Raw genomic sequence first — 56,016 nt, 5'->3', positions numbered from 1 at the left:
CCCGAGGCTGAGCTCGAAAAGGTTCTTTCGGCTTTTTACCGCGTGGAAGGATCGCGCTCTCGCGCAACAGGCGGGATGGGGCTTGGCCTGGCCATCGTCACTCGCGAGGTCGGGCGCGCGGGAGGGAAGGTCGATCTCCATAACGCGCCCGGACGAGGGCTATGCGTCGAGATTACCTTGCCGCTTGGTGTGACGCAGGCCTGAATCGCGGATAAAGGACTTGCAGAGTCGCGATTGATGGCACATGTCACGGCAGCAACCGTTATCTGAGAGCCGTGATGTTTATCGAGACCGAGGATACCCCAAACCCCGCCACTCTGAAGTTCCTGCCCGGTCGTGCTGTGACCGGTCATCGCGGGACCGCCGACTTCGCTGACCCGAAAGCTGCCGAGGGGCGGTCACCGCTTGCCAGCGCGCTCTTCGACGTCGAGGGCGTCTGCGGTGTGTTTCTCGGCGGTGACTTCATCTCCGTCACCAAGACTGACGAGTTCAGCTGGAATACGCTCAAGCCGGTCCTGCTCACGGCAATCACGGCACATTTCGAGTCAGGCGCAGCCTGTCTCGATTCCGTGGCGCAGACGCAGGAAGAGGCGATCGCCCCTGAAGACGAGGCTGTAGTCGCCCAGATTCGCGAGTTGCTGGACACGCGCGTCCGTCCTGCCGTTGCAGGCGACGGGGGGGATATCGTATTCAGAGGCTATCGCGACGGCATCGTGCGGCTGACCATGCAGGGAGCCTGTGCCGGATGCCCGTCATCGCGCGCTACGCTCAAGCATGGCGTCGAGAACATGCTGCGCCACTATGTTCCCGAAGTGGTTGCCGTCGAACAGGTTGAGGATTGAGAGTTTGAGCGAGAGTCATCCAGAGCCCCGTCTCCAGACGTCACTGGATGCATTGTCGCTCGATCAACTGTTTCGCGAGGCGAGAACGCCCCGGAGCTGGTCCGATCAGCCCGTCGGGCGTGAAATGCTTGTCGCGCTTTACGACTTGCTCAAACTCGGTCCGACCTCCGGCAATTGCTGTCCGGCTCGCCTCGTTTTCCTCACGGCAGATGACATGAAAGAGCGCCTGCGTCCTGCTCTGTCGCCGGGCAATGTCGAGTCCTGTCTCTCGGCGCCGGTAGTCGTCCTCGTATGCCACGACCCGCTGTTTTTCGAACATCTCCCCCGGCTGAACAGGGAAGAGGGACTGCGCAACTGGTTTGCCGCCGATGTCGGCCTGTCCGAGGAAACCGCAATGCGTAATGGCTCCCTTCAGGGGGGCTATCTCATTTTGGCCGCCCGTGCGCTCGGTCTGGCGGTTGCGCCCTATTCCGGCTTCGACGCCTATTCAGTTGAGGATGTTTTCCTCAACGACACCGGTTGGCGTGTAAATTTCATCGCGGGCCTCGGTTATCCTGGGCCCGAGAAAGCGCCTGAGCGGGCGATGCGTCTCGGATTTGACGAAGCCTGCCTGGTGCTCTGATGCCTGGCTCCGGGTCGCTCCGATGCCTCGTTCTCAATGGTGCCACTCTGGGCGCGGGGGCCAGCGGGGATATTGCACTCTTCGACGGTGCGTTCTGTGTCGCTCATGAGCGCCTTGAGGGGTTGGGAGCGACAGCTTTCCTGGCTGCTATCTGTCGGAATATGCTGCGCGCCGCCGCCTGGCTCTCCGGTCCTGATCTCATCGTGGCGGTCACCGGGCCAGGCTCGTTTACAGGATTACGGGCAAGCCTCGCATTTGCAAACGGGCTGTCCGCCGGATACGGCGCGCGGCTGCGCGGTGTCACGACTGGACAATGCTACAGGGCCAGACCGGAATGGGCGCAGGCGGTATGCGTGACCCATGCGCGTCGCAATCGCATTTTCGCCGAGTTTTCCGATGGGCGGTTCTGGGCTGGACCACCTGACAGCCTTGATCTACCAGACGAGACGCACGTGATCGGTAATGGCGTGGCGTCGCTTTCCGGCGCAGCATTGCGGCGCGAGGAGTTGACGCATCCGGATATCACGCTGGTGCTCAAAGCCGGGCTCGCCGTAGCTGATAGCCCTTCCCTTCAACCCGTCTATGTCGATGCGCCGGAAGCCAAGCTGCCGGCGCAGGGTCTGCGTCCCGCCCCCAGCGTCGGATGACCGCATTGCGGATTGAACCTGCCCGGCCGTGCCATGCCGCAGTTTGTTCGGCGGTTCATGAAGCCTGCTTTCCAGAAGCAGAGCGCTGGACCCGCGACGCGTTCCACGCACTGCTTGGCACGCCTGGGGCCTTGGGGTGGCTCTCTCTCGACGGAGACCAGCCGCGGGGGCTCATCCTCGTGCGTCAGGCCGGGGATGAGGCAGAAATCCTGACCCTTGGGGTACATCCCGCCTGCAGACGGCAGGGGCTCGCCCGGGCATTGCTGGATCATGCGGTCGCATTCCTGGCCCAAAGGGCGGTCGAAGCCTTGTTCCTCGAGGTCTCGACCACGAATGGCGCGGCGCTGGCGCTTTATGCGTGCTGTGGCTTCAGGTCATGCGGTCTGAGGAAGCGTTATTATCCCGACGGGAGTGATGCTCAGGTTCTGCGTCATGATTTGACGAGTGTGATCCTGTAGCGCGTTTCGTCTTCATCGTGAGGGTGGGTCTCGAAGGGGGTCTCTCCCAGAGTGTTGAGTAGAACCCGCACATTCCTCAGTGTTTCTTCACTCTTCAGCAGGATCTCGAGTTCATCGCCTTTAGAGGCCTGATCCAGCGCCAGCCGCACATGGACTGTTGTCATCGGACAAATCTGCTGGGTGATATCAACAATTTTCACTGTCATTATATCTTATCTTCAACTGTATTTTGCAGATTTTCTTGAATTCCATTTACATATGAGTATATCTTAACGTGTATATACTCTATGGAGAGAACGGAATGTCGAGCGAGCCGGAAAACCTGACCTTACAAAAGCTGACCACGCAGATTATTTCTGCTTACGTCACTCATAATGAAATATCGGGGCAGGATCTACCCAATCTTATTCGGACCGTGCATCAGACACTTTCAAATGTCGCAAATACAAAGCCCGAGACTGTGAAGCCTACACCGGCAGTACCGCCCAAGAAGTCGGTCTTTCCCGATTACATCATCTGTCTCGAAGACGGGAAAAAGCTCAAGCTCCTGCGCCGCCATCTGCAGACCGTGTATGACATGACACCCCAGCAATATCGCGAGCGCTGGGATCTGCCCCCCGAATATCCGATGGTCGCGCCCAATTATGCCAGTCATCGCTCAAATCTTGCGCGCAAGATCGGGCTCGGCCACAGGCGATGAGAAAGCCGCCCTTTGCCTGCGACTTAACGTTGGCAAAGGGCAGGTTTTTCGGCTACGCCGTATTCCATGGTATCTGAAGCGAAAGCTGACGCAAAGCGAAGCGGGCGGGCTCAGGAAGAGTCGCGTATCGGGCAACTCTGTATCGAACGAGGCCTGAAAATGACAGGGCAGCGTCGCGTCATCGCGCGCGTATTGTCCGAAGCGGAAGATCACCCGGATGTTGAGGAGCTTTATCGCCGCGCCTCGCAGATGGATGCCCGCATTTCGATTGCAACGGTCTATCGTACGGTCCGCCTCCTTGAGGAGAAGGGCATTCTCGAGCGTCGCGATTTCGGTGGTGGGCGCGCCAGATACGAGGCGAGCGAGCCCGGGCATCAGCATCACTACCATCTGATCGATGTCGATAGCGGCCATGTGGTTGAATTTGAAGATGAGGATCATGCCGCCCTGATGGAGACGCTCGCGCGCCGCCTTGGCTTCGATCTGGTCTCTCATCGTCTCGAACTCTTTGGTCGACGCCTGCCGCAGAAGCCCGGCGAGACAACAGGTCAGGACGGATGAACGCCAAACCTTCGCATGCCGAGATGTTTCGCCTGCTTGTCACTGACGGCGAAACAACGTCCCCTGCCGGTCAGTCCCTCTCGACCCTCGACCTTGCGCGTGATGCCTTTCCGGAACTGCGCGGCGGTCAGCTGGGTGTTCGTATCGCGACGACCGACGCGGAGCGTGAGGCCGCTCAGGCCCTGCGTTACCGTGTCTTCTTCGAGGAGATGGGCGCCCGGCCGAGTGCGCAGACGGCTCGGTTGAAGCGCGATATCGATGAATTCGATGAGGTCGCGGACCATCTTCTTGTCATCGACCACGCCGTGTCTTCAGGTGCGGAGGGTGTGGTCGGCACCTATCGTTTGCTCACCAGCGACAAGGCAGCCTTGCTCGGGCGCTACTACACCTCGAGCGAATACGATATCTCGCCCCTGATCGAGTTTCCTGGTCGCCTGCTCGAAGTCGGGCGCTCATGTGTGGACCAGCGTTATCGTGGCCGTTCAGCCATGCAGCTGCTCTGGCGCGGTATCGCTTCCTATATCTTCCTGCACCGCATCGATGTGTTGTTCGGCTGTGCCAGCCTGCCCGGAACCAACCCGGAGTTGATGGCTGACGAACTGACCTATCTCTACCACAATCATCTGGCCCCCCCGGCCTTGCGTATTCGTGCGCTCCCCGATCGCTACGTCGATATGCAACGCAGCGATCCGCATCTGCTCGATCACAGGAGATGCCTGTCCCGCTTGCCCCCCCTCATCAAGGGCTACCTGCGCCTAGGCGGCTTCATCGGTGATGGAGCGGTGGTTGATGAACAATTCAACACGACGGATGTTGCCGTGCTCGTGAAAAGCGAGTTGCTGGCCGATAAATACTACCGTCATTACGAGCGCCGCCTGAGGGACGCGCTCGAGTAGATCAGGAGCAGAATGTGTCTTTCCGGCTCAGGAATTCTTCCTTCCCGCCGAGCCGGCTCCCATTTTCCACCGGGAAAATGATTCTGGCCGATCTTGTTGTCGGAGCGTTGACCGCTCTGGCCCTGCCGCCCGTATATTGCCTTCCTGCTTTGGCTCTGGGGTTGCTCTATCTGTATCGCTGCGCCCAGGATGCAGCGACTACCCGCCAATTGGCCCTGCACGGCTTCCTTTTTGGTCTGGCCTTCCACACGGCGGCGCTGTCCTGGCTGACCAATGCCATTCTCACGCGTGCTCATGAGTTCTGGTGGGCTGTGCCGATCGCTGCCCCCGGATGCGCGCTCATTCTCGCGCCGTTCATCATGGTGCCCGTTCTCCTATGCCGGCTCGTTCCAGCGGGCCTGATGCGCATGGTCCTGCTGGCCGCCCTCTGGACACTGGCTGACATGGGAAGGGTCTATATTTTCACCGGCTTTCCCTGGAATCCGACGGGCAGTATCGTCGAGATTCCGGGTGTGATCGGCGATATCCTTATCCAGCCAGCCTCTGTCATCGGCGTGGACGGTCTGACCTTCCTCGTCGTTCTGATCGGGCTTCTCGTCTGGCACAGCAATCTAACCCGAGCCGTCCTCGCCGGGCTCGTGATCGTGTGGGGGCTAGGCGGATGGTATCGTCTCTCTCATCCGGTCCTGATGCCGGTTTCCAACCCTGTGGTTGCGCTCCTGCAGGGGAATGTCCAGGAAAAGGATATTCTCACCCGAAATGGCGCACTCGACGCCTTCAGGCTTTATCTGCGCCTTACGAGTGAGGGCGTGGCTAAGGCCCGTGATATCGCGGCCGATCGTCCTGTTGTCTATCTTTGGCCAGAATCCGGCTTCCCCGGGTTGCTGGATGAGGAGGAGGGCGCACGCCGCATCATCGCCCAGGCCGCAGACGGTGCCTGGGGCATGATCGGCTCGGATCGCCGGGATGCCGAGAACCGCTTCTACAACAGTATCATGGCGCTTGATGAGAGCGGTCGTATCCAGGCCATATACGACAAGGCGACCCTGGTTCCTTTTGGGGAGTATCAGCCCCGTTTCATCCCGTTCAACCTGCTCCCGGATCAACTGACGCCGGGGAAAGGTCTCGCGACCTGGTCCTTGCCCGTCCTTGGAGCCGTCGCTCCCATGGTGTGCTACGAGATCATTTTTTCGGGTCATGCGGTCAGCAGTAAGCGCCCGTACTGGATTGCCAATATCACCAATGATGCCTGGTTCGGAAATAGCGCCGGACCCCGGCAGCATCTGGCCACGGCGAGAATGCGCGCCGTCGAGGAGGGGCTGCCGGTGGTCCAGGCAGCCAATATGGGGATTACCGCCGCCTTTGACGGGTCAGGGCATCTGCTGGGGCGTTTGCCCTGGGGAAAGCCGGACAGCCTTGTTGTTGCCTTGCCCCCGCCACACCCACCGACCATCTTCTCATCCTGTGGGAGAACGGTGCCGCTCAGCCTGTGCGCGCTCGCCGCCATACTGGCTCTTTTGTTTGGGCGCCGTCGAAAATAGATAATAAAAGGTTAACGCATTGCGATTGGCGCATGCTGTTACCCTCAGTATGAGTCCATATTCATGAACCCTAACGCGAAAAGCGCATCGGCTGCGGGTCCGATCGACGCCCTCGTGGGCGCACGCATCAGACTTCGCCGGACTTCGCTGGGAATGTCTCAGGAGAAGCTGGGAGCCGCGCTTGGCCTGACTTTCCAGCAGGTACAGAAGTATGAGCGCGGTGCGAACAAGGTCGGTGCAAGCCGCCTGTATGAAATGTCACGCGTTCTGGACGTGCCAATCGGATTTTTCTTCGATGATCTGACGCGCAATGAGCAGGATGGGGGGCGGTTCGGCCCCCGGACATCGGGATTTTCAGAAACTCCCCCCACATTCGTGGCCGCTACGGGGGGATGCGTCCCAGATCTGACGGAGCGCGCAGGCGCACCCATCCGGGCCGTTCTCGACGAGGCGGCTCGCGAGTTGCTGGAAGCCTTCCAGCGCATCGGAGATGAGCGCGTCAGGCACCAACTCGTCAGCCTTGTCAAAAGCATGGCCTCGGCCAGCTAGGATCGGGCCCCATGTCGGAGGACTCTCCGCCATGGGGTGCCGCTGTCCGTGGTCTGACCTCTATTCCCTGCGGAGGACTTTATCGGTCACGAAGGAGGACAGCTTGCCTGCGACGAAATCCTGTTTGAGCTGAACCTCGTCATATTCCTGTGCAACCCACTCCAGGAAGGGAATACGGCCCTCTGCCTGAGCTTGATAGCGCAGGACGAATGCATCCAGAATCCCGGTGCGCGAGCGGTTGAAATGGCCGAAGCGCCAATGGAGCTGGCGAAGCGCCTGCGCCGCGCTCCCTCCTTCGAACAAAATCACCAATGCGGAGGCCAGCCCGGCCCGGTCCGCACCGGACTTGCAATGCATGAGCATGGGCTGCTCGATGTGGGTGTAGAGCCCGGCAAAACGCAGGATCCGGTCACGATGAGGCGCACCCCGGCTCTCAAAGGCCATGTCGATATGGGTAAGGCCTATGGCTTCTGCCGCATGGCGTGAGAGGGCATCCGAGCCACAGCGGCGATGACCGCGAAGATTGACGAGTGTTCTGAGCCCTAGCCGCTCTCTGAGCCGCGCGAGACGGGCTGGTGTCGGGTGGTTGCAGCGATAGACCTTGCCCGGAATGACAGGGGCGAGGTTGGTCCAGGGCAGGCGAAAGATCGCATGATCGACGAACAGGCTGTCGATCCAGGCCTTTCTTCGGCCGCGAGGTGAGGCGAGCGATCCATCGAACACGCAGAGTTCTCCTTGAGACAATCCGCCCTGCCTGCCGCACGCACTTCCATCCGTCAATTGCCGGGTGCGAGCGAGGTTGATAGAACTTGTCTCATGCGTCCAACCCCGCTCCTCATTTTCATGGCGGTACTCACCGGCTGCGCGGGGAATGGCTTTGGCCCACCCAAGCCCGATCTTGCGGTCAATGGTCCGCCAGGCCACCCGCCCGGTCGCCCCCCCCAGCGGGATCGCATGGCGCGCGCCTATGCGTCGCTGCCCGTAGCAATTCCGGGTATGGATGGGCAGTCGGGACCGCCCATGCTGCCAGGCCTCGCGACTGAGACAGTCACCAGCGAGGTCAAGCCGCAATATGCGGTGCCGGACGCCGAAGTTTCCTATGGCAAGAGGGATGCTGGTCATGAGTGAGTTCGTTACCCGCCAATACAGCGATCGCGCGCAGGATTACGTTCAGAGCGCGACGCATGCTCAGGGTGAGGATCTCGACCGGCTCAAGATGCTTCTCGAATCTGAAGCACCATTCTGCGCGCTCGATCTCGGTTGCGGCGGGGGACATGTAAGCTATGCATTGGCTGCCTGCGCGACGCAGGTCGTCGCCTGTGATCCGACCCGGACCATGGCGATTGCCGTGAAGACGGAGGCTGCGACACGTAGCCTCGCATCCATTCGTCCGGTTTGCGGTTTTGCTGAAGCACTCCCCTTTGCCGACCATGCCTTCGACGCCGTTGTGAGTCGCTACAGCGCCCATCACTGGGGGGATTTGGCCTGCGGACTGGCGGAGGCGAGACGTGTCCTACGTCCTCAGGGCGTGGGGGTCTTCATCGACACGGTGGCACCGCCCGGGGCGATGGAAGACTCGGTCCTGCAAGCCATCGAGACCCTGCGCGACCCGTCCCATATGCGCAATTATCGCGTGGATGAGTGGCGTCTGGCACTGGCGAAGGCGGGATTCACCGTGGAAGCGCAGGAGGCTTTTCGTCTGCGGCTGGATTTCAGGAGCTGGGTTGCGCGGACACGCACGCCGGACCTGCATCGGCAGGCCATCCTCTCCCTGCAGCAGGCAACGAGCCCGTCGGTCCGCGAGGTCTTCGAGATCGCTGAAGACGGAAGCTTCACGATCGACACAGCATTTTTTGTCGTGCGCTAGATCAGGGAATGGTCCCTGATCCTGCGTGAGGCCATTTCGTTGATCGGGATGCGACCGTGGCGATGGGGATCTGGCCTGTGCACGGCAAGATACCGCTCTTGAGGTGTGGTGCGCGTGCGGAACTGGGCTTTTTGTCTCAGGCGGAAAGGCGGCGCGCTTCTTCCGGCAGCATGACCGGAATACCGTCACGCACGGGATAGGCCAGCCCGGCTCCTTTGCTGACGAGCTCTTGGGCTTCGCGGTCATAAGTGAGCGCTTCCTTGGTAACGGGGCAAACGAGCATCGAGAGAAGACGCGGGTCGAGATCCTGGGCCATGCGTGAATTCCTGACTGAAAAAAGGAGGAAGGGCGGCATAACATGGTAATCCGCCCTGGAAAGATGGGAAGGCAGGGAGCGGAGTAGCCCCCTGCCAGGGCGTTCAGGAGAACAGAAGGGCGGAGAGCTTGCGTCGCGCAGGCAGCGTGGCCGGGTCTGTGTTGCCCCAGGCTTCGAAGAAGCGCAGCAATTCGGCCTTGGCCGCACCTTCATTCCAGTCGCGATCCTGTTTGATGATCGAGAGAAGGGTATCGGCGGCCTCAGTTTTCTCCCCTGCGCCGTTGAGCGCTCCGGCAAGCTGGAAGCGTAACGCCAGATCTTCGGGGGCCTGAGCGCATTCGGCGCGCAAGCCGTCGAGGGCAGACGCCGCCTGACGGCTCTCCTTATGTAGAGCGAGTGCGGAACGCGCGCCCGAGATGGCCGGATGCTCGGTCAGCTTGGGCGGTACCTGGCTCAGGGCTTCATCGGCACCTTCATCATCATCGAGCGCAATCAGGGCACGGATCATGCCCCCCCAGCCTTCGGCGTTTTCCGGCTCGATCTCAAGCAGCGAGGCATAGAGGCTTGCAGCTTCTGCGGCCTGACCATCCTGAAGCGCCGTAGCGGCGGCGGAGAGCAATTCAGCGCTCGGCAGGCTCGCGCCGGTCGCCTTGACGACTTGCTCGATGAAGCGACGCACTTCGCTCTCGGGCTGGGCACCCTGCATGATGTCCATGATCTGCCCCTTATAAAAGGCAGCGACGAGGGGAATGGACTGGATAGGCAAACCGATCTGCGCCAGCTGGGCAGCAAGGGCCGCATTGGCCTCGACATCCACCTTGACCAGTTTCACCCGTCCGCCGGCCGCCGTGACAGCGCGCTCAAGTATCGGGGTGAGCTGCTTGCATGGGCCACACCAGGGTGCCCAGAAATCGACGAGAACCGGAATCTGGCGGCTGGCCTCAAGCACCTCCGGCATGAAGCTGCGCTGATCAGCATCGACAATCATGGCGCCGGCGGCGGGAGGAGCGAATTGTCCCTCCTGTTTTGGTGAGGGGCTCTGTCCGATGATGTAATCCATGGTGTCTCTCTGTTCCGGAGCTGCGGCCGCGCTGAGCAGAACCGCCTTTCAAACATGGCTACAAGATTGTTCTGAAGCTATTCGGAAGCAAGCCCGGCGGAGAGCTCTCGGAGTAAAGTGAAAAAAAACGCCTTTTTTCAAAAAACCCCCTTGCGCCCCATCGCTGCAGGCAGTATTCACCCGTCCAACGGAACGCGGGCGTAGCTCAGGGGTAGAGCACAACCTTGCCAAGGTTGGGGTCGTGGGTTCGAATCCCATCGCCCGCTCCAGACTTCTTCTTCAAAAGTCTGGAGCGTCGCTTCCAAAATCACCATCACAATACAATCTGTATTTTGGTCGCCAAGATTTATTCTTTGTTCACAACTCCGTGACCAGAGGGTGCTTTGACGCTTGCGTATCAAGGTTTCTGACTTTGTGTTCAAGAAAAACCTGGCTCTGGAAGATTGCCTTCCTGAAATAAGGTTTTAAACCGTCGCTAGGTAACAATAAAATAATGCGACCGGATTTTGAGACAGTATCATTCCTTTGCAGGACGACTTCGTCCGATCTTGATCAGGATTTCCCAATTCGCTGCTGCAGCAATTGCGTTCTGTTCGGTCACTACGGTGCGGGCCTCGGATGCTGAGCCTCAACCAAAGCGCGAGCAATGGTATACCGGGTCGCTTATTTCACCATCCGGTCCTCAGTTCAAGGCTGGGGTGCTCGGCATAGAGCCCTATCTGACGTATAATCAGGCAGTCGATTATCTTGGTTCAAATGGCGCGAGCATGCCCATGGAATCAGGGCAGCGTACCGTCAGTAATTCGACCATGGTCAAATACGGTCTGACCGATAATGTCAGTATCCAGATATTTCCGGCGATCAGCTATGGCTGGAAGCGTCACGACGGCAGCACGAGCGGCCTGAAATTCGGCGATCTTCCAGTCGATTTCCTCTGGCGCTTCCTCGATCCGAATCCCAAGCGCTATATCCCCTCGCTCAGTCTTTTCGCCGGCATGCTCATGCCGACCGGTGATTACACTAATCTAGGGCGGAGTCAGGACGGGGTCGGAAACGGGGCCTATGTGTTCCGTACGGCGCTGGTCGAGCAATCCACCTATGAGCTGCCTCATGACTACACCTTCCGTCTGCGTATGTGGGCAACCTTCCGTCGCGCCGTCAGCTCGGCACGCCTCAATGATCTGACGAGCTATGGTACGACCAAAGGCTTCGTCGGCAAGGGGCGACCGGGGATGAGCGGTCAGGCCGGAGCGTCATTCGAATTCGGGTTCAATCAGCGTCTCGTTCTTGCAGTCGATCTGCTGCGCGACTGGGCCAATGGTGCCCGCGTATGGGGGACTGAGGGCTCGGGGCGTCGTATCGACCGCGTCAGCGGGTCTTCCGGCGACTGGATGGTCGCGCCCGCCCTCGAATATAGCTGGTCCCCCCGCTTCGGTGTGGTTGCCGGCGCTTCCACTTTCTTTGCTGGTCATAATACCAGCCTCAATGTCGCTCCGCAGATCGCGGTCAACATGATGTTCTGAGCTTTTCCTGCGCCCGGAAAAGCTATAGCGGGCTTGCCTTGCGCCGGGCGTGGCGTCACGCTGTTCACCAATCGGAATTTGGGGAACACGGCACCATGGCAGAAGACGGCCAGTCTCGCACTCTGCATCGTCAGCTTGGGCCGTTTGGCCTGCTGATGATGGGTATCGGCAGCGTTGTCGGGGCGGGAATATATGTACTGCCTGGCATTGCCGCCGCGCATTACGCAGGCCCTGCCGTTTCGCTCGCCTTCGTCCTGGCCGCCATAGGATGTGGCTTTACGGGGGTGTGCTATGCCGAGCTGGCCTCAGCCCTGCCGGAAGCAATGGGAGGCGCCTATGGCTATGCTCGCGCCACATTGGGCGTTAGGCCGGCGTGGTGGGTGGCCTGGATGCTCGTTCTTGAGTATGCGCTGGCCGGCTCGGCCGTCTCAGTCGGGCTGACCGGCTATCTCTCGGGGCTGCTGTCCTCCCTTGGCGTGACCTTGCCGGACAGTGTGACGGGCTCGACCGTCATCTGGAAGTCAGGCGGTTTTCATCTCGCACCGCAGATCAATGCCGTGGCCCTGTTCCTGGTCCTCACCCTCGGGCTCATTCTTTCTCGCGGCATCAGGCAGGCAAGCTGGGCCAATAGCGGTTTCGTGCTGCTCAAGCTCGCTGTGCTGGTCGTGTTCGTCTGGGTGGGATGTCGCCACGTGAACACGGCTTTGTGGCATCCTTTCCTCCCGCCTTCCGAGGGGGGATTCTCGTTTGGATTAGCCGGGTTGCTCCGTGCCGTGGCGGTGGTTTCCTTTGCCTATCTCGGCTTTGACTCGATTTCGATCGCCGCTTCCGAGGCACGACATCCCGGGCGGGATGTACCGTTTGGCTTGATCGGCGCGTTGGCCATCAGCGCCGTTCTCTATGTCCTGGTCTCGCTGGTCATGACAGGGCTTGTGCCATTTCGTCAGCTCGATGTGGCCTCTCCGGTTGCTCTGGCTGTGCAGGCGCTTGCCATGCCTGTGCTTGGCGTGGTGTTGCAGTTCGGTTCCGTCATCGGGCTGGGCTCGGTGCTTTTCGTCAGTCTCTACGGGCAGTCGCGGCTATGCCATATCCTTGCGCATGACCGCCTGATCAGTGAACGGCTCAGTCTGGTCGATGCCCGGAGCGGCGCGCCTGTTCTGGCGATCGCCCTGACGACCGGGCTCACCGCCCTTACGGCGGCGCTTCTCCCCATCACCCTTCTGGCCGATCTGGTCAGTATTGGGACCATGATCGGCTTCGTCGTGATCGCCGTGGCGGTCATGCGCCTGCGGGGGGAAACAGACCGTTCGCCCGCCAGATTTCGCGTCCCGCTTGGCGGAGTACGTTTTGGTACACTCTGGATCGGTGTGGTGCCGGTGCTGGCAATCGCAACCTGTGCAATCAATCTTGCGACGGTGCTGAGCGATCTCGTTGCACAAAGCCTGCGCGGCGACTGGATCCCGCTCGGTTTCCTCGCGTTGTATTGCGTCGCAGGTTGGGTGCTCGGAAGGCGCAGCCTCGCGCAGATGGATCATGCAGGATAACGGAGGGGGAAATGGTGCCGACACTCGGAATTGAACCGAGGACCTACTGATTACGAATCAGTTGCTCTACCCCTGAGCTATGTCGGCGTCCTTGGCGCGGTGCTATAGCCGAGACCGGGCGCGACTGCAACAGGCCAAACACCTATCTCTCGACGGAATCGTTCGCTACAACATGTTTCATGTCTGATCGCTTCCATAAGCGTCTGTGGCGCAATGCCGTCACCATGACCTCCGCAGCGCCTCCCATGCCCACCCTCAAGGTGGTGGAGGGGTTGCGGGAATGTCCCGATTGCGGGCTCTTCCAGACCGTACCACGCCTGCAGCGTGGGCAAGTGGCGTATTGCCAACGTTGCGACGCGCAGCTTGCGCGACGGCGGCATACACCGCCCATCGCCGCGCCAACGGCCTTCTGCATCGCCTCGGCGGCGCTGTATCTGGCCTTGCTCCTCACCCATCTCCTCACCATCAACGTGCATGGGCGCGTCAATACGGTAACCATTCTGACCGGTCCGATTGAACTCGGGCGGGAGGGGTTTGGCGAAATCGGTGTGATCGTGGGGTTGACTACTCTGGTCATGCCGGGCGTCGTAATCGCATTGATGGGGGCCATTCTCTACGGGGCCAGCCGGCGGCACATGCCGGATTGGGCACCGTGCCTCATGTCCTGGTACGAGCGCCTGCGCGAGTGGTCGATGATCGAGGTGTATATCCTCGGTGTTTTCGTGGCCTATACCAAGCTGATCGATCTGGCGATCGTCGATCTTCAGGCAGGTGTGTTTCTGATAGCGGCGCTCATGATTACCATGGCGGCTACGGATTCGACGCTCGATGTCGAACGTATCTGGCATAATCGTGACATCCGCGAGGAGATGGAAGACGGTCAGGGCCGCATCCTCCCGGTCGAGCATCTGACGGCGACTGAAGAGTCCATGCCGCCCATCCAGCACATGCTTTCCTGCCACTCCTGCGGGTTGGTCATGGCCTTCGATCACGAAGTGCCGCGTGAGGGTGATATGGGCGATTGCCCGCGCTGCCATCAGATCCTGCGCCGGCGCAAGTCGAATAGTCTGACCAATGCGGCGGCCCTGCTCCTGGCGGGGATCATCTGTTACATCCCGGCCAACCTTCTGCCAGTGATGACCTACACCAAGATGGGTCAACCCGACACGAGCACCATCATTCATGGCGTGATCGAGCTGTGGCAGTCCAATCTCATCCCCCTGGCCCTTCTGGTGCTCTTCGCGTCCATCACCGTTCCGGTGCTCAAGATCGTCTCCCTGGCGCTCATGGTACTGGGCACATGGCGCAAGCAAAAGCGCGGCCTGCGGCAGCTCACCAAATTGTATCGCCTGATCGATATCATCGGACGTTGGTCGATGATCGACGTTTTCATGATCTCAATTCTTGTTGCGATCGTTCATTTTAACTTTCTCGCCAATGTTTTGGCGGACCCGGGTGTGGTTTTCTTCACCATCGTCGTCATCGTGACGATCTTTGCGGTGCATAGCTTCGACCCGCGTAGCATGTGGGACGCCGCCGGGGAGAACGGTCCGGTACCGGCCCCCGACGAGGCGAGACAAAATTCCGACCAAGGAGGGATCTCCGAGGCCGGTCATCCCTTTCCTCCTCACGATATGGAGCCTGAGCGCGCGTGAGCGACCAAAACGACCAATCCCCGCAGCAGACACCCGCCCCCAAAAAGGCCGGGGTCAGAAAAACACGTTTTTCGATCGTCTGGCTGATACCGATCATCGCCATCGTGATCGCGGGGTGGCTCGCTTGGCGCAGCTTCGCCAATCGCGGGCCGGATATCACCATCACCTTCGATACGGCGTCCGGCCTGACGGCTGGCCAGACTCAGGTGAAGAACAAGGCCGTGACGCTCGGGACAGTGCAGGATATCAGCCTGACCCCTGATATGCGCCGCGTCATCGTTCATGTGCGCATGAACGGAGATACCGAAGATATCCTTACCGACCATACCCGGTTCTGGGTCGTACGGCCGCGTATCAACGGGGCCAGTATCACGGGGCTCGAAACCCTGCTTTCAGGGGCCTATATCGCGATCGACCCTGGCGAGAAGGGAGGGCGTTACGAAAGTAATTTCACCGGGCTCGAGGCCGCGCCAGGTGTGCGCTCCGATCAGCCCGGCTCAACCTTCATGCTGGTCACGCCCACTCTTGGGTCGATCGGCGAGGGGGCTCCAGTATTTTTCCGAGATATGTCGGTGGGTGAGGTGCTGGGCTATACCATGCCACCCGGGGGCGAGGGGCCGATCATGGTCCAGGTCTTCGTGAAGTCGCCCTATGATCACTATCTGCGCACCGATACGCGCTTCTGGAACGTGTCTGGCGTTCAGGTCGGGCTCGGCGCTGGCGGTCTCAAGGTTCAGCTGACCTCATTGCAGGCGCTGCTTTCGGGCGGTGTTGCTTTTGGTCTGCCGACGCGTCGTCTCAAGGTGGATGCGCCTCAGGCTCCGGCGAATTCTGTCTTCCGCCTTTATGCCAGCCAGGCCGAGGCCGATAATGCGCGCTACCATCAGCGCGTGAAGGCGGCCACCTATATCGACAGCTCGGTCAAGGGGCTGACGACAGGGGCGACGGTCAGCATGTTCGGCATTCAGGTTGGTAGCGTGACCGATGTCTCGCTCAAGGTGAACGAGCAGGATGCCTCGGCGCGGGTCCGTGTCGAAATGGAGCTCGAGCCGGAGCGCGTGCTGAACTCGGAAGAATCCTCACGTGATTCGCAGCACAAGCTTCTGGCGGCCTTTGTGGCCAAGGGGATGCGGGCCTCGGTCGAGAGCGCGAGCTTCCTGACCGGCGAGTCCATGATCGGCCTGCAATTCGTCAAGAATGCCAAGCCGGCGACAATCACCTATGAAGATGGTGTGGCTATCATTCCGAGCCAGCCTGGCGGAATCGACGGCATCATGGCCTCGGCTGCGACGACGATGGACAAGGTGGCGGCCATGCCGCTGACCCAGATTGGCGAGCACCTGAACGATCTTCTGGCCCATGCCGATCAGCGCCTGGCCAGCCCCGAGGTCAAGCAGTCGATAGTCGCCCTGCGCGATTCGTTGCGGCATATCTCCGAGCTGACCCAGAACGCCAATGAGGGCATGAAGCCGTTCCTCAAGAAACTGCCTGCCATGAGCGATGCGCTGCAGGGAACGCTGAAGAATGCCCAGGTGGTCCTGGCCAGCTATGGCGGCGATACGGATTTCCATCGCGATCTGCAGGCGATGATCACACAGCTCAGTCAGGCTGCTCGCTCCATACGCTTCCTGACGGATTATCTGAACCACCACCCCTCGGCACTGATTACGGGACGCCATTGACGTGAACAAGCTCTCTCCCTCCCGCCCGCGCCAGGGCTCGAAGATCCGGTCGCGTCGCCCTGCCGCCTTGTTGGGCCTGTCCTTGCTCATGGCCACCGGTCTCACCGCCTGTGGCAGCGACCCGGATCTCTATTCTATCGCGCCCGTTTCCGGTATGGCTCAACCAGGCGGCCCGGTCACGGTTGAGATACGCACACCTGTCGTGACCGCCAGCCTCGATCGTGACGAGATCGTCCGGCAGGACAAGGACTACAAGCTCAATATGGCAAAGGGGAATGCCTGGAGCGAACCGATCGGCGATATGATTGGCCGTGTGCTGACACGGGATCTTGCCCAGCGCTTGCCGGGCAGCACCGTGTTTGCCCAGAACGACGCGGTCTCGACCAAGCCTCAGGCCTTCGTCGAGGTGACCATCACCGCCTTCAATGCGGATCAGCAGGGGAACGCCTCACTGATCGGGTCCCTCTCGGTACATGGTGACAAGCCGGGAATCGGCCCGAACCTGACGACTCCGGTGCAATTCGAAACCCGGCTGGACAACAAGCGCGCGAGCACGCTGGTCGCGGGGCTGAGCATCTTGACCGGACAACTGGCTGACATGGCCGCGCAAAAGATCCGCTCTTTGCCGGTCCTGCCGATCACGCCCTGAAGTTTCGGAGGGATATCCCCCTCCGGCCGAGGGGTTTGCCTCTTCGAGCCCTGATCTCCAGGCATGAAAAAACCCGCCTCCTTTCGGGGGTGGGTTTTTTTGTCGTTTATGGCGAAGCGATCAGAGCTTCTCGACCTGTGTGTAATCCAGTTCCACGGGGGTAGAGCGACCGAAGATCGACACGCTCACCTTGAGGCGCGAACGCTCCTCGTCCACTTCCTCGATAACACCATTGAACGAGGTGAAGGGGCCATCGGCCACGCGAATCTGTTCGCCGATCTCGAAGGTGAGGGCCGAACGCGGACGCTCGACACCTTCTTCGGCCTGCTTGAGCATACGCTCGGCTTCAGCTTCGGTGATGGGAGAGGGACGGTTGCGTGTCCCCAGAAAGCCGGTGACCTTGGGCGTGTCCTTGACCAGGTGCCATGCGTCATCGGTCAGTTCCATTTTCACCAGGACATAGCCGGGGAAGAACTTGCGCTCGGCATTGACCTTGCGACCACGGCGAACTTCGGTGACGTCCTCGGAGGGAACCAGAACTTCTTCGAACTGGTCGCTCAGACCCTTCTGGGCAGCCTGTTCCTTGATGTGGGTCGCGATCTTCTTCTCGAACCCGGAATAGACATGCACGACGTACCAACGCTTAGCCATGGTTGTTCGTCTTAGCCTCCAACGCCAAAGAGTTCGCGCACGCCAAGCCCGATGACCTGGTCGACAACGAAAAAGAATACGGAAGTAAGGGCGGCCATCGCAAGTACGGCACCCGTGGTGACCAGCGTGTTACGGCGTGTCGGCCAGGTCACCCTGGTCGCCTCCGTGCGCACATCCTTCAGGTACTGAACCAGATTGAAGCGGGCGGCTGGTTTGGAAGAGGGTTTCGGGGCGTCTTTCGATGCGCCTCCCTTGGAGGGCGAAGACTGCTGCGACCCGTGCTTGGGGGTAGTGACCGACACCGTCATCCTCATGTTTATCTGAAAGCCGCGCGTGGCGGAATACCGCGCCCGACTCCGCTCGCTGACATGATCAGCCAGCGGCTGCGGCGTGGTGGCAGGGGCGGAGGGTCTCGAACTCTCAACCTCCGGTTTTGGAGACCGGCGCTCTAGCCAATTGAGCTACACCCCTATCGTCGTCCGCCTGGTCAACCGTCTCGGATGAGACATCCTGTTCGGTTGGGTCATGACGAGACCACTTGCGGCGTAATGCGGCGCGCTGGCGGTTAAGTCAAGAGATCATTTGCAGTTTTTCGGGTAAAACTGTCTCTTGCGTCCTGCAGGGATCAGCGTTAGGGAGAGCCATCAGCTGAAGCGCGGGCGTAGCATAGTGGTAATGCAGTAGCCTTCCAAGCTTCTGAGGAGGGTTCGATTCCCTTCGCCCGCTCCAGCCGAGTTTTCCCAGAAAATCTGCTTTCCGCGCACTGCACTGGCTGGCCGCGAGAAGAGCGGTGTCTGCATCATCAGCGGGTGCCGATCTCTCTGAACGGCACGATATCAGGGCGGGGCTTCCCTGAAACAAGGCGCCTGAGCTTTCCCTGGTTCTTCGGGGTAGATACCGGGCCTAGCGGGTCTGACACGGCGCATGGCTGGGCTGGGCTGCGGCGAACTGGGTGATCATGAGCGCGACGGGCGCGTCCCCCACATTTCCTGACAAATGACCGACATGGCCTTCAGGATCGGGCTTGCCACCAACATCCTCGCTCAACAGGGCGTCGCCTGGATTGAGCTCAACGCGCGTACCATCCATGCTCTGGACGAACCAGACGCCCTGTATTGGGATGATCCATTGTACGCTTTCGGGGGCGTGCCATCCGCCCTTCCACGCGGCTGGCTGGACACTCGTGACCATGCGGGCCTGACCCTGCTGGGCGTGATTGACCCATTGCGGATCGGCATGGGCTGCCATGTGCATCAGGGTGAAATTCCTGAGCTTGCATTTGGTCAGATGACTGACGCCCTGCCCATCTGTCCAGTTGTCCCAGTAAGGCACGCCCGCGGGTTGTTCCGGCATGCGGGGGGCTGCCTCCTTTGCTGCGTTCTCACCGGTCGCGGGTGCGGGTGCGGGTGCGCCAGTCGCTGTTTTGGCCAGCGGAGGGCAGGTCAAGCCGCAGAGGGTGAATACAAGGGCGACAAATACCTGCAGAGACAGCGTACAGGCCGAAGAACGGACGCGTGCGAGAGTGGGCGCGGGGCGAACGGGGGGCATGAAAGAGGCGGGCTTTCCGAGTCTGTTGGTTACCGAGGGCGCTCTTTTCGCAAGTTCACACGCAAAAGTGCAAATCCGGAACGGTTCGCCCCCGAAGGTGTCTGGGGGAGGGTGAGGTAGTCTTCACGCTTCGGAGGAGGACGGCCTGGTAGAACGGCGTGCTTTTCCGGGCTTTGCGCCGCAGAGTGTCAGTTGCACTTGGCGCGGCCTGCGTGCTAGACGCCCCGCGAGGCCTGATCCGTTATTGCGGAATCGGGACGAACAGTCTCGTTACCTGAGTCATGATCGATCGGTTCCATGCACGATGCCCAGGGCGCATTGCCCGGCACTATGGTCGCGATGGTCATCAGGATGTTTGTGTAATTGGGGTGGGAACGCCAGACGTGACAGTGGTCGAAACAGCCGAGGCACCGCAGGTCAGCAGGGACGTGTCGGGGGGCATGGCGCAACGCTACGCCCTTGCGCTCTATGACTATGCTGATGAAAAATCGGTGCTCCCTGAAGTGCTGGATCAGGTGCGCGCCCTGCGCAAGCTGATCGCGGAGAGCGCCTCGCTGCGCGAATTCCTGGCCGACCAGAGTCTCGATTCCCGCCAGGCCGGTCAGGGTCTCGAAGCTGTGCTGAACGCGCAGGGCTTCAGCGAGACGCTCAAGCGTTTCGTGGCCGTGATCGCCCTTAACCGTCGCGTCGCCCGCGTCGATGAAATTCTCGGTGCCGTTCTTGCCCTGGACGCGAAGCGTCGTGGCGAGACGATTGCCGAAGTGCGCAGCGCACAGCCGCTTACGGCAGGCCAGCGCAGCGCCTTGCAGACTCGCCTGGCAGAAGCGGGCTATGCCCGCGTTTCCATGATCGAGCGCGTCGAGCCCGAGTTGATCGGTGGTCTTGTCGTGCAGATTGGCGCCAAGCTATTTGACACCTCCATTCGCGGGCGTCTGACCCGCATCCAGAATGCCATGAAGGGAGCCGCGTGATGGATATCCGTCCCGCAGAGATTTCGGACATCCTCAAGCAGCAGATCGCGTCCTTCAATGACGAAGCGCAGGTCTCCGAGACGGGCACCGTCCTGTCCATCGGTGACGGCATTGCGCGCGTCTATGGCCTGTCCAATGCCATGTCCGGCGAAATGGTCGATTTCCAGGCCACCGGCGATCGCGGCATGGTGCTGAACCTCGAAGAGGACAGCGTTGGCGTTGTCGTGTTCGGCGATGGCGAGGGTATCCGTGAAGGTGATACCGTCACCCGCACCGGTGCCGTGGTCGAAGTGCCGGTCGGCAAGGGGCTTCTGGGCCGCGTTGTTGACGCGCTCGGCAACCCGATCGACGGCAAGGGCCCGCTGACCGACGTTGTCATGAAGCGCGCCGAAGTGAAGGCTCCGGGCATCATGCCGCGCCAGTCCGTGTGCGAGCCGATGCAGACCGGTATCAAGGCCATCGATGCCCTGGTGCCGATTGGTCGTGGTCAGCGCGAGCTCGTGATCGGTGACCGCCAGACCGGCAAGACGGCCATTCTGATCGACACCATCGTCGCGCAGAAGCCCGTCAACGCCACGGGTGACGAGAAGCAGAAGCTGTACTGCATCTATGTTGCCATCGGCCAGAAGCGCTCGACCGTTGCAAATCTCGTTCGCACGCTGACAGAAGAAGGCTCGATGGAGTATTCCATCGTCGTCGCCGCCACCGCGTCCGATCCGGCTCCCATGCAGTACCTCGCACCGTACTCGGCCTGTTCGATGGGTGAGTTCTTCCGCGATAACGGCATGCATGCCTTGATCTGCTACGACGATCTGTCCAAGCAGGCCGTGGCCTATCGCCAGATGTCGCTGCTGCTGCGCCGTCCGCCGGGCCGTGAGGCTTTCCCGGGCGACGTGTTCTATCTGCACTCGCGTCTGCTCGAGCGCGCTGCCAAGATGTCCGATGAATTCGGCGGCGGCTCGCTGACGGCCCTGCCGGTCATCGAGACCCAGGCGGGTGACGTTGCGGCTTATATCCCGACCAATGTCATCTCGATCACCGACGGTCAGATCTTCCTTGAGACCGACCTGTTCTATAAGGGCATCCGTCCGGCTGTGAACGTGGGCGGTTCGGTGTCGCGCGTTGGCTCCGCCGCCCAGATCAAGGCGATGAAGCAGGTTGCCGGCAAGATCAAGCTGGACCTCGCCCAGTATCGCGAAATGGCAGCCTTCTCGCAGTTCGCTTCCGATCTGGACCCCGCCACCCGCAAGCAGCTTGAGCGTGGCGCCCGTCTGACGGAACTGCTGAAGCAGCCCCAGACTTCGCCGCTGCCGGTTGAAGAGCAGGTTGTGGTTCTGTTTGCCGGTACGCGCGGTTTCGTGGACGTCGTCAAGGTCGATCAGGTGGTGCGTTATGAAGCCACGCTGTTGGCCGAGATGCGCGGCCCCGGCAAGGACATTCTCGATGCCATCCGCAATGATCGCCAGATCAAGCCGGAAGTCGAAGCCAAGCTGACCGAGCTGCTCACTGCGTTCAACAAGCGTTTCGCAGCCTAAGGACGAATCATGCCCTCGCTGAAGGAACTGCGCGCCCGGATCGCGGGCGTGAAATCGCAGCGCAAGATCACGAGCGCCATGAAGATGGTTGCAGCCTCCAAGCTGCGCCGTTTTCAGAAGCATGCCGAAGCCTCGCGCCCCTATGCCGCTGCCATGCGTCGCATGCTGTCCGAACTGGCTGCCGCGACGGAAGGTCAGGGCGAGCTGCCCATCCTGATGGAAGGTGGCAAGGGCTCGACGCATCTCGTCGTTCTGCTGACCAGCGATTTCGGTCTGGCGGGTGGGTTCAACGCCAATCTGGTTCGCAGTGTGCGCCAGATCGTCTCGCGCCTAGAGTCTCAGGGTGAGACCGTGCGCATCCTGCCGATCGGGCGCAAGGGCGGCGACGCCATGGCCCGCATCTTCCCGGGCAAGCTGATCGATCGTATCGACGGCACGGGCGGTCGCGAAGTGCAGTTCCAGAAGGCGGCCGATCTCGGCACGCGCGTGACCGAACTGCTTACGAGCGGCCAAGTCGATCGCGTTACGGTCGTGTTCAACCGCTTCGTCAACGCGATGACCCAGGTCCCGACGGAAGAGGCTCTTGTGCCCCTGCCCGTGGCCAAGAACGACAACAAGACAGATTATACCGCTCAATATGAGTTTGAGCCCAATGAAGCCGAGCTGCTCGCTCAGCTTCTGCCGCGTAACATCCAGGTCCAGTTCTTCGCCGCGCTACTCGAAAGCGCCGCCGGTGAGCAGGGTGCCCGCATGACTGCCATGGATAACGCGACACGGAATGCAGGCAAGGCGATCGACTCTCTGTCGCAGCGCTATAACCGCACCCGCCAGAGCAACATCACCAAAGAACTTATCGAGATCATCTCCGGCGCTGAAGCCGTCTGAGACTTTTACGCAGGAGCCGAAATACGATGTCCGAAACTCTGTCGTCTGCCAGCAGCAACGTCGTGGGTCGCGTGACGCAGGTCCGCGGTCCCGTGGTCGATGTCCAGTTCCAAGGCACGCTGCCGCATATCCTCAATGCGCTGCACGTCCAGATTGGCGACCAGACCCTTGTGCTCGAAGTGGCCCAGGAAATCGGTGAGCGCGAAGTGCGCTGCATCGCCATGGACAGCACCGACGGCCTCGTTCGCGGAAGCGAAGTGAAGGATACCGGTGGCCAGATCACCGTGCCCGTCGGCCCGGCGACGCTCGGCCGTATCCTGAACGTCATCGGCGAGCCCGTTGACGAGCGTGGCCCGGTTGTGTCCGACAAGCATTACCCGATTCACCGCAAGGCCCCGTCCTTTGAGGATCAGGCCGCCGCTTCCGAAATTCTCGTCACCGGGATCAAGGTTGTCGATCTGCTTTGCCCGTATCTGAAGGGCGGCAAGATCGGCCTGTTCGGCGGCGCTGGCGTCGGCAAGACCGTCATCATCCAGGAACTGATCAACAACATCGCCAAGGCTCATGGCGGCGTGTCCGTTTTCGCCGGTGTCGGTGAGCGTACGCGTGAAGGCAACGACCTGTATTTCGAAATGCAGGATGCCGGCGTGATCAAGATCGGTGAGGACGGCTCGACCCAGGGATCGAAGGTCGCGCTGGTCTATGGCCAGATGAACGAGCCGCCGGGCGCGCGCGCCCGTGTCGCCCTCTCTGCCCTGTCTCTCGCGGAGTATTTCCGTGATGAGGAAGGTCAGGACGTGCTGTTCTTCGTGGACAACATCTTCCGCTTCACCCAGGCCGGTTCGGAAGTCTCGGCGCTGCTGGGTCGTATCCCCTCGGCCGTGGGCTATCAGCCGACGCTGGCCACCGAGATGGGCGCCCTGCAGGAGCGCATCACCTCGACCAAGAAGGGCTCGATCACCTCGGTTCAGGCCGTTTACGTGCCTGCCGACGATCTGACCGATCCGGCACCGGCCGCGACCTTCGCCCATCTTGACGCCACGACCGTGCTGAACCGCTCGATCGCTGAAATGGGTATCTACCCGGCTGTCGATCCGCTGGATTCCACCTCGCGTTCGCTCGACCCGAAGATCGTTGGTGACGAGCACTATCAGGTGGCCCGTGACGTGCAGCGTATCCTTCAGACCTATAAGGGCCTGCAGGACATCATCGCGATCCTGGGCATGGACGAGCTGTCGGAAGAGGACAAGCAGGTTGTGGCCCGTGCGCGCCGTATCCAGCGCTTCCTGTCGCAGCCCTTCCACGTGGCTGAAGTCTTCACGGGGTCGCCGGGCAAGCTGGTGGCTCTCGATGACACGGTGCGCAGCTTCAAGGCAATCGTTGCCGGTGAGTACGATCACCTCCCCGAAGGCGCCTTCTACATGGTCGGCCCGATCGAAGAAGCGATCGCCAAGGCCGAGAAGATGAAGGAGTCGGCGTAAGCCCATGCCGGTTCAGGTCGAAATCATCAGCCCGGAGAAGCTGCTCTTCCGCAAGGAAGTCGAGATGGCAGTCATTCCGGGCGAGGAAGGCGATATCGCGGCCATGCCGGATCATGCGCCGATCATGCTCCTGCTGCGCGGTGGCGTCGTTTCCCTCTATGAGGGAGGCGTCGTAACCGAGCGCTTCTTCGTCTCCGGTGGTTTCGCCGATATCACGGCCGATCGCTGCACCATCCTCGCGGATGAGGCCCTGCCGGTCGAGGATATCGTGCTCAGCGAAGCGGAAACCCGTCTGGAAATGCTGGAAATGCAGCTGACCAATGTCGCCGCTGACGACATCATCGATCAGGAACGCATCTCTCGCAAGATCCAGGCAACGCGCGCTGCAATCGAAGCCGCAGAGGCCGCGCATCCGATCCACTGATCGGGTCGCGATACGGAATCAGAAAAAAGACCGGTCGTCCGAAAGGACACCGGTCTTTTTTTGTCCAGCTCTCCCGGCAAAATCGTGACAGGGGGTGTCGGCACCCCATACCCCTATCGCCAGAACTCCGAACTGGCTCCGGCGCTCATCTGCTGCAAATCGCGCGTCGGGCCGGCGCGTAGGCTGGTATAGTCCTGACATTGCGTCAGGACCCAGCGATGGGTCGGAGAATCCGGTGCCGTCCTGATCGCCTCGGCATAGGTGCCGTCTGACGAGACGGCACCATAAGTCACGCCGTCACCCTGATCGCGGTCGCCTATCGGTGTATTGCATCGGCCCGACACGAATACGCGCCGCGCCTGATCCAGCGCCGTTTCGCCTGTCTTCGGGTTGCGCCAATCCTCTCGCGACCATTTCTCCCAACGTGCCAGGCCGAGCCCCCAGGCGAGATAGAGCCGTTCCCTCTGCTCCGCTTCGCCCGGTCCACCTTGCGGGCTGGCGGCACTGTAATGCACGGAAACCAGACTCGGAAAGCGCCGCCCCGAGCGGTACGTGTAGTCCTGCCTGATCCAGCTATAGGCCGCCTTGCGCAAACGGGCAGGACAGCCGGGTCCATCCGTTTCCCCCTCATGCCGGGTCAGGTTGCCGCTACGTGTTTCGCCATGTCCTGCCATGGCTGTGCCGTCCTGAGCCGGACCGAGCACCCAGGAATCGAGGAACCGGTCAGAGTTGTCGGGCATGGCGTCGCAGGCCGCATTGGTGAAATGCGAGACTGCGACGGGGCTCCAACTGCCCAGCACTGAGAGAAAGCGCGCCCCAACGCCCTCGACGGACACGCCGCCTTTGATCCCTGTGGTCGCATCAGTCACGTTCACATGGGCGTCCGGGCTCACGACGCGCCATTTTCCATGACGCTCGATCGGGAGATTCACCATATCGATCCGCCCCTCTCCCTCTGCGCCGTTGCTCAGGCGATAAAGCGGGTCCTCTCCCGGCTCTACAGGGCGCATGGTGCGGCAGGCGGGATCTCCCGGAAGGGCCGTGGGCACATCGCAACGCTGCTGGATCAGGAAGAGAAAAGAGGCCGGCGGAGGAGACGCCCGGGCTGGTGTCCAGGGAGCGTACAGACCCGACAGGGTCGCGACGATGAAAGCGCGCGCAATCGATTGCATGAGGCGTCTCCTGTATCAGGAGGGGCCAGTCTGTCAGGGAAAGCGCTTTGAAGACCATTAAAAGGAATTTCCAGAACGGGCCCCATTTCAGGACCAGATGTGCAGGAGCCGTCTTCGGGGCCGACCCGGAAACGTCAATCAGCCCCTGCCGCGATAGCCTGGCACGTCCTGGGCGGGAACCCATACCCCTTCGGGTGGCAGGCCGGTCTGCCAGAATACGTCGATCGGAATACCGCCGCGCGGATACCAATAGGCGCCGATGCGCAGCCATTTCGGGTTTAGAACCTCGACCAGCTTCGTGGCGATGCTGACCGAGCAATCTTCATGGAACGCGCCATGGTTGCGAAAGCTGGTCAGATACAGCTTCAGCGACTTGCTTTCGACAATCCAGTCACCCGGAATATAGTCGATGACGATATGGGCGAAATCGGGCTGGCCCGTGACCGGGCAGAGCGAGGTAAATTCGGGTGCGGTGAAGCGTACCACGTAGTCGCGTCCCTTATGGGGGCTCGGCACGCGCTCGAGCGTGGCGGTTTCGGGGCTGTCCGGCTGCACGGTCTGTCGACCCAGCTGGCTGAGTGCTGCGAGATCATTCTCTAATGTGGTCATGAGGGTCTGCCCTGATGTATGGATGGGAGATGCAAGTGTCTCAAGCCGGTTTCCCAGCCCCAGTCATCGTGTCTTCTACAGACGATTTGGCGCAACTCTGCGCCCGACTCAAGCAGGAGCCGTTCGTTACGATCGATACGGAGTTTGTGCGCGAGCATACATACTGGCCGGAACTCTGTGTGGTGCAGCTTGGCGGTGTGTCCGATGTTGCCGTGATCGATACGCTCGCCCCTGGCTTGGACCTTGCTCCGCTGGCCGATCTCCTGGCGACCGAAAGCTGCGTGAAGGTCTTTCACGCGGCCCGTCAGGATCTGGAAATCTTCCTGCATCTGTTCGATGCGTTGCCCTGCTCGATTTTCGATACTCAGGTGGCCGCCATGGTCGGTGGCTATGGCGATCAGGTCGGCTACGACACGCTGGTGAGCGCCATTACCGGGGCGAGCATCGACAAGACCCATCGTTTCAGTGATTGGTCCGCCCGCCCGCTCTCCAAGGCGCAGATCGCCTATGCGGCGGCAGACGTCACCCATCTGCGCGATGTCTATCTGACGCTTCATCGCGAACTCGAAAAGCAGAACCGCCTGCATTGGGCCGATGCCGAACTGGCCGTGCTGAACGACCCGGCAACCTTCCGCCCCGACCCGCGCCGCCAGTGGGAGCGCCTCAAGGCGCGCACCAATAACCGCCGCATGCTGGGCGTCCTGCGCGAGGTCGCCGCCTGGCGCGAAATGGAGGCTCAGGCGCTCAACATTCCCCGTCAGCGTCTCATTCGTGACGAGAGCCTTCTCGAGATCGCTGCCGTGCGCCCTCAGGATGCAGACTCCCTGTCACGCGTGCGGGGCGTGTCGCGCGGCTTTGCCGAGGGGAAGGCAGCACCGGGTCTGCTCGCTGCCATCAAACTCGGGCTCGATCTGCCCGAGAAGGATTTGCCGCGTCCTCCGCGCAAGCCGGAGGGCGCCAAGCCTTCATCCGCGCTCGTGGCCCTTCTCAAGGTCGTTCTCGCCGCCAGCTGTGAGGCCAATCGCGTCGCCCCCAAGCTGGTGGCGAATAGCGAGGATCTCGACAGTCTCGCTCTGGGTGAGACAGATAGCCCCGTTCTGCAGGGGTGGCGCAGGGCTGTGTTCGGCGAAGATGCCCTTGCTCTCCTGCGTGGAGATATCCAGCTTGCAGTCGCGGGGCGCTCTGTCCGGCTTATTCGCGCGCAAAAGAGCTCTGAAGAGACGGTATCGCCCTGAAACAGGCGAGATGAGGGCGCAGCATTGGGCTTCAGAGGCCCAATCGTCCTCATTCTTTGGTAATTCGCGCGAGTTCAGATTGACTTGGACAAGAGCTCTGTGTTTATCCGCCAGTCTCATCATAGAAAAATCCGATTTACGGATTGAGCAAGTCGTATCGACACCCTAGTTTTACGTCACAGGACTGAATGAGGAGCACGGGCGATGGAATGGACTGACGAAATAATCTCCCGTCTTCAGACGCTGTGGCAGGAAGGACTGTCGACTGCCGAGATTGGCAGACAGCTTTCGATTACCAAGAATGCCGTTGTGGGCAAGGCGCATCGTTTGGGTTTGCCGCCCCGTCCGTCGCCTATTCGTGCTTCGGCCAAACCCCGCAAGGACGCTGCTGCTGAGGCTGCGCCTGTTGTCGCGAGCGCGCCGGCGGAGAGTGCGCAGCCTGTTGAGGCCGTTTCGGTCAAGAGCCCTGAAACCAGGGCATCCGTTTCTGACGCTGCGCCCGTGACGGCGGCTCCGCTGTCTTCTGCCGAAACCATGCGCCCGGCTAGCCAGCCCGCGCCGTCAGCCGCCAGCCGTGCGGAACCGGCGGTCAGGACTGCGGCCGCCCAGCCTGCGCCCGCTCAGGCTTCTTCGGCTGTCATGGAAGACGAGGCGCAGGCCGCGCCCAAGGCATCCTCACCCCGCAAACCTGCAGAGGCCAAGACCATGGCACCAGATCTGATGCTCCGTCCGCTTCTGCGCCCTCTGACCGCGGATACCTCGCCGCGTCGTGGTCCTGCCTGCTGTTGGCCCAATGGCGATCCGGGTACACCGGGCTTTCATTTCTGTGGTGCGAAGCCGGTTCCCGGTAAGCCTTACTGTGCCGAGCACTGTGCCGTGGCCTATGTAAAGCTTCGCGATCGCCGGGAGAGCGTGGGCTGAGCAGCGCCTCGCGCCATTAGTGCCGGAGCCGTCTTCCGAGGGGCTCTCATGAAAAAAGCCCGGTCCAGAAGGACCGGGCTTTTTCTTTGTTACCGACCAGCCGATCAGACGCTCGGCGTGGTTTCTTCAGTCTTTTCTGCGGCAGGCGCAGGCGTCTCGATCGAGGCCGGACGTGCAGGCATATCACCCGTGATCATTTCGAGATGACCCGTGATCTGGCCACCATCTTCAACCTGGAGACGGCGTGTACGAGTCTTGCCGATCAGGCGTCCCGTGGCGCGCACGGTCAGGTTGCCGCGCACCGTCAGCGTCCCGTCGATCGTCCCGGCCAGATCGGCGTCTTCCACCTCGATCTCGCCACGGAACACGCCGCCCTGCGCGACGGAGAGTTCGGTGGCCTGAAGCAGTGTCGCCTCGACTGTGCCCTCAACCACCAGACGCTCGGCGTCCTGGATCGAGCCCTGAACCGAGATGCCGCGGCCTACGACCAGCGTACGGCGATCGGAAGCCTCGCGGCGACCACCCGGGGCGGCCGCGGCTGCGGCCGCCGGGCGAGCCGGAGCGGAGGGTACTGCCGGTGTGGCAGGAGCAGGGGGGGTAGGGAAAGGCGAACGACCCATCGCGGCAGAATCCTTGATTTGTGAGGCTGGAGAGGCGTCTGCCGCTGGGGCCGGACGCTCAGGAAAGAGCGACGAACTACCTGCGCCCGAGGCAGTCGGTCTTTGGCCGCTGGTGGCCGATGCACCTGAAGATGGAGAGGGAGGCGCTGTATCTTCTGGTTTGCGTCGTTTGAACAAGAGAACCCCGCTGCGCGTTCTGGAAGGTGGCGGTTCGGGTGCCGAAGCTGGCTGGTGCCAGACGAAATCACGTGCAAAACACGATTTCCGTCCAGACCCGGATTACACGTTAAGAGGCGAAATCGACAAGTCGCTAAAAGGCGGTTCTGCGCGGTTTTTGACCCTGACCCGGTCTTGTGTCATGGCCTTGAGGCGAGAATGCCGTACCTGTCGTTCACGCATCGTCACGATCAGGGCTGATCTTGGTCATTTCATGGCGTGAACACGATATTCCTTGCCCAATTTCATTTCGCTGGAGACTTCATGACTGCCCCGACACTCGATCTGCTCTGCATCGGCAACGCCATCGTCGATATTCTGGCTCCGGTCTCGCATGAAACCCTGTCGGCTCTGGGCTCGCCTCTTGGCAGCATGACCCTTATCGATGCCGATCAGGCCGCTTCGATCGAGGCACAGATCACCCCGGAGCAGGTCATGGGGGGCGGTTCGGCTGCCAATACCGCCGTGGTGGCAGCCCGTCTCGGCGCGCGGGTGGGCTATCTGGGCAAGGTCGCCTCCGATGAAGCCGGTCTGGACTATGCGAAGGATCTGACAGCGCAAAAGTTGTTCTATCCTTCCGCCCCCGTCCAGAACGCCGATCGCCCGACCGCGCGATGCATCATTCTCGTCACCCCCGACGGCCAGCGCACCATGCACACCTATCTGGGTATCTGCACCGAGTTCGGGCCGGAGGATGTTGACCAATCGGCCGTTGCCGCGGCTGGCGTGACCTATATGGAGGGCTACCTGTTCGACAAGGACCGTGCCCAGTCAGCCTTTATCCTGGCGGCGGAAACCGCGCATAAGGCGGGTCGCCGCGTGGCGCTCACCCTGTCTGATACGTTCTGCGTGGCACGCCACCATGCTGCGTTCCGCGCACTCGTGGCCGGTCACATCGATATTCTCTTTGCCAATGAGGCGGAGATCTGTGCGCTTTACGAGACAGAGGATTTTGATGCTGCTGCCGCACAGGCCGGGCGCGATGCGGCTCTTGTCGTGCTGACACGTAGCGAAAAGGGCGCGGTCATTCTGGCCAATGGCGAGAAGCTGGTCGTTCCAACGGAGGCCGTGAAGGTGGTCGATACGACTGGCGCGGGCGATGCCTTTGCTGCCGGGTTCCTCGCCGGGCTGGCCAAGGGCCGCAGCCTCGAAGCTTGTGGCCAGCTGGGCAATGAGGCGGCTGGTGCGATCATCACCCGTATGGGGGCACGCCCTGCTGCCGATTTCGCGCTCAAGGCCTGAGGGCTGTTTCGGGGCTCCGCTCCGAACCCTGCCAAAGGGCGGTCACCCTTTGGAAACCCTCGTCTCTCACATGACGATGCGAGGGGCGTACCCCGCCCAAAGCGGCGGGGTACGGTTCCGTAACGCGCAAGAATAAGACCCGGAAACGCTAAAAAACCCGGTCTTTCCGATCCTTTCATTGCACTCTGACGGGAAATTGTGCAGAAGACGGCCAATCCGTCAGTCCCGGCTTTGTGTCGTTCCCAGGGAGCGATCCGGCAGGGCATGACCCTGCAAGCCCGATCAGGACCGCTTCATGGAAATCCGTAACATCGCCATTATCGCGCACGTCGATCATGGCAAGACCACCCTTGTTGACCAGCTTCTCAAGCAATCCGGCTCGTTCCGCGAAAACCAGCACGTTGCTGAGCGCGCGATGGACAGCAACGACCTCGAGCGTGAGCGCGGCATCACCATTCTTGCCAAGTGCACCTCGGTCGTGTGGAACGAGACGCGCATCAACATCATCGACACGCCGGGCCACGCCGATTTCGGTGGTGAGGTCGAGCGTATCCTGAGCATGGTGGACGGCGCGATCATCCTGGTCGACTCGGCTGAAGGCGCTCTGCCGCAGACTAAGTTCGTGCTCGGCAAGGCGCTGGCCCGTGGCCTGCGTCCGATCGTGGTCGTGAACAAGATCGACCGTGGCGATGCCCGTCCCGATGAAGTTCATGAAGAAATCTTCGACCTGTTCGCAGCACTGGGCGCCGACGAGCATCAGCTCGACTTCCCGATGCTGTACGCTTCGGGCCGTCAGGGCTGGGCCGATCTGGAAATGAACGGCCCCCGCAAGGATCTGTCCCCGCTGTTCGACCTGGTGCTGCGCCATGTGCCGACGCCGGGCCTCGACAAGGAAGCGCCGTTCGGCATGGTTTCGACCATTCTCGAGAGCGACAACTTCCTGGGCCGCATCCTGACGGGTCGTATCGAGCAGGGCCGCGCCCGCGTGAACATGCCGGTGCGCGTGCTGCGCCCCGATGGCACGATCGTGGAAACGGGTCGTCTGACCAAGCTGCTGTCGTTCCGCGGTCTGGACCGCGTGCCGGTGGATGAAGCCGAAGCCGGTGACATCGTGGCTGTGGCCGGTCTGTCCGACGCAACCATTCCCGACACTATTGCAGACCCGGCTCTCGATGCGCCGCTGCCGTCGACCCCGGTCGATCCGCCGACCCTGACCATGACCTTCCGCATCAATGACGGCCCTCTGGGCGGTCGTGAAGGCAAGAAGGTGACGTCGCGCCAGATCCGTGACCGTCTGTTCAAGGAAACCGAAGGCAACGTGGCCATCAAGGTGACCGAGAGCGCCGAAAGCGAAGCCTTCGAGGTTGCCGGTCGTGGTGAACTTCAGCTTGGCGTGCTGATCGAGACCATGCGTCGCGAAGGCTTCGAGCTGACCATCGGTCGTCCGCGCGTTCTCTTCCGTAACAACGAAGAGACCGGCGAGCGTGAAGAGCCGTACGAAGAGGTTCTGGTCGATGTCGACGAGCCCTATTCGGGCGTGGTCGTCGAAAAGATGTCGATGCGTAAGGGCGTGATGCAGGACATGCGTCCGTCGGGTGGTGACAAGGTTCGTCTGACCTTCCTCATCCCGTCGCGCGGCCTGATCGGCTATCATGGTGAGTTCCTGACTGACACGCGCGGCACAGGCATCATGAACCGTCTGTTCGCTGGCTATAAGCCTTATGCAGGCACGATCGAAGGCCGTCGTAACGGTTCGCTGATCTCGGCAGAAGATGGCGCGACCACCCAGTACGCCCTGTTCTCGCTGCAGGATCGCGGCACGCTGTTCGTCGAAGCTGGCGAGAAGATCTATACTGGCATGATCCTGGGCGAGCATTCGCGTGAGAACGATCTCGACGTGAATGCCGTGCGTGAAAAGAAGCTGACCAACATTCGCGCCGCCGGTAAGGATGACGCGCTGCTTCTCACCCCGCCGCGCAAGATGAGCCTCGAGCAGGCGATTGCCTATATCGAAGATGACGAGCTGGTCGAGGTCACCCCCTCTGCGGTGCGTATCCGCAAGCGTTACCTGGACCCGAACGAGCGCAAGCGCATGTCGAAGGTCAAGTCTGACGCCTGATCCAGGAAAGGCCACCGCATCGCGGTGGCCTTTTTTGTAATCATGTCGGCATTAAGGCATAAACACGCCTTTACCGTGCGATTACACGTATTTTATCTAATTTTCCTCAAGACGAGCGTGGAAAATACTGATAGCGTTCCCGAAGTCATAAGTTCAGGCGGCCTGTTAACCAGTCTGACTGACGCCTGTGATTATGTGAATTCGTATTCTGGAGCTCGTTTCATGCTCGTTTTCAATCGTCGTCTTCTGACCGGTGTTGCTGCTCTTGCCATGACGCTGAGTGCCCCTGCATTCGCTCAGACCACGCAGGAAGCCGCTCCTGCAGCTCCTGCCGCTGCCGCGCCTGCTGCTCCCGCCGCACCGGCTGCTACGGCTCCGGCACCGGCTTCCGAAGCGGCTCCTGCCGCTCCGGCTGAAGAGAAGGGTGCCAAGCACAAGCATAAGCACAAGCACAAGCACCACAAGAAGGGTGCAGAAGCTGCCGCCGAGAAGGATGCTTCCGGCAACTGATCGGTCCTGAGACTGGTTACGGAAAAGGGGCCGGAAACGGCCCCTTTTTTTGTTAGTCACCTGACTGGGCGGTGCTCGATTTTCACTGTCCGGCAGATGATCCCCCGCCCTTTGCAGGGCGATAGCGCTGATCGACGCCGCGCGTTCCATAGGGCTTCGCCAAGAACCGACCAGCCCGAGGGAGAAAAAGCCTTGGTTGCTCAGGCCGTGGTCGCGCCGGACGACCTGTCTGTTGGACTCAGATCAGAGTGGGGACAATGATCGTTTTGCGTGGTCGTGCGCGATTGACCGTCGCGAAGGGCACCATCTCGCCTTTCGAGTCGTCCCAGAGTGTGTGGCGGAACAGTTCACGCGCTGCTTCGCGCAATCCGATGATTTTGACGTCATTGAAAATGCGGTGCGCATCATGGCAGGCCGCTAGTCGATAGTTCGGAATGCCTGGGGCAGCATGATGAATGTGATGCAACCCGATGCTGCCTGAAAACCAGTTCAGCCAGGCAGGCGCAGAAACGAACATCCGGTGAGAGCCGCCTCGAACGCATTCCAATTCTCGGAACGCTCCCAGTGTACCCCCTCAAATTTGTGTTGCACCAGAAAGAGGGCAACGCCGATGACCGCAGCCGGATAGACGACACCGAATGCGAGCAACACGGTTGTCGCCACGCCAAAATGGTAGGCAAGACCGCCATAGAGAAGCAGCAGACAGAGATTTGTGACGTGAACGCCCCAGCTGCGAGGTGCATCGAAGGTAATACGATAGACTATGAAAAATATAATGGGAGGTATAATAAAAATGGAGATAATCGGATTTTTGAATATTCTGTATACTATGCGTTCGACAGGTGACATTTTGTAATATTCATATACTGTAGTACAGTCAGAATAGATATCCGATATTCTTCTTCGGCTATCGATATCATTCCAATCCCCATGGTGTATCGCATGGTGTCGACGCCAGTGGTCGTAGGGTGTCAATGTGAAAAGCGAACAGAGACGCCCGACGTGGTGGTTGACCACGGCCGAACGGAAGAGTGAGCCATGCCCGCAATCATGCTGGAGCGTGAAGGTCCGAATCGCGAGGCCGCTCGCTATGGGAAGCAGCAGCAACACGGCGTAGATATGGTGAGAGATGCCCATGAAAAGAGCTGCATAGCAGGCAAGCAGGCTACCGATGGTGGTCACGGCCTGGAAGATGCTCGTGGCGTGATGGGGCGGCTGATAGGTTTTGACAGAGCGGATATCTGACATACGGTCATTGACCGCATTTATCCTGGGCGAGGAAAGGTGCGGCATCGTCTCTCGGGAACGTTCAGAGTTATCGGCTTACTGCGTCTTGTGCAATGATCTTGCTTAAAATGAGCGTCGCGGCTCAGGCACACCAATGGCGTATTGAGGCCTAGCCAGGGGGCGTTTCCAAAATCGGGGAGAGGGGCGCGACACAATCTGCGTGACGGCGACGTCAGAAACCTGCGATGCGCTCGAGTCCGTATTCTTGAAAGACTCCCACAAGCTGCTTTCCGGGTTTGGCGTGACGGCGCAGATGCTTCGCTCTGCGCCGTCACGGGGTGGAGCCCCTTAACTCATCAGGACGTGTAGCGGTCCAGTGACAGATCCAGTGAGGGAATGTCGGTGCGCTTGCCGCTGATGCGGTCGGCGAGGATACGACCCGAGCCGCAGGCCATGGTCCAGCCCAGCGTGCCATGGCCCGTGTTCAGCCACAGATTGCTGTAACGTCCCGACGGGCCGATGACGGGTGTGCCATCCGGCGTGCAGGGGCGCAGCCCGGTCCAGTAGCGGGCGCGGCTCAGATCGGCACCACCGAACATGTCGTTGAAGGAGAGTTCGAGCGTCTCGCGACGGTCCTGGCTCAGCTTCAGGCGCCAGCCGGTCAGTTCTGCCGTACCACCAATGCGGATGCGATCGCCAAGACGGGTCATGGCCACCTTGTAGGTCTCGTCATTGACCGTGGAGGTCGGGACGCGGCTCTCATCGGTGATCGGCGCGGTGAGCGAGTAGCCCTTGACCGGATAGACCGGCAGATCGAGTTCGATCGGCTTGAGCAGACGGGGCGAGTAGCTGCCCAGAGCCAGCACATAGGCATCGGCGGTCAGGCGACCGGCACTGGTGCGAATGCCGTAAATGGCGTCGCTTGCGGCTTCGATCGCCTCGATCTCGGTGCGGAAGCGGAAGCTCACGCCCTTCTCCGCCGCCATGGCGGCGAGGCGCTGCGTGAAGAGATAGGCATCGCCCGATTCATCGCCCGGCAGGCGGAGACCGCCCTTGAGAATCTGGCGCGCCCCGGTGAGACCCGGTTCGTATTTCAGTACCTCTTCGGTGCCGAGCAGTTCATGGGCCACGCCGCTCTCGGAAAGCAGGCGCATATCCTCATGGGCGTGCTCCACCTGCTTGTCCGTGCGGAAAAGCTGGATCAGGCCCTTCTGCCCGTCATCATAGGTGATGCCCGTGCTGCGGCGCAGTTCTGCCTGGCAATCGCGGCTGTATTCCGCAATGCGCAGCATGCGGCTTTTGTTGATGTCATAGGCATGATGCGTGCAGTTGCTCAGAAGCTGCATCATGAAGCGCAGCATGGGCGTGTTCACGGCGGCAGCCCGCACCACCAGCGGTGCGTGCTTCTCGAACATCCAGCGCGCCGCCTTGAGAGGAAGTCCCGGCATGGCCCAGGGTGTGGAATAGCCCGGTGAAACCTGACCGGCATTGGCGAAGGAGGTTTCGAGCCCGACACCGGGCTGGCGGTCGATGACCTCGACCTCATGGCCCTGCTCGGCAAGATACCAGGCTGTGGTGACGCCGATCACACCGGCGCCCATGACGATGATCTTCATGAGGAACTCTCGATATATTCACGATGGAAGCGCGTGCCGAGTCCGGTCAGCAGCTCATAACCGATCGTATCCAGTGCCGCGGCCAGATCGTCCAGCGGACGATGGGGGCCGATCAGCTCGAAGCCGGTGCCGGGGGGCAGGGGTCTGTCTCCCAGCGCGGTCAGATCCAGCGCCATGCAGTCCATCGAGATCCGCCCTACGACAGGAAGCGCGATATCGGGACTGTCGGGCAGGACGGCACTGGCAAGACCGCCAGCGCGCCTGTGGAACCCGTCAGCATAGCCAACGGAAAGGGTTGCGATGCGCGTGGGCGCTTCGGCCACGAAGCGCGCGCTATAGCCCACCGCCACACCGGGCGGGATCCAGCGATCCTGCACCATACCGGCAAGAAGCGTCACGACAGCACGCATCGGGTTGGGGCGGTCGGGGGTTGGGTTGCCGCCATAAAGCGCATAGCCTGGGCGTACCAGATCGAAATGATAGGCCTCGCCAAGGAAGATGCCGCTCGACGCAGCAAGGCTGGCGGGAAGGGAAGATGGAAGCTTGCGTCGCAGCGCCTCAAAGCGCAGGCGTTGGCCTTCATTGCGCGGTGAGGATGCATCGTCAGCGCAGGCCAGATGACTCATGACATGGCTGACATCGAGACCGGCCAGAAGGTTGTCAGCCACGGCGACATCGATATCGGCTTCGGAAAGTCCGAAGCGCGACATGCCGCTATCGAGCTGCACGAGGCAAGAGGTGGGTCCGGGTTCAGCCAGGCAGAGCGCCGCCCAGCGCCGCAACTGATCGAGGCTGTTGAGCACCGGCGTCAGATTCTGCGCTCTGATCAGCGCCTCACTGCCCGGTGTCGGCCCATTGAGAACGCACAGGGCGGCATCCTGAGGCAGAAGAGGGCGCAGGCTCAGCCCCTCCTCGACCGTCGCGACGAAAAACCGCCGGCATCCGGCACGGTACAGGGCGGGGGCTACCCGTTCGACCCCGAGTCCATAGGCATCAGCCTTGACGGCCGCTCCCACAGCGACATTCGGCCCTGCGAGTGATTTCAGCAGGGTATAATTATGCTTCAGCGCGTCGAGGTCGATGCGTAGCCACCCGCCTGCGCGCTGTCTGGCCTCGTATTCCGCCGTATCTGGCAGGCTTGTCATCAGGGTCTCAAATCTTCCGATCATTTCGAGATCATACTAAACTGACACCCCATTCCGGCTCAAGAGCCCGAGGGTACGCCCTTGCTGGTGGAGTATTCAAAATGAAGCGCCTGATCGGGATTCACGATCGGGTGAATGGCATGGGCCGCCATCGCGCCTTCGCTGAAACCCTGCAGGATCAGTTTGAGCTTGCCGGGGTAGGTGGCCACGTCCCCAATGGCGAAAACGCCGGGCAGGCTGGTTTCCATGCTCGAAGGGGTAACGGGAATGGTGCTGCGTATCGTATCGATGTTCCAGGTCGCTATCGGCCCCAGATCGGTGGAGAGCCCGTAGAAGGGGAGGAGCGTATCGGCCTCGATACAGCGTACCTGACCCTCGAGATCGATCACGTCCACCGCTGCAAGCGCGCCGTTTTCGCCCTGAAGCGCATGAAGCTGGTAGGGCACGACCTTCTCGATGCGGCCATCGGCCACACGCGCCTCGATCTGGGCGAGGGTTTCCGGCGCGCCACGGAAGCGATCGCGCCGGTGCAGCAGATAGATCTTCTCCGCAATGTCGGACAGGGAGAGCGCCCAGTCGAGTGCGGAATCGCCGCCGCCCGCTACCACGATACGCTTGCCTGTAAAATCGGCGCGCTTGCGAACGTAATACTGCACGGCGCCGCTTGTTTCATAAGCGTCCAGCCCGTCGAGCGGGGGGCGATTCGGTCCAAATGCCCCTGCACCAGCCGCGATGATCACAGCGCGCGCTGTCACCACATTACCTTTATCGGTGGAGAGGGTGAAAGCGCCACGATTTCCTTCGAGTTTCTCGACACGCTGGCCCAGAAGACGCGGCACATCGAAGGGCGCGATCTGGGCATCGAGTGCGGCAATCAGCGCGCCACCCTCGATGGAGGGATGGGCGGGAATGTCGTAGATTGGCTTTTCGGGATAGAGCGCCGCACATTGGCCTCCGATCTCGGTCAAAGCGTCGATCAGCACACAGGAAAGCTTGAGCATGCTGCACTCGAACGCGGCAAAAAGCGCGGTCGGCCCTGCACCGATAATGGCCACATCGATGTCGAGAGGGGTCTGGCCCATGTCAGCTGTCATCCGTTTCTGTTCAGTCGTGCTTAGCAATGAGGGCGATAGAAACCACATTCCGTCAAGCGATGCACCCCCTTGCGCCAGAGCCGATGGACACAAGCGCATTGCGCGGCCTGTCAGGCTTTGATACCAAAGGCGCCAGCATCAAGAGCCGGTATCGTTTCTCCGGCGCCAACCTGCTCCCGGGCAAGGTGGTATCTCCGCTCACCCGGAGAGATGTGGCCGCTCCGGCAATCTCGGGACATGCCACACCCTGCCTTGTCTGAAGCCCGTTCCGATCCCGGTAGCGATCAAGGACCCTGCGCCCGTGGCCCAGCAATTCGCCAGTGACAATTATGCCGGTATCTGTCCCGAGGTGTGGGACATCATGCGTCAGGCCAATACGGGATCGGTGCCCGCTTATGGCGAGGATGAATGGACCAGCCGTGCCGCAGACAGCTTTCGCACGCTGTTCGAGACGCATTGCGAGGTATTTTTCGCCTTCAACGGCACTGCGGCCAATTCTCTGGCTTTGGCTGCGCTATGTCAGTCCTATAACAGCGTGATCTGCTCGTCCTTCGCCCATGTCGAAACCGATGAATGCGGCGCACCCGAGTTTTTCTCCAACGGGTCCAAGCTCCTGGTGGCGCGCACAGACCACGCCAAGCTCTTTCCAGACGATATCAGAGCGCTGGCGACCTGCCGAAGCGATATCCACTACCCCAAGCCCAAGGTGGTAACGATCACCCAGCCTACGGAAACGGGCGAGGTCTATTCCCTGGACGAGATACGCGCCCTTGCGCAGACATGCCGGGAACATGGGCTGCGCCTGCATATGGATGGCGCGCGTTTCGCCAATGCCTGCGCCACGCTGGGCTGCACCCCGGCGGAAATGACATGGAAAGCGGGTGTTGATGTGCTGTGTTTTGGAGGCACCAAGAACGGCATGGGCGTGGGGGAGGCGATCCTGTTTTTCGACTCCGCCCTCGCGGAGGGTTTCGATTATCGCTGCAAGCAGGCAGGGCAGCTCGCCTCAAAGATGCGTTTCATCTCGGCTCCCTGGATCGGACTCCTTGAAAGCGGTGCCTGGCTGCGCAATGGTGCCCATGGCAATGACTGCGCCCGCGCTTTGGCCGCGCGCGTCGGGGCGCTCCCTGGGCTGTCCCTCATGTTCCCGGTGCAGGCTAATGCCGTATTTCTCAAGGCGCCGGAACGCGTGCTCGAGGGGCTGCGCGAAAAGGGCTGGCGCTTCTACACCTTCATCGGCGGGGGCGCGCGCTTCATGTTCGCCTGGGACGCCGATCCCGCACGCGTGGCGCAGCTTGCCGCCGATATCGAGGCGCTCGCTGCGTGAGCCCTGCCACACTCGCCTCCGTCCATGCGCTTTCGGCCTCGACCCTGTCGGACCTCGATATGGCGGGCACCGCCGTCTTTGCCATATCGGGCGCCCTGGTGGCGGCCAGGGCGCGACAGAACATCGTGACCTTCGCCTTTTTCGCAGCCATGACAGGGGTAGGCGGCGGTACGCTGCGTGACCTGTTGATCGGCGCACCGGTCTTCTGGATGCACGCAACGGCGCCATTGGCCGTTTGTCTGGGTATCGCTTTTCTGGTGTGGTGCACGCCGCATCGCCTGTGGCCCGAGCGCGCCATCGACTGGTTCGATGGCCTCGGCCTGGCCTCCTACGCGGTGTACGGCGCCGCGAAGGCGTTGGCTTATGGTATCCCTTGGCTGCCTGCAGCCATCATGGGGGTTGTCACGGCGTGCATGGGCGGCATCATTCGCGACGTGCTGGCCGAACTGCCCTCTATCGTGATCCGCCCCGAACTCTACGTCACGGCTGCCGCTCTCGCCTCGGGGCTTTATGTCGGGCTGCACGAACTGGATATGCCTCCCATTCTGGCCGGGACCATGGCCGTTGTGATGGGGTTCGGGCTCCGGGGCTATGCAATCCTGCACAAGGTCGATCTTCCCGCTTATCGGGGCTATGGTAGTATAAAGTGAGGTTTCGACAGAGGCTCCTTTAATGCCCCGCGACAGAATGGTCCGCATAAGAAGTCCTGCTCCGGGGTTGGCCCGAGGTTGCCCCCGTCCAAAAGCGCCGCGGATCAGGTCTACCACGTCACTTTGGGTCGCGAATATCGTCACCCTATCGCGTGTGGAAAGATGAGGGGATGGTGCAAAGCGAATGTCGTTACGCCCTTGCTACACGGTCTCCCCATGTACGTTGACCAGAGAAATCGTATTGCTCCAAGCTCAGCGGATCCTTCACGCATCAAGCAGCAGACATCATCCCAGTGTATTATTCTTGACTAGATGAAGAGGTATGGTCTGCGTTCAAGAGGCTCGCAAGGCATGGCGGAAAAGCATGCGCCGCGGATCGTTTCGACATAGAAGACCTTGTCCGTGAAGTTGCTGGGAATCTGGGTTTGTCATGGTGGTTTTTGCAGCGTGCGCTATTCAATTGGGAGGAAACGCGCCCGAAAGTATGGTGATCTCGCAAATATTCTACCGATGCGCATAATTCCGGTCGTTCGGTCTTATATTGAAAACAACATGTCTGAACGCAGCTATTCTTATCTTTGCTTTGGTATTACCAATGAATACCTGATTATTTATTTATTGTAGTCTTCTTTCTTGGGCGGATACCCCTTTGCTCGATGACGCAACGCCACAGCGATCAGCTGTGAGCATAACCCGGATTGTCGGGTCCGCCGAAGTTATAGCGCCTGAGTAGTCAATAAGTGAGACGGCGAAAATGATCGAAATAATTTCCCGAATACAAATAAGTATGCCAAGCGCAATCAGGTAGGAGCGGGTCGGTATTCTTCCGGCGCTCAAGCGGCAATGATCTGACCCAAAACCCCGCCGGCGACGCACGCATCCATTTCGATTCCGTCGACAAGAAGAGGAATGAACAAGGCGACAACATCCTTCCCGGGAACCCTCACAGTCCATGGGGCCTGTCTCGTTGCGCAGGCGCATCTGCTTTACCCTACCCATCCCCTTGGTGCGGTTCTAGACTACGCCCATGAGCGAACTCGATCTTCCCGACCAGTCTGCCACCGAAACTCTTGCCATCCGTGTCGCAGAGTTGTCGAAGCCTGGAGATGTGATCGCGCTGCATGGTGAAATGGGCATGGGCAAGAGCGTGTTTGCTCGGGCCTTTCTGCGGGCCTTGGCTAACGATCCGACGCTGGAGGTACCCAGTCCGACGTTCTCTCTCGTTCAGCTCTATGACACATCAAAGGGAGCGGTTGCGCATTTCGATCTCTGGCGTCTGGATGGGCCCGACGGCCTTTTCGAGCTGGGCTGGGATGAGGTGCAGGAGGGCATCATGCTCGTGGAGTGGCCAGAGCGGGCGGGGGATGAACTCCCGGCTCACGCGCTCCACCTCACGCTCACCCAAGGGGCGGAGGAAGCCTGTCGTACGGCGCAGATCGAGGGGTGGAGTGACCGCCTGTGACCCTCGTGACCATTCCGGCAGATCGCTCCTTTCTCGATGATGTGGCGCGTCGCTGGCTTGCAGGACCGGCGCAGGACGGCGCGGAAAATGCGCTTATTCTGGTCCCGAGTCGACGGGCCGCGCGCAATCTCACTGAGGCGTTTCTGCGCTGTCTCGATGGGCGGGCCGCGCTTTTGCCCCGTATCGTGCCTGTCAGCGACGTGAATGAGGACGACCTCGCTTTGGCCGGTGCCGATGCACTCTCCTTTCCGCCTGCTGTTGATCCCTTGCGCCGCCTGTCGGTTCTGGCGGCTCTGGTCCTGCAGGCAAAGGGGGTGTTCAGCGCGGATCTGACGCTTGAGCAGGCCTGGCCGCTTGCCTCGGCGCTGGCAGAGCTGATGGATGACGCCGAGCGTGTCGCGGTCGATCTGCGCGAGCGCCTGCCCGATGCAGCTGAGCCGCGCTTTGCGGATCACTGGCACAAGACGCTGCAATTCCTCCATATCGTCACAGAGGCCTGGCCTGAATGGCTGCGCGAGACGGGGCTGATGAACCCGGTGGCCCGGCAGGTGGCCGTCCTGCAGGCGCAGGCGGCACGCTGGCGTGATGCCCCGCCTCAGGGACCGCTCTGGGCTGTCGGCTTCACCGATGGCATGTTTGCCGTCTGCGCCATTCTGCGGGCGGTGCTGGACGCGCCTCAGGGCTGCGTGATCCTGCCTGGTGTCGATCTCGATTTGCCGGACTCACTTTGGGCCCATTTGCCCGAAAGCCACCCTCAATCCGGATTTCGACGACTTCTCAATGACTTGGATGTTTCCCGTGAAACCATGGCTGTCTGGTCAGACGGCGTTGATCCTCAGGATGAGCCTGCCCGTCAGGTCCTGAGTGCGCGGATCGGCCTTACCAGCCTGTTCATGCGCCCCATGGAGGGACTCTCCGCCTGGGGGGAGAGCCGGGAGGGTCTCCCGCTTGCCGGAATCACGCGCGTCGAGGCGGATGACCAGCAGCAGGAGGCCGCTGCCCTGGCCATGATCCTGCGCGAAGCAGTCGACAGGCCGGGACGTACGGCGTCACTGGTCACGCCAGACCGCGCTCTGGCCAGACGTGTCGCGACCGAATTGCTGCGTTTCGGCATTGTGGCTGATGACAGCGCGGGGGAGGCCCTGGCCCTGACGCCCGCCGCCATTCTGCTGCGTCTGATAGCGGAGGCCGCCTCGGCCGATCTCGCTCCCGTGGCGTTGCTGGCCATGCTGAAGCATCCGCTCGTGGCGCTCGGCACCACGCCGGGTAATTGCCGCGCCACGGCGCGCCGGCTGGAGCGGCTCGTTCTGCGTGGGCCAGCCCCGCCGCCGGGCATTGCCGGGTTGCGCCGTGCGCTGCACGAGCAGGACCAAAGCGGCGCCGAAACAGCCGACAGCCCCGATCAGGCAGAACCGCTTGGGCCGTTTCTCGATCGTCTGTCCGAAGCGCTTTCTCCACTGCTTGGCAAGGCTGCCCATCCTTTGCCGGATCTTCTGGCGGCGTTGGTACGCGCGGCCGAGGCTCTGACCACCACACAGGATCAGCCGGGGGATGAGAGGCTTTGGCTCGGTGCAGAGGGCCATGCCCTTTCACGCCATATCGCCAGCCTGATGACGCATGGTGCCGTGCTCCCACCGCAAACCTTGTCAGGTATGCCCGCTTTCCTGCTGGCTTCGATGGCGGGGCAGATGGTGTTCGGGCAGCGCGTGTTGCAGGGGCGCGACGGCGAGGCCCTGCATCCGCGTGTCTCTATCCTTGGCGTCCTCGAGGCGCGCCTGCAATTTGCCGATCTGGTCATTCTGGGCGGGCTGAACGAGGGGATCTGGCCGCCCGCCACCGATCCCGGCCCCTGGCTCAGCCGCCCCATGCGCACACGGGCCGGATTGCCCTCGCCTGAGCGTCTGATCGGCACGGCAGCGCATGATTTTACCACGGCTTTTCTGTCGGGTCGTGAGATCGTGCTCTCCAGCGCCTCGCGTCGTGACGGCGCCCCTGCCGTGCCGGCGCGGTGGCTGGTGCGTCTCGAGGCCCTGCTGGAAGGACGCGGTCAGTCTTTGCCATCCCATCCGGCCCTGATCTGGCAGGCACGTATGGATCAGCCGCTTGGCCCGGCGTGCCCCGTACCGCCGCCGGAGCCGCGCCCCCCTGTTGCCAGTCGGCCCAGGCGCCTGTCGGTCACGGAAATCGATACCTGGCTGCGCGATCCCTACGCTATCTATGCCCGCCATGTGCTCAGGCTGAAGGCCCTTCCGGCTCTGGAAGAAGCCGCCGACCGTTCGGATATCGGCGTGGTGGTGCATGAAGGGCTCGAACGCTGGCTGACCGATGGCCAGAAAGGAGGCCGGGCGCTACACAAGGCCCTGCTGGACGCGCTGGCAAAGCGCGACCTGCGCCCGGCCCTTGCAGCGTGGTGGCGCCCGCGCGTGCTGCGTATTGCCGACTGGGTTTGCGAGCGCGAGGCCATGCGTGAAGCCCCGCGCCTGCTCAAGACCGAGCAGATGGGCATGATGACCCTGACACCCCCCTATGCGCCGTTTCGTCTCAGCGCGCGTGCGGACCGTATCGAGATCGGTCAGGATGGGCGCGCGACGATTATCGACTACAAGACCGGCAGCCTGCCCAAGCTGGGCGATGTCGAGGCCGGATGGAGTTCGCAACTCGTGCTTGAGGCTGCCATGCTGCGTCTTGGCGGGTTCGCCGATCTGCCTTCCGCCGAGACGGCCTCGCTGCTTTACTGGCGTCTGACCGGCGACCGCAACCGGGGGGAGGAACTTTCCGTACCGGGCAAGGCAGAGGCGCTGGACACCCTGGTCGAGAGCGCGCTCGATCGGCTGCGACGCCGCGTCGAGGCGTTCGATGATCCGCAAACCGCCTATCGCTCGCACCCGCATCCCGATTATGTGCCGCGTTACAGCGACTACGCCCATCTGGCGCGTGTGTCGGAGTGGAGCGCCGCACGTGAGGAGGGTGGAGAATGAGCCCGAGCTCTACATCTTCATCCCAGGTCATCGCTTCGGCCAACGATATCCAGCGTCTGGCCTCCGACCCCCTGGCTTCCGTGTTCGTCTCGGCCTCGGCTGGAAGCGGCAAGACCAAGCTGCTGATCGATCGTCTGTTGCGCCTCATGCTGCCGGCTCTGGTGTCTGACCCGCAGACAGGCGCGCCGGTGCTCGTGCCGGGTTCGGATCCCGCGCGCATTCAGTGTCTGACCTTCACCCGTGCGGCAGCGGCTGAAATGGCCAATCGCCTTCAGTCGCGTCTCGGGCGCTGGGTTTCCTTGCCCGATGATGCACTCGACCGGGAGCTTCATGCGCTCAGCGTGCCTGTTTCGGCTGAGACGCGGCAGGCGGCGCGCGCGCTGTTCGTGCGCGTGCTTGATCTGCCGGGTGGCATGAAGATCGGCACGATCCACGCCTTCTGCCAGTCGCTCCTGCGGCGCTTTCCGCTGGAAGCCGCAATCAATCCGCATTTCACCCTCATGGAAGAGACGGATTCAGGCCTCGCTTTGGCCAATGCCATCGAGCACACGCTGTCCCGCGCAATGGGGGACCCGACCATGGAGGCGCGTCTCAGCCTTCTGGCAGGACAGGTGGGGCTGGAAGAGTATCTCGAACGCATCAGGGGCTTGCAGGGACGTGTGTCCAGATTGCGCCAGAGCTTCGCACGCTGGCAGATCGAGCCGGGTGCGATCGAACGCGCCTATCGTCGGGCTTTTGGCGCAGGGGAGCAGAGCCTCGATGGCCTTGAAAGCCAGCGTACTGCGCCACCCGAGGAAGAGGCCCTGCGGCGCTGTGCTCAGGAAGCGCTGCCCCTAGGCACTCCTACCATGCAGGTTCTGCTGAGCCGGATGCTCGATGCCCTGTCTCGTTCGCCTCATGATCGCAACGCCGAGGACTGGCAGGCCATTTTCGTGACTGGCACCGGCACGCCGCGCGCGGCCAGGGGATTCGTGCCCGCAGCCATCAACCGGGATCGTCCTCATATCATGGAGGTCTTCACCCGGGAGGCCGAGCGCCTGATCGCGCTGGGTCGCAGCATTGCGGCAGAGCGTCTGGTGGCGCTGAACCTTGCGCTCTTCGCGCTCGCCTCGCCCACCCTGGCCCATTACGCGCAGGACAAGCTTCAGCGGGGGCTTGTCGATTACGATGACCTGATTGCAAGCACGCGCGATCTGCTGCGCGACCCTGGGGCGTCCTGGGTGCTCTACAAACTCGATGGCGGTCTGGATCATCTGTTGCTGGACGAGGTACAGGACACGTCTTTCGCCCAGTGGGAGATTGCCACCGCGCTGGTCGAGGAATTCTTCGTAGGCGAGAGCGCGCGCGAAATGGAGGGGCGGCCCCGCACGGTCTTTGCTGTGGGTGACTTCAAGCAATCCATTTACGCTTTCCAGGGCGCTGATCCCGAAGGCCTGTTCCGGGCGCGCGAGCGTTTCGAGGCCATGGTTCAGGGGGCAGGGCTGGAATGGCGCATCCCCGAGATCGGCGTGTCCTTTCGCTCGGTCGCGCCCGTTCTCGATCTGGTGGATTCGGTTTTCGCCAACCCTTTGGCGGCCGAGGGGCTGCGTGAGCCCGGGCGCGACATTCTGCCGCCTCATCGCTCGGCGCGTCCCGGACAGGGCGGACGCGTTGAACTATGGCCGCTCGTGCCCAAGGACGAGAAAGACGGGATCGATGATCCCTGGGCCGCACCGGAGGGCAATGCGGGCCAGAGCCGGGCTCCCCAGAAACTGGCCGATCATCTGGCGCAATGGATTGCAGGCCAGATCGGCAAGTCCCCCCAGCCGGGTCAGGCACCGCTGCGCGCGGGGGAGATTCTGGTCCTGGTACCAAGGCGCTCTGCTTTCCTCAGGGCGCTGATCCGCGCGCTCAAGGGGCAGGGAGTCGAGGTCGCCACGCTGGTAGGAGTGGGACTGACTGACTCGCTCGCCGTTCAGGATATGATGGCGTTGTGCCATGCATTGCTTCTGCCACAGGACAGCCTGACCCTGGCCACGGCCCTGACCTCGCCTTTTGGTGGGGTTAGCGATTCCTCGCTCATGGATCTTGCCATGGGGCGCGGTGATGTGCCGCTCTGGACCGTGCTGCGGAAGCGTCATCGTGAGCGGCCAGACTGGCAGAGCGCCTGGAAGCGCCTTTCCGCACTCCAGACCCGCATCGATTTCGCAACGCCCTATCAGATCCTTGCCGATGCGCTCGGCCGCCATGAAGGGCGCGCCCGCGCGCTCGCCCGCCTCGGGCCGGAAGCGGCAGAGCCTCTCGATGACCTGCTCTCTGCGGCATTGCGTTTCGAGGGGCTTCATGCGCCCTCCATGCAGGGCTTCCTGCATTGGCTCGCTTCGAGCAGCCTGACGGTCAAGCGTGAGGCCGAGGCCGAGATCGACGCCGTGCGGATCATGACGGTGCACGGCTCCAAGGGGTTGCAGGCGCGTCTGGTGGTGCTGCCCGATATGACAGGGGAGGTTCAAGGCGAGAGAAAGCTGCTCTGGACCCGTCAGAATGGTCTTGATCTGCCCGTCTGGATGCCGGGCCGGGAATTGCCTTCCGATCTGGGCGACCGTCTGAAAGAAGCGGAAAAAGCGGCGGCGCAGGCCGAGCGTAACCGCCTGCTCTACGTCGCGCTCACAAGGGCCAGTGACTGGCTTGTAATATGCGGCTGGGAACCCCGAAAGAAGCAGAGCGACACCTCATGGTACACGCTCTGCCGGGACGGGTTCGACCGTCTCGGGGCTGCACCGCAGTCTTTCGAGGGCGGGTGGGAGGGAGAGGCCCTCGTGATCGAAGCCGAGCCCGAGCATCAAACCGCACTTCCTGCCAGGCATCATGAACCTGCTCTGATAGCGCTCCCCGGATTTCTGGGCAGTGCACCGGACTGGCGTGTAATCCCCGCGCCACAGGAGGCTGCCCTCACACGACCTCTGGCGCCCAGCCGACCGGATGAAGCGCGTTTTGGCGAGGCGCCCCCTGCGCTTTCTCCGCTTGTTCTGGCGGCAGGGCATGAGAGCAGACGCGCGCGGGCCATCAACCGGGGCACACTCGTGCACAGGCTCCTGCAATGGCTGCCGGACAGAAACCCTGAGGAATGGGACGTGCTGGCCGAAAACTGGCTTGCCCAGCCGGCCCATGGTCTCCCGGCAGAGGACCGCACGCAGCTTCTGACCCAGATACGCGCCATCCTGACTCATGAGAATCTGGCTCCGCTTTTTGCGCCCGGCAGTCTTGCGGAGCAGCCGGTGACGGGCATTGCGCAAGGCCAGGTTGTGCTGGGACAGGTCGACCGCCTCTGTGTGACGCCTCGCCAGGTGATGCTCTGTGATTACAAGACAGGCCAGAAGCCTCCGCGACCGGGCCAGGCCGTACCCGCTGCTTATCGTCGCCAGATGAATGCTTATGGCGCTGTGCTCTCACAGCTCTATCCTGATCATGAGATCGTGCTGGTTCTGGTCTGGACGGAAGGGCCAACGCTCAGCTTTGTCCCGTTCGAACCCTGATCTGCCGCAGCCCGGCGCCGGGGGGCATGTCCCGGTGGGGATGCTCTCCCACCCTATGCCTCGACGGCCTCGGAGCCAAGCAGCCCCTGTCCGATCCGCGCAGCCTGCGCCTGTCAGAAGCTGACCATGACAGGCTGAGACGTGGCCCATACGGGAGCAAACGTTCCAGGCAGGAGTAGGACGGCACCCAGTCTGAGGAAATCAGTGATGGTGGCCGCCGCCATTGCGGTCGAAATGCCCCCTGTCATGATCTCCATGATCCTGACGCGGCCGGTCATAACGGTTGCGATAGCCGGGTCCACCCCAGCCACGTCCGGCGTAATGCGGGCCAACGGAATAGCCCCCGTTCCAGCCCTGACGCCCCCACCCGCCGGGATAGCCGTAATAGCCCCCTCCGTAATAATCGTCATGGCCGTAACAGCCGGACAAGCCAAGCCCGCAGAGGCCGAGCAGCGCGAAGAGCGCAGCGGATTTGCCGCAAGAAGCCTTTCTCATTGCGCCGGTCCCATCTCAAGCATGTCTCTCTGGGCTTCGATCAAACCGAATACAGCGCCGGTCGGGTCGGCGATCACGGATATCAGGGCTCCATCGCGATCGACATGGGTTGGAACGATGACCTGTCCACCGAGAGAAACCGCCCGTGTCGCGGTGGTGGCACTGTTGCGCACCTGCACGAATTGTATCCAGCGCGCCTTATCTCTGGGCATCACGTCAGGGGGAAGGGTGTTCACACTTGCCCGTTCCTGTCCTTGTGAGGACAGGATGTAATGCGCGCCGCTATCGGCCTCAGGAGCAGCCGTGACCTGGTAATTGAACAGCATCTGATAGTACCCGGCGGCGGTGCTGGGTGAGGGGGTAAGGAGCGTGGCCCAGGAGAAACTATCCAGCATGGGCGCAGTGGAGAGATCCTCCGGATCGCCAGACTGGGCGCTCAGCGCGGCATATATTCCCTGCTGGGGGTCGGAAACAATCACTGCCTGACCCAGCCCGTCCCATTTGCGCGGGCCAAACAGAACGTGCCCTCCATAGCGCTTCGTCACCCGTGCCACCGTTGCCGTATCGGAAGTTGAGATGAAAGGAAGCCAGAAGGGAACATCCTGCTTCGGGTTATCCAGCGGGTGCGCCACCATCGTCCCGATGGCCCGGCCAGCCTGCATGATCTCGACCCGAGGATGTTTACCCCCGTTCACAGGGCGAAAACTCCAGCCGAAAAGCGGACCGTAAAAATTCTCGGCCTTGGTCAGATCGGGCGTTACCAGCATGGAAAAGACGATCTTGCCGGGGAGCAGACGTTGTGTTGCCGGGGTGACAAGCGGATCAAACGCGCTCATCGGGACACGCTGCGTGTTGCTGCTCGACGGTGCGGCGGCAGTCAAGGGTACTGGTACGTAATCAGGGGCGTCGGGCGATGGGGGAAGCGGCGCCAGGGTGGGCTGTGCCTGTGCGGTCGCGATAAGAGCCACCAGGCTCACGCCACCCAGAACCCGGAGGCAGAGGGCTCGCGCAGAGTGCGCAGGGTGAATGGACCGCATCGACAAAAGCGCTTCTCCAACTGGCTGGCCCGGGCGACGCCTTCAGGCGCCTCCCGAAGAGAATGCTTCCCCGACAGAGGGAAGCTGACCATGAAACGTCGCGCGCTCCCCCGTGTTTCTCAGGAGCGGGCGATTTCGCTGTCACGTGCGCGCGATGCCGCTTCGGCTCTTGGGGGGAAACACGCGTCACAGGGGCCGATCGCGGTTTTTCGATCTGCCAGGACAAGGAGTCGGGGCTGCTGAACGCGGTGCCTTGAAGGGAGGTTCTGAAGTCTGGAGCCTCTCGGCACGCGACGTGGTGGAACCGACAGGCGCTCTTCCCTCTTGAACGCCGAGAAGGAACTGCTGATATGTGATGCTGAGACGGACCTGAGCGGTCTGCATTGGAAAGGGAGAACAGGATGAGCGAAAATACCGTAGCTGTCAGCGATAGCGGCTTTGATAAGGATGTGCTGCAGGCCGAAGGCCCGGTACTGGTTGATTTCTGGGCCGAATGGTGCGGCCCCTGCAAGATGATCGCGCCGGCGCTCGATGAGATTGGTGGCGAGTACAAGGGCCGTCTCACGGTGGCCAAGATCAATATCGACGAGAATCCTGAAGCCCCGACGCGTTTTGGTGTGCGCAGCATTCCGACGCTTATGGTGTTTAAGAATGGTGAGGTCGTCGCCCAGAAGACCGGTGCGCTTCCCAAGAGTGCGCTCAAGGCCTGGGTGGATTCCGCTCTCTGAGAGTGTCTGACGTGAAGCCCGCGTGGCGGGCTTCACGTTTTTCCCGATGCGCCTTGAGCCGTATCGGGAGGAAGCTCGCGTGCATGATTTTTCGGGAGATCAGGGTGTGGCGACAGGCCTGCCCGACCAGTCGCAAAGCGTGACAGCGCTTTTGCGCACAGCCTCCCTGACTTCCGGGCTCACCAAGGCATCAAATTCGCCACGCTGGTCGTAATAGGGCATGAGGCGTTTGAGCAGCGCGTTCTGTTCCAGAGCTGGATGGAAATACATCTCAGACAGACCCTCGGGCAGGTGCGGGACCAGACCTGCCACACGTCCCGGGCGCATCTGGCCGCTCCAGGCCAATCCGAAACAGGAATCATTGGTTGTCATGCCCGCTCGGGCGATCTGATGACGCAATATCCCGCACCAGCGGCGCATGGCCGAGGCCCCGAGCGAGTCCAGATGGATCTCGGCAGCGTTGAGTGGCCCGGCAGGCTCGCTGGGTGTACGCACATGGCGCAGCCCGTAATGCCCCCCGGTTTCGATCAGTAGGCGCCCGATTGTCGGGTGCAGATGCATGTGCTTGTGCGCATTGGCGTGATCGAGCGACAGGCCCGAGGCAAGAAAAGCTCGAAACTGGGCCTCGATCTCACGTGCCAGCGCGCGCCTCGCGGCGGGGCGGAAGAAATAGGACACGCCCAGACCGAGCTGGCTAGTGCCGAACCGGTCATCAGGCGTGGCGATGGCCGGTATGGTCGCGCCAGGGAGGGCCGTATCGCCCTCGATCACGACCAGATGCAGCCCGACCCGCAGATTAGGCAGACGCTTGGCCCGACGAACGGCGTCCAGGCTTGCGGGTCCGGCTACCATAAGGCTGGCCGTCGAGAGCAACCCATCACGATGGGCAATCTCGATGGCCTCATTGACCTCTTCGCTCAGGCCGAAATCATCGGCCGAGATGATCAAACGACGCATGGGAACAGACGACGCCTGAGTGATCAGGCCGCGTTGCGGCCCTTGAGGAACTGGAAGAATTCCACACCTTCGCGCAGACGACGCTTCATCATCTGCGGGCTGCGAACCATCTCGTTGACGATCGAGGCGATCTTCGGCGCGCGGAAGTAGAACTTGCGATAGAATTCCTCAACCGAGTTGAAGATCTCGGTATGAGACAGATGCGGGTAGTGCAGCGGGGCAATCTGCACGCCGTTCTCGTCGATCAGCTCGGCTTCAGCTTCATTGAACCAGCCATTCTCGGTAGCCTGCTTGTGCAGCGCCGTGCCGGGATAGGGAGCTGCCAGCGAAACCTGCAGCGTGTGCGGGTTGATTTCACGGGCGAACTGGATGGTTTCCTGAATGGTCTCCTTCGTCTCGCCGGGCAGGCCGACGATGAAGGTGCCATGGATCTTGATGCCCAGCTTGTGGCAGTTCTTGGTGAACTCGCGTGCCGTCTCGACGCGCATGCCCTTCTTGATGTTGTGCAGGATTTGCTGGTTGCCGCTCTCATAGCCGACCAGAAGCAGGCGCAGCCCGTTTTCCTTCATGATCTTGAGCGTTTCATAGGGCACGTTCGCCTTGGCGTTGCATGACCAGGTGACACCCAGCTTGCCCATTTCACGCGCGATGGCTTCCGCACGGGGCAGGTCGTCGGTGAAGGTGTCGTCATCGAACATGAACTCCTTCACCTGCGGGAAATACTGCTTGGCAAGACGGATTTCGGCAGCCACGTGCTCGGGGCTGCGCGTGCGGTAGCGATGGCCCCCCACGGTCTGCGGCCACAGGCAGAAGGTGCAGCGCGATTTGCAGCCGCGACCGGTATAGATCGAGATATACGGGTGCATCAGATACCCGATGAAGTAATCCTCGATCTTGAGGTCGCGCTTGTAGACTTCGGTCACGAAGGGGAGGGAGTCCATGTCCTCGATCATGGCGCGGTCACGATTGGCGATGATCTCGCCATCCTTGTTGCGCCAGGTGATGCCGTCCACGTCCTTCAGATCGCGGCCTTCGGCAATTTCCTTGATCGTGAAATCGAACTCGTTGCGCGCCACGAAGTCGATCGGGCTGCCCTTGGCCATCGATTCGTCAGGCTGCACCGCCACCTTAGCGCCAACCATGCCGATCATCAGCTTGGGATTGGCGTCCTTGAGCATCTGCGCAACGCGTACGTCAGAGGCGAAAGACGGTGTGGAGGTGTGCATCACCACGAGGTCGCGATTCATCACGTCCTTCAGGATCGGCTCCATGCCAATGCCAGCCGGCGGGGCATCGATCAGGCGTGAGCCTTCGACCATGGCGGCAGGCTGTGCCAGCCAGGTCGGGAACCAGAAGGAGCGGATTTCGCGCTTGGCCTGGTAACGCGACCCGGCGCCGCCATCGAAACCGTCGAATGAAGGGGGCTGAAGAAAGAGCGTGCGCATCATGACAATGAAGGTCCTCGCAAAAACCACCGGATCTCAAGATCCGCAAAGGTGAAAGGGTCAGGTATTCCTGACGAATGCCCCAGCATATGAGGCTGAAACGGTAAAAAGTCTAATCCCCGGGTTCGACCGGCTGTATTGGCGGTGTAATCGACGCCGCTCGCCTGATATGGAGGGTCTGACCACGCCAGGCCACGCGCTTGCCGCGCGCGCTGCCCACCATGATGGCGGCAGACAGCCATTCGCGCAGCGGAAACAGGGCATAGAGGGCAGGGGATAGGCGCCCCACGTTTCGGTCGATCGCCATGGCTGCGAGGCTGCGAACCGCCCAGACGCCAAGGAAAAACCACAGAGCACCGCGTGCGGGCCAGAAACAGGCCAGGACAACGCTCGACCAGAAAAGGGGAAGTTGAATGGCCGAGAGACCGTAACCGACCGGCTCTACATTCTTGACCGTACGCCCCCAACGCAATTCGTGCTCGATCATGTGGCCCGCCGAGGGTTCGGCAACGGTTGTCCAGGTCATGCATGGGGCGAGGGCGATCTCCTGCCCATGGGCCCGCACAAGCTGGCCCAGAATGGCGTCATCGGCCACGTGATCGGCCAGAGCCGCCAGACCGCCCACCCGTTCCAGCAGCCTGCGCGTCAGGGCCATGGTGGCACCAAGGCAGTCCTGACGCCCCAGCAGACGGGACATCATCACGCCAGGCATGAAATTATGATTGATCTGCGAGGCGGCGAACTCACGCACCAACGCTTTGCTTGCAGGAAGTCCAGCATAGAGCGTCGTCACGAGGCCGACGCCAGGACGTGCGAGCGTTGTTGCAATGTCGCGCAGATAGCCGCGCTGCACATGAATATCGGAGTCGGAAATCACGAGGACATCGTGCTTCGCCCTCGGATACATATTGATCAGATTGGCGACCTTGCGGTTCGTTCCGTGCGCGGTATCGTCAATCACGAGGCTGATATCGCGCTCGGGATAGTCCTGCATCAGACGCTGCACGATGGCGATGGCTGGGTCGCTCTTGCGCTGAACGCCGAAGACGAGCTGGAAACGCGGGTAGTCCTGCTCGCAGAAGCTGCGCAAAGCCTGTTCGAGCATCGGCTCGTCGCCATGCAGGGGCTTGAGCACCGTCACCGGGGGGAGAATCTGGGTTGTGTTCTCCCCGATGCGCGTGGGTTGGCGCGCATCGGGGAGAACTGCGCTCTTTTCCTGGCGCCGGAACGCAGTAATCAGCCCCGCGCCTATTGCCGACTGAGCGCATCCACACAACGCGATCCCCGCAGAGGCATAACCTAGCCAGTTCAAAACGAGAGTCACGCGCCCCCTCTCCCCTTTTCCAGGTGTTTTATTGCAGGGGGCCGACAGTGCATCTTAATTATTCATAAACTTTGCGGTTTTGCGGTTGAGCAGGGTCACGAGGGCATCCGCGCCGCCGCGGGCCAGCGTCGAGCTGAAATCAGCGCGCTGGGCGGCAACCTGGCTGATGTGACCATTGAGCAGAATGTCGACGATGCGATATCCGCCGCCAGAAGGCATCATCACATAATTGATAGCGGTCGCAGAATCCGACCCGTCACCGATCGATGTGCTCACAATGGTGCTGCCTCCCGTGGGGGCGGGACGCGTGGTCGGGCTGACCGTGAACTGCGCCGTACCACCCTGCTTGAAGCTCGAGACATAGCGGGCAATGGTGAACTGTCGGAAAGCGGTAAGCAGCTTCGTCTGCTCATCTGCAGACAGCGTCGTGTAACGCATGCCGATGGAGTTATGGAGCACGGTCGACAGATCGAAAATCCGATCGATCACCGGAGCCATGATCTGGGCGCGGGCTTCAGGTGTGCCGCTGGACGGGGACTGAATCTGCTTCAGGGCCGTATAAAGGTCGTTGATGGGCGCCACGGCCGGCGATTGGGCCTCGGACTGGGCCAGGGCGGGAGCAGGCATGAACACGAAGGAAGACGCGACGGGTGCCGAAATCAGGGCCAAGAGCCCGAGCGCGGCACGGCTCAGGCGCCGTGCAGGAATCGCGTCGGGCGTGGTGATGGGAAATCGTGTCATGCTGCGTCCTCAAATCTGTCCCGGTAAACGGTGCCGACAGGTGTCCGGATCCGTAGTCGGAAGCTGGGGTGGCTCGTGTTTTAAACAAGACATCCGCTCATCAATCACTGTCGCATATGTCCGACATAACGTCGAAAAGTGCAATCTTCCCACCGTGTTGCAATAACGAGGGGAGCGAATGCGCGAATCACGATGTGGGGTGCAACAGATTTCGGCTTAAAAATTGGTTAGTTATTGCCTTTACATGTCGCCAAAATGACACAGATCGCGCAATGAAACGTCATCGATGTTGAGGTGGGCAACCTGCAGGGTGTATAGGCAGCGTTTTACCATCCCGTTCGTATCCTTTTCAGTCTTGCGCGCCGGTCCCGATTTCGGTGATGTCTTGCGAAATCATACGACCTGCGGGTCTCACGTTTGACGTCGACGCGCTATTTCCGCCGGGCCTTTTCTGGTCCCGTGCGTGCACGTCGATTGGTGTAGGAGCATAGAGATACATGGCCGTTCCATTGATGCAGGCCGTCCGTGTCGGACGCTATGTGGTCAAGCAGCATCTTCTGGGTCGCAAGCGCTATCCGCTCGTTCTGATGCTCGAACCCCTGTTCCGCTGCAACCTCGCCTGTGCGGGCTGCGGCAAGATCGATTACCCGGCCCAGATCCTGAACCAGCGCCTCAGCCTGCAGGAATGCCTGGATGCCGATGCTGAAGCAGACGCCCCCGTCATCGCCATCGCTGGCGGCGAGCCTCTCCTCCACAAGGAGATGCCCGAGATCGTCAAGGGTCTGACGGCGCGCAAGAAGTATGTCTATCTCTGCACGAACGGTCTTCTGCTCGAGAAGAAGCTCGATGATTACGAGCCCAACCCGTTCTTCTCCTGGGATATTCATCTCGACGGCGACAAGGCGATGCATGATTCGTCCGTCTGCCAGGAAGGCGTGTATGAGCGCGCAGTGTCGGCCATTCGAGCCGCCAAGGAGCGCGGTTTCCGMGTGTCCATCAACTGCACGCTGTTCGACGGCGCGCAGCC

At 61.3% G+C, this 56,016-nt stretch carries 55 protein-coding genes, 4 tRNA genes and 1 riboswitch (1 of these 60 only partly in view); of the genes, 36 read left to right on the top strand and 23 right to left on the bottom strand.

From position 1 onward, the window contains the following. The 5 genes from C0V97_RS13595 to rimI all read left to right on the top strand — a co-directional run. On the top strand, window positions 1-204 hold the final stretch of the coding sequence (locus tag C0V97_RS13595) for an ATP-binding protein (RefSeq protein ID WP_127103114.1). It extends 1,158 nt beyond the left edge of the window; 204 of the gene's 1,362 nt are visible here — the last part of the coding sequence; its start codon lies beyond the left edge, outside the window; the stop codon is at window positions 202-204. 74 nt (window positions 205-278) lie between these two features. Beyond that, window positions 279-842: a NifU family protein gene (locus C0V97_RS13590; protein ID WP_127103113.1), complete on the top strand. Its 564-nt coding sequence runs from the start codon at window positions 279-281 to the stop codon at window positions 840-842. Window positions 843-885: 43 nt separating this feature from the next. Beyond that, on the top strand, window positions 886-1,464 hold the full coding sequence (locus C0V97_RS13585) for a malonic semialdehyde reductase (RefSeq protein WP_370265714.1): 579 nt from the start codon (window positions 886-888) through the stop codon (window positions 1,462-1,464). Continuing rightward, window positions 1,464-2,111, top strand: a complete 648-nt coding sequence (locus tag C0V97_RS13580) for a tRNA (adenosine(37)-N6)-threonylcarbamoyltransferase complex dimerization subunit type 1 TsaB (RefSeq protein ID WP_127103111.1) — start codon at window positions 1,464-1,466, stop codon at window positions 2,109-2,111. Before C0V97_RS13585 ends, C0V97_RS13580 begins: the two co-directional genes overlap by 1 nt. Beyond that, a complete protein-coding gene (gene rimI / locus C0V97_RS13575; RefSeq protein WP_127103110.1) occupies window positions 2,108-2,569 on the top strand; it encodes a ribosomal protein S18-alanine N-acetyltransferase in 462 nt (153 codons plus the stop codon). Before C0V97_RS13580 ends, rimI begins: the two co-directional genes overlap by 4 nt. Here the strand turns inward: rimI and C0V97_RS13570 are convergent. Then, window positions 2,542-2,775 carry a sulfurtransferase TusA family protein gene (locus C0V97_RS13570; protein WP_127103109.1) on the bottom strand — a complete coding sequence of 78 codons (234 nt, stop codon included), beginning with the start codon at window positions 2,773-2,775 and terminating at the stop codon, window positions 2,542-2,544. The genes rimI and C0V97_RS13570 overlap by 28 nt on opposite strands. A gap of 95 nt (window positions 2,776-2,870) precedes the next feature. On the opposite strand from C0V97_RS13570, the gene C0V97_RS13565 reads away from it, so the two are divergent. From C0V97_RS13565 to C0V97_RS13545, 5 genes are all read left to right on the top strand, one after another. Continuing rightward, window positions 2,871-3,269, top strand: a complete 399-nt coding sequence (locus tag C0V97_RS13565; RefSeq protein WP_127103108.1) for a MucR family transcriptional regulator — start codon at window positions 2,871-2,873, stop codon at window positions 3,267-3,269. Between the two features lie 66 nt (window positions 3,270-3,335). After that, a complete protein-coding gene (locus C0V97_RS13560; RefSeq protein ID WP_127103107.1) occupies window positions 3,336-3,830 on the top strand; it encodes a Fur family transcriptional regulator in 495 nt (164 codons plus the stop codon). Between the two features lie 23 nt (window positions 3,831-3,853). Further along, window positions 3,854-4,726, top strand: a complete 873-nt coding sequence (locus tag C0V97_RS13555; protein WP_127103128.1) for a GNAT family N-acetyltransferase — start codon at window positions 3,854-3,856, stop codon at window positions 4,724-4,726. A 77-nt stretch (window positions 4,727-4,803) separates the two neighbouring features. After that, window positions 4,804-6,267 (top strand): apolipoprotein N-acyltransferase, encoded by a 1,464-nt coding sequence (gene lnt, locus C0V97_RS13550; RefSeq protein WP_127103106.1) that lies wholly within the window; start codon window positions 4,804-4,806, stop codon window positions 6,265-6,267. 63 nt (window positions 6,268-6,330) lie between these two features. Beyond that, a complete protein-coding gene (locus C0V97_RS13545; RefSeq protein WP_127103105.1) occupies window positions 6,331-6,816 on the top strand; it encodes a helix-turn-helix domain-containing protein in 486 nt (161 codons plus the stop codon). A 60-nt stretch (window positions 6,817-6,876) separates the two neighbouring features. Here C0V97_RS13545 and C0V97_RS13540 read toward each other — a convergent pair whose 3' ends face one another. Continuing rightward, window positions 6,877-7,539 carry a tyrosine-protein phosphatase gene (locus C0V97_RS13540; RefSeq protein WP_127103104.1) on the bottom strand — a complete coding sequence of 221 codons (663 nt, stop codon included), beginning with the start codon at window positions 7,537-7,539 and terminating at the stop codon, window positions 6,877-6,879. A gap of 93 nt (window positions 7,540-7,632) precedes the next feature. Here C0V97_RS13540 and C0V97_RS13535 point away from each other — a divergent pair, with 93 nt between their 5' ends. Continuing rightward, the gene (locus tag C0V97_RS13535; protein ID WP_127103103.1) at window positions 7,633-7,944 is read left to right on the top strand and encodes a hypothetical protein; all 312 of its coding nucleotides are present in this window, start codon (window positions 7,633-7,635) and stop codon (window positions 7,942-7,944) included. Then, complete coding sequence (locus C0V97_RS13530; RefSeq protein ID WP_127103102.1) at window positions 7,937-8,683, top strand: class I SAM-dependent methyltransferase; 747 nt, start codon at window positions 7,937-7,939, stop codon at window positions 8,681-8,683. The genes C0V97_RS13535 and C0V97_RS13530 overlap by 8 nt, the downstream gene beginning before the upstream one ends. 136 nt (window positions 8,684-8,819) lie before the next feature. On the opposite strand, the gene C0V97_RS13525 is transcribed toward C0V97_RS13530, so the two are convergent. Next, window positions 8,820-8,999: a Trm112 family protein gene (locus tag C0V97_RS13525; protein WP_127103101.1), complete on the bottom strand. Its 180-nt coding sequence runs from the start codon at window positions 8,997-8,999 to the stop codon at window positions 8,820-8,822. 103 nt (window positions 9,000-9,102) lie between these two features. Then, window positions 9,103-10,059: a tetratricopeptide repeat protein gene (locus C0V97_RS13520; RefSeq protein ID WP_127103100.1), complete on the bottom strand. Its 957-nt coding sequence runs from the start codon at window positions 10,057-10,059 to the stop codon at window positions 9,103-9,105. Between the two features lie 194 nt (window positions 10,060-10,253). Between C0V97_RS13520 and C0V97_RS13515 the strand changes: the two genes are divergently transcribed. The 3 genes from C0V97_RS13515 (at window position 10,254) to C0V97_RS13505 (ending at window position 13,126) form a co-directional block, all read left to right on the top strand. Continuing rightward, window positions 10,254-10,328 (top strand) — tRNA-Gly (locus C0V97_RS13515). A gap of 279 nt (window positions 10,329-10,607) precedes the next feature. Further along, window positions 10,608-11,582 (top strand): hypothetical protein, encoded by a 975-nt coding sequence (locus tag C0V97_RS13510; RefSeq protein ID WP_233582169.1) that lies wholly within the window; start codon window positions 10,608-10,610, stop codon window positions 11,580-11,582. Window positions 11,583-11,677: 95 nt separating this feature from the next. Then, window positions 11,678-13,126, top strand: coding sequence for an APC family permease (locus C0V97_RS13505; protein WP_127103099.1), 1,449 nt, complete (start codon window positions 11,678-11,680; stop codon window positions 13,124-13,126). Window positions 13,127-13,138: 12 nt separating this feature from the next. Here C0V97_RS13505 and C0V97_RS13500 read toward each other — a convergent pair. After that, window positions 13,139-13,213: transfer RNA gene (locus C0V97_RS13500), tRNA-Thr, on the bottom strand. A gap of 92 nt (window positions 13,214-13,305) precedes the next feature. On the opposite strand from C0V97_RS13500, the gene C0V97_RS13495 reads away from it, so the two are divergent. From C0V97_RS13495 to C0V97_RS13485, 3 genes are read left to right on the top strand one after another with little or no spacing between them, the layout of a single operon-like run. Continuing rightward, complete coding sequence (locus C0V97_RS13495; protein ID WP_127103098.1) at window positions 13,306-14,781, top strand: paraquat-inducible protein A; 1,476 nt, start codon at window positions 13,306-13,308, stop codon at window positions 14,779-14,781. Then, the gene (locus tag C0V97_RS13490) at window positions 14,778-16,463 is read left to right on the top strand and encodes an intermembrane transport protein PqiB (RefSeq protein ID WP_127103097.1); all 1,686 of its coding nucleotides are present in this window, start codon (window positions 14,778-14,780) and stop codon (window positions 16,461-16,463) included. The genes C0V97_RS13495 and C0V97_RS13490 overlap by 4 nt, the downstream gene beginning before the upstream one ends. Window position 16,464: 1 nt before the next feature. Further along, window positions 16,465-17,112: a membrane integrity-associated transporter subunit PqiC gene (locus tag C0V97_RS13485; protein ID WP_233582168.1), complete on the top strand. Its 648-nt coding sequence runs from the start codon at window positions 16,465-16,467 to the stop codon at window positions 17,110-17,112. A 120-nt stretch (window positions 17,113-17,232) separates the two neighbouring features. Here the strand turns inward: C0V97_RS13485 and nusG are convergent, their stop codons facing one another. The 3 genes from nusG to C0V97_RS13470 all read right to left on the bottom strand — a co-directional run bounded on the left by nusG (window position 17,233) and on the right by C0V97_RS13470 (window position 18,234). Continuing rightward, complete coding sequence (nusG, locus tag C0V97_RS13480; RefSeq protein WP_127103096.1) at window positions 17,233-17,763, bottom strand: transcription termination/antitermination protein NusG; 531 nt, start codon at window positions 17,761-17,763, stop codon at window positions 17,233-17,235. Window positions 17,764-17,774: 11 nt separating this feature from the next. Next, complete coding sequence (gene secE / locus C0V97_RS18600; protein WP_199751881.1) at window positions 17,775-18,071, bottom strand: preprotein translocase subunit SecE; 297 nt, start codon at window positions 18,069-18,071, stop codon at window positions 17,775-17,777. Between the two features lie 86 nt (window positions 18,072-18,157). Then, a tRNA-Trp gene (locus C0V97_RS13470) sits at window positions 18,158-18,234 on the bottom strand. Window positions 18,235-18,418: 184 nt separating this feature from the next. Here C0V97_RS13470 and C0V97_RS13465 point away from each other — a divergent pair. Further along, window positions 18,419-18,492 (top strand) — tRNA-Gly (locus C0V97_RS13465). Window positions 18,493-18,666: 174 nt separating this feature from the next. On the opposite strand, the gene C0V97_RS13460 is transcribed toward C0V97_RS13465, so the two are convergent. Continuing rightward, on the bottom strand, window positions 18,667-19,116 hold the full coding sequence (locus C0V97_RS13460) for a hypothetical protein (protein WP_127103095.1): 450 nt from the start codon (window positions 19,114-19,116) through the stop codon (window positions 18,667-18,669). A 635-nt stretch (window positions 19,117-19,751) separates the two neighbouring features. Between C0V97_RS13460 and atpH the strand changes: the two genes are divergently transcribed. The 5 genes from atpH to atpC are packed head-to-tail and all read left to right on the top strand — an operon-like array spanning window position 19,752 to window position 24,607. Continuing rightward, window positions 19,752-20,282 carry an ATP synthase F1 subunit delta gene (atpH, locus tag C0V97_RS13455; protein WP_127103124.1) on the top strand — a complete coding sequence of 177 codons (531 nt, stop codon included), beginning with the start codon at window positions 19,752-19,754 and terminating at the stop codon, window positions 20,280-20,282. After that, window positions 20,282-21,817: a F0F1 ATP synthase subunit alpha gene (gene atpA, locus C0V97_RS13450; protein ID WP_127103094.1), complete on the top strand. Its 1,536-nt coding sequence runs from the start codon at window positions 20,282-20,284 to the stop codon at window positions 21,815-21,817. Before atpH ends, atpA begins: the two co-directional genes overlap by 1 nt. Window positions 21,818-21,826: 9 nt before the next feature. Beyond that, the gene (locus tag C0V97_RS13445) at window positions 21,827-22,702 is read left to right on the top strand and encodes a F0F1 ATP synthase subunit gamma (RefSeq protein ID WP_127103093.1); all 876 of its coding nucleotides are present in this window, start codon (window positions 21,827-21,829) and stop codon (window positions 22,700-22,702) included. 26 nt (window positions 22,703-22,728) lie between these two features. Then, the gene (gene atpD, locus C0V97_RS13440) at window positions 22,729-24,183 is read left to right on the top strand and encodes a F0F1 ATP synthase subunit beta (RefSeq protein WP_127103092.1); all 1,455 of its coding nucleotides are present in this window, start codon (window positions 22,729-22,731) and stop codon (window positions 24,181-24,183) included. A 4-nt stretch (window positions 24,184-24,187) separates the two neighbouring features. Then, the gene (atpC, locus tag C0V97_RS13435; RefSeq protein WP_127103091.1) at window positions 24,188-24,607 is read left to right on the top strand and encodes an ATP synthase F1 subunit epsilon; all 420 of its coding nucleotides are present in this window, start codon (window positions 24,188-24,190) and stop codon (window positions 24,605-24,607) included. A gap of 113 nt (window positions 24,608-24,720) precedes the next feature. On the opposite strand, the gene C0V97_RS13430 is transcribed toward atpC, so the two are convergent. Both C0V97_RS13430 and queF read right to left on the bottom strand, forming a co-directional pair. Continuing rightward, window positions 24,721-25,779, bottom strand: a complete 1,059-nt coding sequence (locus C0V97_RS13430) for a hypothetical protein (RefSeq protein WP_127103090.1) — start codon at window positions 25,777-25,779, stop codon at window positions 24,721-24,723. A gap of 138 nt (window positions 25,780-25,917) precedes the next feature. After that, window positions 25,918-26,388: a preQ(1) synthase gene (queF, locus tag C0V97_RS13425; protein ID WP_127103089.1), complete on the bottom strand. Its 471-nt coding sequence runs from the start codon at window positions 26,386-26,388 to the stop codon at window positions 25,918-25,920. A gap of 29 nt (window positions 26,389-26,417) precedes the next feature. Between queF and rnd the strand changes: the two genes are divergently transcribed. Continuing rightward, entirely contained in the window at window positions 26,418-27,623 is a 1,206-nt protein-coding gene (gene rnd, locus C0V97_RS13420) for a ribonuclease D (protein WP_127103088.1), read from the top strand. 204 nt (window positions 27,624-27,827) lie between these two features. Continuing rightward, window positions 27,828-28,544: a GcrA family cell cycle regulator gene (locus C0V97_RS13415; protein WP_127103087.1), complete on the top strand. Its 717-nt coding sequence runs from the start codon at window positions 27,828-27,830 to the stop codon at window positions 28,542-28,544. Between the two features lie 104 nt (window positions 28,545-28,648). On the opposite strand, the gene C0V97_RS13410 is transcribed toward C0V97_RS13415, so the two are convergent. Then, the gene (locus C0V97_RS13410; protein WP_127103086.1) at window positions 28,649-29,164 is read right to left on the bottom strand and encodes a polymer-forming cytoskeletal protein; all 516 of its coding nucleotides are present in this window, start codon (window positions 29,162-29,164) and stop codon (window positions 28,649-28,651) included. A 480-nt stretch (window positions 29,165-29,644) separates the two neighbouring features. Between C0V97_RS13410 and C0V97_RS13405 the strand changes: the two genes are divergently transcribed. From C0V97_RS13405 to C0V97_RS13395, 3 genes are all read left to right on the top strand, one after another. After that, window positions 29,645-30,622, top strand: coding sequence for an adenosine kinase (locus C0V97_RS13405; RefSeq protein WP_127103085.1), 978 nt, complete (start codon window positions 29,645-29,647; stop codon window positions 30,620-30,622). Window positions 30,623-30,917: 295 nt separating this feature from the next. Continuing rightward, on the top strand, window positions 30,918-32,741 hold the full coding sequence (typA, locus tag C0V97_RS13400) for a translational GTPase TypA (RefSeq protein WP_023979248.1): 1,824 nt from the start codon (window positions 30,918-30,920) through the stop codon (window positions 32,739-32,741). A gap of 222 nt (window positions 32,742-32,963) precedes the next feature. Beyond that, the gene (locus C0V97_RS13395) at window positions 32,964-33,251 is read left to right on the top strand and encodes a hypothetical protein (RefSeq protein ID WP_127103084.1); all 288 of its coding nucleotides are present in this window, start codon (window positions 32,964-32,966) and stop codon (window positions 33,249-33,251) included. A gap of 238 nt (window positions 33,252-33,489) precedes the next feature. Here C0V97_RS13395 and C0V97_RS18825 read toward each other — a convergent pair whose 3' ends face one another. The 5 genes from C0V97_RS18825 to C0V97_RS13370 form a co-directional block, all read right to left on the bottom strand. Next, window positions 33,490-33,768, bottom strand: coding sequence for a fatty acid desaturase (locus tag C0V97_RS18825; RefSeq protein WP_127103083.1), 279 nt, complete (start codon window positions 33,766-33,768; stop codon window positions 33,490-33,492). Beyond that, window positions 33,741-34,544: a fatty acid desaturase gene (locus C0V97_RS18820; protein ID WP_127103082.1), complete on the bottom strand. Its 804-nt coding sequence runs from the start codon at window positions 34,542-34,544 to the stop codon at window positions 33,741-33,743. Before C0V97_RS18820 ends, C0V97_RS18825 begins: the two co-directional genes overlap by 28 nt. A 290-nt stretch (window positions 34,545-34,834) precedes the next feature. Then, entirely contained in the window at window positions 34,835-36,094 is a 1,260-nt protein-coding gene (locus C0V97_RS13380) for a D-amino acid dehydrogenase (protein ID WP_127103081.1), read from the bottom strand. Beyond that, entirely contained in the window at window positions 36,091-37,239 is a 1,149-nt protein-coding gene (gene alr / locus C0V97_RS13375) for an alanine racemase (RefSeq protein ID WP_127103123.1), read from the bottom strand. The genes C0V97_RS13380 and alr overlap by 4 nt, the downstream gene beginning before the upstream one ends. Before the next feature lie 59 nt (window positions 37,240-37,298). Then, the gene (locus tag C0V97_RS13370) at window positions 37,299-38,321 is read right to left on the bottom strand and encodes an NAD(P)/FAD-dependent oxidoreductase (protein ID WP_127103080.1); all 1,023 of its coding nucleotides are present in this window, start codon (window positions 38,319-38,321) and stop codon (window positions 37,299-37,301) included. 142 nt (window positions 38,322-38,463) lie between these two features. Further along, window positions 38,464-38,575, top strand: a riboswitch (SAM-I-IV-variant riboswitch). Window positions 38,576-38,634: 59 nt separating this feature from the next. Here C0V97_RS13370 and C0V97_RS13365 point away from each other — a divergent pair. From C0V97_RS13365 to addA, 5 genes are all read left to right on the top strand, one after another. After that, window positions 38,635-39,660, top strand: a complete 1,026-nt coding sequence (locus C0V97_RS13365; RefSeq protein WP_127103079.1) for a low specificity L-threonine aldolase — start codon at window positions 38,635-38,637, stop codon at window positions 39,658-39,660. Then, window positions 39,657-40,310, top strand: a complete 654-nt coding sequence (locus C0V97_RS13360; protein ID WP_233582167.1) for a trimeric intracellular cation channel family protein — start codon at window positions 39,657-39,659, stop codon at window positions 40,308-40,310. Before C0V97_RS13365 ends, C0V97_RS13360 begins: the two co-directional genes overlap by 4 nt. A 1,027-nt stretch (window positions 40,311-41,337) precedes the next feature. After that, on the top strand, window positions 41,338-41,772 hold the full coding sequence (gene tsaE, locus C0V97_RS13355; RefSeq protein ID WP_127103078.1) for a tRNA (adenosine(37)-N6)-threonylcarbamoyltransferase complex ATPase subunit type 1 TsaE: 435 nt from the start codon (window positions 41,338-41,340) through the stop codon (window positions 41,770-41,772). After that, entirely contained in the window at window positions 41,769-44,750 is a 2,982-nt protein-coding gene (gene addB, locus C0V97_RS13350; protein ID WP_127103077.1) for a double-strand break repair protein AddB, read from the top strand. The genes tsaE and addB overlap by 4 nt, the downstream gene beginning before the upstream one ends. Further along, complete coding sequence (gene addA, locus C0V97_RS13345) at window positions 44,747-48,262, top strand: double-strand break repair helicase AddA (RefSeq protein ID WP_127103076.1); 3,516 nt, start codon at window positions 44,747-44,749, stop codon at window positions 48,260-48,262. Before addB ends, addA begins: the two co-directional genes overlap by 4 nt. 201 nt (window positions 48,263-48,463) lie before the next feature. On the opposite strand, the gene C0V97_RS13340 is transcribed toward addA, so the two are convergent. Then, the gene (locus tag C0V97_RS13340) at window positions 48,464-48,757 is read right to left on the bottom strand and encodes a hypothetical protein (RefSeq protein ID WP_127103075.1); all 294 of its coding nucleotides are present in this window, start codon (window positions 48,755-48,757) and stop codon (window positions 48,464-48,466) included. Continuing rightward, window positions 48,754-49,725 carry a VOC family protein gene (locus C0V97_RS13335; RefSeq protein WP_127103074.1) on the bottom strand — a complete coding sequence of 324 codons (972 nt, stop codon included), beginning with the start codon at window positions 49,723-49,725 and terminating at the stop codon, window positions 48,754-48,756. The genes C0V97_RS13340 and C0V97_RS13335 overlap by 4 nt, the downstream gene beginning before the upstream one ends. 470 nt (window positions 49,726-50,195) lie before the next feature. Here C0V97_RS13335 and trxA point away from each other — a divergent pair, with 470 nt between their 5' ends. Continuing rightward, window positions 50,196-50,522 (top strand): thioredoxin TrxA, encoded by a 327-nt coding sequence (gene trxA / locus C0V97_RS13330; protein ID WP_031240847.1) that lies wholly within the window; start codon window positions 50,196-50,198, stop codon window positions 50,520-50,522. 99 nt (window positions 50,523-50,621) lie between these two features. On the opposite strand, the gene hpnK is transcribed toward trxA, so the two are convergent. The 4 genes from hpnK to C0V97_RS13310 form a co-directional block, all read right to left on the bottom strand. Then, the gene (hpnK, locus tag C0V97_RS13325) at window positions 50,622-51,479 is read right to left on the bottom strand and encodes a hopanoid biosynthesis-associated protein HpnK (RefSeq protein ID WP_127103073.1); all 858 of its coding nucleotides are present in this window, start codon (window positions 51,477-51,479) and stop codon (window positions 50,622-50,624) included. A 23-nt stretch (window positions 51,480-51,502) separates the two neighbouring features. Continuing rightward, the gene (gene hpnJ / locus C0V97_RS13320; RefSeq protein ID WP_127103072.1) at window positions 51,503-52,927 is read right to left on the bottom strand and encodes a hopanoid biosynthesis associated radical SAM protein HpnJ; all 1,425 of its coding nucleotides are present in this window, start codon (window positions 52,925-52,927) and stop codon (window positions 51,503-51,505) included. 109 nt (window positions 52,928-53,036) lie between these two features. After that, the gene (gene hpnI, locus C0V97_RS13315; RefSeq protein WP_127103071.1) at window positions 53,037-54,248 is read right to left on the bottom strand and encodes a bacteriohopanetetrol glucosamine biosynthesis glycosyltransferase HpnI; all 1,212 of its coding nucleotides are present in this window, start codon (window positions 54,246-54,248) and stop codon (window positions 53,037-53,039) included. A gap of 54 nt (window positions 54,249-54,302) precedes the next feature. Beyond that, on the bottom strand, window positions 54,303-54,989 hold the full coding sequence (locus tag C0V97_RS13310; RefSeq protein ID WP_127102673.1) for an ABC transporter substrate-binding protein: 687 nt from the start codon (window positions 54,987-54,989) through the stop codon (window positions 54,303-54,305). 497 nt (window positions 54,990-55,486) lie between these two features. On the opposite strand from C0V97_RS13310, the gene hpnH reads away from it, so the two are divergent. After that, window positions 55,487-56,016: adenosyl-hopene transferase HpnH (gene hpnH / locus C0V97_RS13305; RefSeq protein ID WP_127103070.1), on the top strand; the 530-nt coding region annotated here is incomplete at its 3' end.

This window comes from Asaia sp. W19 (genome assembly GCF_003994335.1).
Classification (GTDB): Bacteria; Pseudomonadota; Alphaproteobacteria; order Acetobacterales; family Acetobacteraceae; genus Asaia.
This window is presented reverse-complemented; position numbering and strand designations above follow the sequence as displayed.

Coding starts and splice junctions, on each gene's coding strand:
- C0V97_RS13590 (WP_127103113.1), top strand. CDS start 279: ATGTTTATCGAGACCGAGGATACCCCAAACCCCGCCACTCTGAAGTTC.
- C0V97_RS13580 (WP_127103111.1), top strand. CDS start 1,464: ATGCCTGGCTCCGGGTCGCTCCGATGCCTCGTTCTCAATGGTGCCACT.
- rimI (WP_127103110.1), top strand. CDS start 2,108: ATGACCGCATTGCGGATTGAACCTGCCCGGCCGTGCCATGCCGCAGTT.
- C0V97_RS13570 (WP_127103109.1), bottom strand. CDS start 2,775: ATGACAGTGAAAATTGTTGATATCACCCAGCAGATTTGTCCGATGACA.
- C0V97_RS13565 (WP_127103108.1), top strand. CDS start 2,871: ATGTCGAGCGAGCCGGAAAACCTGACCTTACAAAAGCTGACCACGCAG.
- C0V97_RS13560 (WP_127103107.1), top strand. CDS start 3,336: ATGGTATCTGAAGCGAAAGCTGACGCAAAGCGAAGCGGGCGGGCTCAG.
- C0V97_RS13555 (WP_127103128.1), top strand. CDS start 3,854: ATGTTTCGCCTGCTTGTCACTGACGGCGAAACAACGTCCCCTGCCGGT.
- lnt (WP_127103106.1), top strand. CDS start 4,804: ATGATTCTGGCCGATCTTGTTGTCGGAGCGTTGACCGCTCTGGCCCTG.
- C0V97_RS13545 (WP_127103105.1), top strand. CDS start 6,331: ATGAACCCTAACGCGAAAAGCGCATCGGCTGCGGGTCCGATCGACGCC.
- C0V97_RS13535 (WP_127103103.1), top strand. CDS start 7,633: ATGCGTCCAACCCCGCTCCTCATTTTCATGGCGGTACTCACCGGCTGC.
- C0V97_RS13530 (WP_127103102.1), top strand. CDS start 7,937: ATGAGTGAGTTCGTTACCCGCCAATACAGCGATCGCGCGCAGGATTAC.
- C0V97_RS13525 (WP_127103101.1), bottom strand. CDS start 8,999: ATGGCCCAGGATCTCGACCCGCGTCTTCTCTCGATGCTCGTTTGCCCC.
- C0V97_RS13520 (WP_127103100.1), bottom strand. CDS start 10,059: ATGGATTACATCATCGGACAGAGCCCCTCACCAAAACAGGAGGGACAA.
- C0V97_RS13505 (WP_127103099.1), top strand. CDS start 11,678: ATGGCAGAAGACGGCCAGTCTCGCACTCTGCATCGTCAGCTTGGGCCG.
- C0V97_RS13495 (WP_127103098.1), top strand. CDS start 13,306: ATGTCTGATCGCTTCCATAAGCGTCTGTGGCGCAATGCCGTCACCATG.
- nusG (WP_127103096.1), bottom strand. CDS start 17,763: ATGGCTAAGCGTTGGTACGTCGTGCATGTCTATTCCGGGTTCGAGAAG.
- secE (WP_199751881.1), bottom strand. CDS start 18,071: ATGACGGTGTCGGTCACTACCCCCAAGCACGGGTCGCAGCAGTCTTCG.
- C0V97_RS13460 (WP_127103095.1), bottom strand. CDS start 19,116: ATGCCGGAACAACCCGCGGGCGTGCCTTACTGGGACAACTGGACAGAT.
- atpH (WP_127103124.1), top strand. CDS start 19,752: ATGGCGCAACGCTACGCCCTTGCGCTCTATGACTATGCTGATGAAAAA.
- atpA (WP_127103094.1), top strand. CDS start 20,282: ATGGATATCCGTCCCGCAGAGATTTCGGACATCCTCAAGCAGCAGATC.
- C0V97_RS13445 (WP_127103093.1), top strand. CDS start 21,827: ATGCCCTCGCTGAAGGAACTGCGCGCCCGGATCGCGGGCGTGAAATCG.
- atpD (WP_127103092.1), top strand. CDS start 22,729: ATGTCCGAAACTCTGTCGTCTGCCAGCAGCAACGTCGTGGGTCGCGTG.
- atpC (WP_127103091.1), top strand. CDS start 24,188: ATGCCGGTTCAGGTCGAAATCATCAGCCCGGAGAAGCTGCTCTTCCGC.
- C0V97_RS13430 (WP_127103090.1), bottom strand. CDS start 25,779: ATGCAATCGATTGCGCGCGCTTTCATCGTCGCGACCCTGTCGGGTCTG.
- queF (WP_127103089.1), bottom strand. CDS start 26,388: ATGACCACATTAGAGAATGATCTCGCAGCACTCAGCCAGCTGGGTCGA.
- rnd (WP_127103088.1), top strand. CDS start 26,418: ATGCAAGTGTCTCAAGCCGGTTTCCCAGCCCCAGTCATCGTGTCTTCT.
- C0V97_RS13415 (WP_127103087.1), top strand. CDS start 27,828: ATGGAATGGACTGACGAAATAATCTCCCGTCTTCAGACGCTGTGGCAG.
- C0V97_RS13410 (WP_127103086.1), bottom strand. CDS start 29,164: ATGGGTCGTTCGCCTTTCCCTACCCCCCCTGCTCCTGCCACACCGGCA.
- C0V97_RS13405 (WP_127103085.1), top strand. CDS start 29,645: ATGACTGCCCCGACACTCGATCTGCTCTGCATCGGCAACGCCATCGTC.
- typA (WP_023979248.1), top strand. CDS start 30,918: ATGGAAATCCGTAACATCGCCATTATCGCGCACGTCGATCATGGCAAG.
- C0V97_RS13395 (WP_127103084.1), top strand. CDS start 32,964: ATGCTCGTTTTCAATCGTCGTCTTCTGACCGGTGTTGCTGCTCTTGCC.
- C0V97_RS18825 (WP_127103083.1), bottom strand. CDS start 33,768: ATGTTCGTTTCTGCGCCTGCCTGGCTGAACTGGTTTTCAGGCAGCATC.
- C0V97_RS18820 (WP_127103082.1), bottom strand. CDS start 34,544: ATGCCGCACCTTTCCTCGCCCAGGATAAATGCGGTCAATGACCGTATG.
- C0V97_RS13380 (WP_127103081.1), bottom strand. CDS start 36,094: ATGAAGATCATCGTCATGGGCGCCGGTGTGATCGGCGTCACCACAGCC.
- alr (WP_127103123.1), bottom strand. CDS start 37,239: ATGACAAGCCTGCCAGATACGGCGGAATACGAGGCCAGACAGCGCGCA.
- C0V97_RS13370 (WP_127103080.1), bottom strand. CDS start 38,321: ATGGGCCAGACCCCTCTCGACATCGATGTGGCCATTATCGGTGCAGGG.
- tsaE (WP_127103078.1), top strand. CDS start 41,338: ATGAGCGAACTCGATCTTCCCGACCAGTCTGCCACCGAAACTCTTGCC.
- addA (WP_127103076.1), top strand. CDS start 44,747: ATGAGCCCGAGCTCTACATCTTCATCCCAGGTCATCGCTTCGGCCAAC.
- C0V97_RS13340 (WP_127103075.1), bottom strand. CDS start 48,757: ATGAGAAAGGCTTCTTGCGGCAAATCCGCTGCGCTCTTCGCGCTGCTC.
- trxA (WP_031240847.1), top strand. CDS start 50,196: ATGAGCGAAAATACCGTAGCTGTCAGCGATAGCGGCTTTGATAAGGAT.
- hpnK (WP_127103073.1), bottom strand. CDS start 51,479: ATGCGTCGTTTGATCATCTCGGCCGATGATTTCGGCCTGAGCGAAGAG.
- hpnJ (WP_127103072.1), bottom strand. CDS start 52,927: ATGATGCGCACGCTCTTTCTTCAGCCCCCTTCATTCGACGGTTTCGAT.
- C0V97_RS13310 (WP_127102673.1), bottom strand. CDS start 54,989: ATGACACGATTTCCCATCACCACGCCCGACGCGATTCCTGCACGGCGC.